The following is a 57,671-nucleotide window of genomic DNA, read 5'->3' as shown; positions in this document are numbered from 1 at the left end:
CGTTGTAGTAACGACGCACGCCATAAATCGTGGTGATTTCACCGGAATTGGGACGTAAAAATGCACCTTTCCAATATTTTTCCGGGGTAACGAGGGCTTTAAACGCATCGACGCGATCAAATTCGTGATCGGTGCCCTGGAGGTCTTCTTTATCGGGAGGGAGCCAAATTGACTGGGTAGGAAAGGAGCGATCGCGCAATTGTACCGTTAAATTCTGTACCTGTGACCCATCATTAACTTGCAGGGACTTTGTTCCCGGCTGATCTAAAGGGGTAGTCGGTAATAAAGCCCGCATTCGGTTAGGGCCAATAGCAAACATCGGGTAGGTTTTACCCTGCCAATTAACGGTGGGTGGGTTCGGTGAACTGGCGGACTCCAACACCACAGAGAGAGTATCCCCCAACTCAGGAGAGGAGGGATTAACTCGTACCTGGGCAGCGAATCCTGGAAGGGCCAGAACGATTGCAACCGTGATCAGGCTTAACATTAACGACTTGAGCCACCTAGGCACTTTCAGTCTCATCTTGCTCTCTCCAAGGTTGATCGGTTTTCCCCCTAAAATTTTAAGGCTAATGCCGAATTCTTCACAATTTTAGTATGCTGAGAATAAGTAACAGAATGTTACATTTAATCATTTCGTTTTAAGATAAACCGTGCCAGAAGACTTTCGCTTAATTGTAGATTTAGTCCTTGTCCTTGTCGCTGCAACCGTCGGAGGACTTTTAGCATCGTTAATCCGACAACCCGCGATTCTGGGTTATTTGATTGGGGGAATGATTGTTGGCCCCAGTGGATTAGGCTTGATCAAAGAATTAGTTCAAGTGGAAACCCTGGCTCAATTTGGAGTAGCCTTTCTTCTATTTGCCTTGGGGGTAGAATTTTCCTTGGCGGAGTTGAAAAAAGTCCAGGCAATTAGTTTAGGAGGAGGAGGGTTACAAATTGTCTTTACGGTATTAATTACCGCCCTCGCAACAGGAATTTTAGGTTGGGATACTTCTCCGATTCAAGGCATCTTTTTAGGGGCAATTTTATCCCTATCTTCAACGGCCGTTGTCCTGAAATGTTTGATGGAACGCAATGAAATGGCGACCCCTCAAGGACAGGTAATGCTAGGGATTTTAGTCGTACAGGATTTAGCATTAGGGTTAATGTTAGCAGTGTTACCTGCTTTAAATCAACCCCAAGGAGGCGTGATTTTTGAAGCGGTGGGGCGATCGCTTTTATTAATTGGATTATTTGCATTAGGGGCAATTATTGCGGGGATTTGGGTGATTCCTCGGTTATTACGATTTTTAGCTAAAACCGAAAGTCGAGAACTATTTTTATTAGGGGTTGTGGCGTTATGTTTAGGAATTGCGCTGTTAACAGAACATTTAGGATTTTCGATTGAAATGGGGGCTTTTGTTGCCGGGTTAATGATTTCTGAGGTAGAATATGCCGATCAAACCTTAACTTATGTTGAACCTATTCGTGATATTTTTGCCGCTTTATTTTTTGTCGCGGTGGGAATGCTAATTGATCCGGTATTTCTTTGGCAACATTTAGAACTGATTATCGGATTAATGTTGCTAATTGTCGCCGGAAAAACCTTAATTATTATTCCGATTGTTAAATTATTTGGCTATTCTTGGAGAACGTCTATTATCACCGGATTAGGATTAGCTCAAATTGGAGAATTTTCGTTTGTTTTAGCCAGTGCTGGACAAAGTTTAGGGTTAGTTTCCCGACGGATTTATTTATTAATTGTGGGAACAACAGCCCTCACCTTAATTATTACCCCGTTTATTTTACAATTTGCTCCTAAATTGTTAGATTGGATGGAGGAAAAATGGGACTTATCTAATCTTTTAGAAAACAGTCGAAAAATTACGGATATTGCTGAAAATTTTCCCCAACAAAATCATATTATTGTTTGTGGGTATGGACGAGTTGGGCGCAATTTAGTTCGACTTTTACAAAGTCATAATTATTCCGTTGTCGTGATTGATCAATCGGAACAAGCTGTACAAGAATTAAGAAATAATAACATTCCTTATTTATATGGAAATGCGGCAAGTTTGCACGTTTTAGAAACCGCAGGGGTGGATCGGGCTATCTCAATGGCGATCGCTATTCCTGACCCAATGAGTACCCGATTATGCTTAAAGCGATCGTTAGAATTTTCGCCTAATTTAGATGTAATTGTGATCGCGGATCGGGATAAGGATATTGAACTTCTGTATCAATTGGGTGCAAAAGAAGTGGTACAACCTGAATTTGAAGCGAGTTTAGAATTATCAACTCATTTATTAACAAGAATGGGTTTAACTGGAGATAAAATTCAACAGGAAATGCAAAAAATTCGTCAAAGTCAGTATTCAGATTTTCGCCCTAAAAAATCCCCTCAAGAAGTGGCGCGAGATTTACAGCAAGCAACTCAAGAAATGAATAGTAAATGGTATGCGTTACCTCCGAGTTCTCCCTTAACGGGAATGACTTTGGAAGAAAGTAATATTCGTCCGATGACGGGAATTAGTGTGATGGCAATTCGACGTTCTACGGGGGAAGAAATTGATTATCCTGATGGTCAAGCGCGTTTAGAAAAAGATGATAAATTATTAGTTGTGGGGGAAACAGCCGCCTTAACAACGTTAGATCAATTGGCGAAAGGAGAGGTTACAATTCCGGCGGAAAGTATTTCTTGTCAGTGGTTAAATATTCCTGAAAATAGCCCGGTGATCGGTAAACCGTTATCGAAATTAGATTTAGCGAGTCGGTTTAGGGTACAAGTTCAAGCCTTACGTCGAGACGATAAATTTCATCGCTGGCCGAGTCGAAATTTGGATTTAGAAGCAGGCGATCGCTTATTACTTTGTGGGAGTTTTCATGATTTAAACCAAGCCAGACGAGAAATGATTCCGATTAATCTTCCTTCCCTCAAAGCTCTAAAAGAAAAAGAAAAAGAGAAAGAAATAGATGAAGATTTAACTCTTAAAAATTAAGGGAATTAACGGTTTAAAGTTGAATTAAAACCATTGTCCTCCTCGAAAACGCCAGTAAGGACATAAAATTCTGATCAGACTTTGAGAGGTAATAAAAATAGCAATCCAAACACAACTATAATGGAAAATAAATAATCCCAGATTAAATTCTGTTGGAGAAATACCGGGTAAACCGATGATTTTGATCAAGGTTAGTAAAAACAAAGCTTCCCAAATTCCTGCTAATAATTGAAAAGCACCAGGCCAATCTCGATCCCAGCGAAATTTTTGAATTTTGATATAGAAAATATCCCAGAAAAAGCCAAAACAGGTAATATATCCTAAAATCCAAAAGTAAATTGATCGGGGTTGATCACCCGTTTGTAACCCAACAAAGGCTAAGGTTACTAAAACACCAACGGTTGCAAAGAGAAAAAGACGAGTTTGCCAGCGTCCGATTAAGGTTGGAGTCATGGGGGTAAAAATTGAAGATTTTAGAAAAGATTATTGTAAATTTTTGTTAAAGGTTATCATTTTATCTGCCTCTGATAGCTGTAGAATATTATAATGTGAATTGATAGCATTGCACCCGGATTGAGCGCCCATCGTGTTAGTTATGGGCGTTTTTTTATCATAATATTTATTATTTTAATTACTAATAATATTAATACTATTGGGTGGGACAACTACTTTAACCTGATCACCAAGGGTAAAACGTTGTAGATCATCTCGATGCCAATTTTGCCAGCGAATCATGATTAAAGTTTGATCAGTTAAACGCACAGCATAACGGGTATCTGTTCCCAGATAAATTGATTCTTCAATGATTCCTTTCCAAGCTTCTACATTTTGATAATCTCCCCTATTTTGATCAGTATTAGCATAGAGAGTGGCTTTTTCTGGACGGATGATTAAATTGATTATTTGTCCTTCTATAACAGGTTGAGAAGTTGTTAGATGAATAGAAAGTTGTTCATCTACTAAAACCGTGATTTGTTGTCCTTGGATTTGGGTAACTCGTCCCGTCAAAAAGTTAGTTTCTCCAATGAAATCTGCAACAAATTTAGTCTGAGGATATTCATAAATTTCTAGGGGGGTTCCTACTTGTAATAATTCTCCATGATTCATGACCCCAATTCGATCAGACATGGTTAACGCTTCTTCTTGATCATGGGTTACATAAATAAAAGTAATGCCTAATTGTTTCTGCATTTTTTTAAGTTCTAACTGCATTTCTTTTCGCAGTTTTAAATCTAAAGCACCCAAGGGTTCATCAAATAATAACACCTTTGGCTGTTTAACTAATGCTCTCGCTAACGCCACCCGTTGTTGCTGTCCACCGGAAAGTTGACGGGGATAACGAGTTTGAAAATCGGTTAATTTAACTAAAGATAATGCGTCTGTAACTCGGCTCTTAATTTGGGGACGAGACACATTTTCCATTTCCAGTCCAAAAGCAACATTTTCCGCAACAGTTAAATGGGGAAATAAGGCATAATTTTGAAAAACGGTATTGACTGGACGATAAAAAGGGGGACGATTTTTCATCGGTTGTTGATGAATTAAAATTTCCCCAGAAGTGGGAAGTTCAAATCCAGCAATCATTCTTAATGTTGTTGTTTTTCCACAACCTGATGGCCCTAATAAGGAGAAAAATTCTCCGGTTTTGATTTCTAAATTCAATTGGTTAACAGCTAGAAATTCTTTACTATTTAATCCTTTAAATAATTTAGAAACATTCAATAATTCAACAGCAGAATTCATAGGAAAAAAGGAGAGAAGGGGAGCAGTTGTAGGGTGCGTAAGAGCTTCTCGCACGCACCAAAAGAGTCAATAATTAACCATTTTTTATTTTCCCACACCGACTTTAACTTCTGTCCAAGCTTCATCATAGAATTTAGTAGCTTCTCCTACATCTTGCAGATATTGGAGTTTATTAAAAATTTCAGCAGGGGGATAAATCCCCGGATTTTTTAAGTTTTCAGCTTCAATTAATTTCTGATCAATGGCTACTTTATTAGGGGAAGCATAATCAATAAAATTGGAAATTTTAGCACTATTTTCGGGTTCTAAAACAAAGTTAATAAAGGTTTCCGCGAGTTTTTTATTGGGTGCGCCTTTGGGGATGACCATATTATCCATCCCAATAATACTTCCCTCTTTGGGGATAACATAACGCAAATCAGGATTTTCTGCCATAACTTGAAAAATATCCCCACTATATTCCATTGTTAAAGTCACTTCTCCTTGATTTAATAATTGTTGACCTGTATCGGGTGCAAATGCAGCAATATTATCTTTATTTTTAATTAGGAAATCTCGTGCTTTTTGGATTTCTTCGGGATTTTTCGTATTAGGACTATAGCCTAAATACATGAGAATAGCCCCCATTGTATGGCGCATATCATCTAATAAACTGACTTTACCTTGATATTTTGGATCTACTAAGGCTGACCAGCTATTAATTTCTTCTCCGGTTTTTTTAATATTATAACCAATTCCTAGGGTAATCCATTGATAGGGAATACTATATTTATTTCCGGGGTCATAGGGGGGATTAAAAAAATTAGGTTCAATATTTTTGATATTAGGAATATTATCACCATTCAATTCTTCTAACATCTGTTCATTGATCATAATTTTAACCATATAATCAGGAGGAAATGCGACATCATAACCAGGGTTTCCGGCTTTTAATTTAGCATAAAGGCTTTCCGCACTATCATAAGTATCATAATTGATTTTAACTTGATATTTTTGCTCAAAGGCTTTTAAGACTTCCGGGTCAATATAGGTTGACCAGTTATATAAATTGAGAACATTAGCGGTAGGGGTAGTTTGGGGTGCGTTAGATTGATTAGCGGTGCAACCAAAGGGTAAAAATACACCTAAACAGAATAGCAGAATTAAGGTTAAAATTCGTTTCATGTTGGAGAAATTAATATTAAAATTTAAGGTAAACAAGGGATATTTTAATTTTAAACTGAATGGGATATAAAAACAAGTCTTTTTAATTTTTGACCGTAGCTTTATCTTGCAATTTCAAAGATGAGATCACGAATAAAAGAGAAGCCAGTAACATTAAAGTTGAAATAGCATTAATGACTGGAGTGATGGACAATTTGATCATTCCATAAACAAATAAAGGCAGAGTTGTTGCGCCGACTCCGGTAGTAAAAAAGGTGACAACAAAATCATCCAACGATAGGGTAAAGGCTAACAAAGCACCGCTTAAAATCGCAGGAAAAATCAAAGGAAAGGTAATTCGCCAAAAGGTTTTCCATTCATTTGCTCCTAAGTCTAAAGCGGCTTCTTCCAAGGCTGGATCTAAGTCAGCTAAACGCGCTCTTACTGTAACCGTAATAAAGGCAATACTAAAGGTTGCATGACTAATAATTACCGAAGGTAAGCCTAAAGTCAAGCGAATTCCAGTCAGATTTTCAAGAATTCTAAAAACTAACGTAAAAAACACTAACAGGGAAACTCCTAATGTGATTTCAGGAATAATAATGGGTAACAATAATAACGCTTCTAAAAATTTAGACCCAGGAAACCGAAAACGTTCTAAAGCTAATGCCATCATTGTTCCTAAAAGGCTGGCAATTAAAGTTGAAGCAATGGCAATAATTAAACTATTTTGTAGCGATCCCCAGAGGTTTTGAGTAGAAATATCTGCGGTACTTTCGGTTAAGCCACTGAATAACTTTTGATACCATTTTAATGTAAATCCTGTCCAATTAGCATTAAACCGAGAGGCATTAAATGAATAAATAATTAAAATTAAAATCGGTAAGTAAAGAAAGGTAAAGCCGAGGGTAGCCTGTATCCCTAATCCTGTTTTTCCCCAGGTATGAATCAATTTATCAAGGGTTTTTGTGTTCATAATTTTAATATAAATTAAATAGAGGTTTCTGTATTAGAACTCCGAAAATAAATGATAACCGGAATTAAGACTAATATCATTAATCCCATTGATAACGCCGATCCAAAGGGCCAATTACGGGCTTGTAAAAATTGATTTTGAATTAAATTTCCGACCATAACTGTTTTTGCCCCTCCGAGAATATCCGGGGTAATAAATGCACCTAAAGCCGGGATAAAAACTAGAATAGACCCGGCAATAATTCCGGGGGTAGTTAAGGGTAAAATAATTCTGAAAAATGTTCTAATATCATTTGCACCCAAATCATGAGCAGCTTCAACTAAAGAAAAGTTTAATCGTTCAATTGTTGCATAGAGAGGAAGAATCATAAAGGGTAAATACCCATAAATTAAACCCACGATAACCGCAAAGGGAGTAAACAGTAAATTAAGGGGCTCTTGAATTAAATTTAAACTTTGGAGCCAGGTATTAATCACGCCTTCAGAACGTAAAATAATCATCCAAGCATAGGTTCTAACCAGAAAGTTTGTCCAGAAGGGAATAATCACTAAAAATAATAACAAATTTCGCCAACGGGGAGAAGAAGTAGCAATAAAAAAGGCTAAGGGATAACCAATTATTAAACAAATTAAGGTGGTTAAAGCAGCAAGTCCCAGCGATCGCCCAAAAATATTTAGGTATAAATCATTCGCTAACCGTTGATAATTTCTGAGAGTAAATTCCCAGGCTACACCTCCATAAGTTCCCCGTTCTAAAAAACTATAAATTAAGACAATAACCAGAGGAATAACAAAGAAAATCAGTAACCAAATTGTAGGAGGAAGTAATAAGATTAATAAGTTTCTGGTTTTTCGGGTTTCAAGGCTGGAATTAGACGATTTTTGCGGGAAGAAAGCCATAAATTAAAATTAAGAATATTAGATTAAAGGGGTTAGGAGTTTAGCAGAGGACAGATCAAGCTTCAAGAGTTGATTTCAGAACCCAGATAAGCTATCATGCAACCGGAAAACATTATCCAGCTAAAATTTGCTGTCAGTTACCGTGCAAACGCTTCACCTACCTGAATCAAGTCATCCACTGGTCAAATCCCTATTTCATCATAAAGACCAGGAATTGTTAACTCTGTTTCAGAATTATCCTGATCAGGGTAAATACTTTGTTGCTATTTTCTGCCGCTATGGTTTAATTGTCTATACTTTAATTCGTCATTCAGTGCGATCGCCTGTACAAGCGGATTATTTATTTTCTCAAACCTGGCGACATATTTTTTATGAAATGCGACCGTTAAATTTAAGGGAACAAGACAATACAGACGGGGGAACCACGCTACAAAATTGGTTAATTAATGTTACCGCAGTCTGTATTAATCAAGCGGATTTACCCCCCGTTGAATCCATTCAATATTCTTTATCCGCCGCACCTCCTCCTCTGTGGTGTTATGTGGGATTAGTATTAGATCGAATGGAACCTTTATTAAGGTTAATTCTGGTCATGGCTCAAACTTTTCATTGGAGTGAAACTCGGATTTCTGCCTATTTACAAGCCGAGGGAGAGTCTGTTTCTCCAATTGAAGTTAAAGAGCTATTAAAAGGAGCTTATCGTACTTTGGAGGAAAATTTACCTGCGGATATCCGGGAAATTTATTGGCATGAAAAGATCCTAGGTTCTCAATTAGAACCGGATCTCGATCAACAAATTTTAAAGCCTTAAATTAGAGGGGCAGATCCTCATCGAAATCAATTCAAAAATACGCTTCCCGATTCCGTAATATTGAGGGATTTGGTATCAATATTAAAATCGTTGGTGACTTCAAATTCTACTTCTAAAACCCCAGGAGAAGCTTGCTTAGGTCTAACCAGTAATAAACCTCCATCTTGTCGCCGATAGGTTAAGGTAATCGGAGGTGAACCTTGCACTTCAATCGTGGAATTTTTGACTAACCATTCTTCACGAGTTCCCCCAATTAGTTGATATTGGATGGGTACGTTAGCATTATTAATTAATTTAATCATCACGACTCCATTCACCGCACCAACTCTTGCACTTGGCAAGGGAAATTGAGGAGGAATATCCTCTTTTTCTGAGTTAGAGGTAGAATTGGGTTGGGTTGTTGCAGGTGCAGCTTGGGGTTGCACGGGCTTACCGGGAGGGGGGCCACCCGCTAATGCAATTGCGGATAAACTGGTGAACACTCCACCAATGGCAAATAATAAGACTATCAAGCGGGATACAGTTCCGTTCATCATCCATCATCCTTTAATCTTTACAAAATTTGGGATCAGTTGATGTGATCTAGTTTAAGCCAAATTCACAATTTGAGGAGGGGATTCGGCTTTTGTTCAAATTCTCCAGAGAAACCGAGTTTGTTCAAGTCGCCAAGTTTCTAATTCATGGGTTTTCACAATGGATTGAGACTTGCTCTATAATGGGCATATTATCCTGATCCGATTCCCCCAAATAGGTAACAGGTTAGAACACTATTTTGTGATCATTTTAGCTATGAAATTTCTCAAAAAGTTCTCGGTTTTTATCTTAGCATTGAGTGTTTTTGTTATCTCTATTTTAACACTCACTCAACCGATGTTTGCCTCTCGCTCTACTCATCGATTAATGGCTCAATTTATGCCCATTATTCCCGCTAAAATCGCCTTTTTAAAACCTCAAATTACCCCAAATTATCGGGTTAAACAACCCGTCAGCCTGAATCAAATTTCTATCACCTTAGCTCCAAATTGGACAACAGATCACAGTAACACCCCGATAGCAGGATGCAATTGTCCTCAATGTCAATTGGTCGTTTAATTTAACTCAGCGATAAAAACCTGGTTTCTCAAAGAAACCGGGTTTTTGGGTATATCTCAGAACTCTTTAGCCGTTTTAACCCAATGTTCAATTCCTTTTTGAGTCGGTTTACCCGTCGGGGTAAATGTCCAAATACTTCGTTTTTGTTGGGGGCCGTAACTAATATGAATCGGGCGATTTTTCCCATAAAAATAGAGAGAATCAAAAGGAAGTTTTTGTTTTAAAATCCAATCCACTAATTGATCACTCTCTAACTCTCGAATTATAAAATCACAAGCCGCCCCTAATCGTTGACAATAATATTTCCCATTTTTTTTAACTTCATGGGCAATATGTTGATCAAGGTTAGGAGCAACTCGACCATTTTTTAATCCGGTAATCGGATCTTTTTTATCTAAATAAACTCTTAATTCATGGGAACAAAAACCATAGGTAAGTTGAAATCTAGCTAGACTAAAATAATCAATAACCGGGTCAATAATATAATAATTTAACGCTTTTAATGCTTGAATTGATTCTTCTGAATTCGGATAGGGATTAATTTTATCTGAATATTTTTGATAAGTATTTGTACAGGTGCAAAAATCATTTAAGTTGAGATATTTTCCTAATTGAAGGTCTTTCATGGGCAATTGACTCGATTTTTGATTATCATATAATTGATAATAGCCGAATGCGAAACGACCGGAGCTAGTTTTGTAGTTAACCGAAACACGTTATCTTCTAAGCCAGAACGATTATGTCTAACCGAACAGAAACCTCACTCACCCAGGAACTTCAAAGCCATATCCTCATTTTAGGCGGAATTGTGGCGTTGCTGTGGATCATTGAAATTATTGATTTTTTTGTATTTAGAGGCGCGTTAAATCGCTTAGGGATTCGTCCCCATCATGTTCAAGGGTTAGAAGGTATTTTCTTTGCCCCCTTTTTACATGGAAATTTCCGTCATTTAGCCGCCAATACTTTACCCTTGATCACACTGGGTTGGTTTGTGATGCTGCGGGATGTTAAAGACTTTTTTGTAGTCACATTCATCACCATGATTGTTAGTGGTTTAGGAGTGTGGTTATTCGGCTCTCCCTATACCATTCATATTGGGGCGAGTGGCGTTATTTTTGGATATTTAGGATTTTTACTATTAAGAGGATTTTTTGAACGCAGTTTCGTTTCTATTGTCTTATCTTTACTGGTAGGTTGGCTGTATGGAGGCTTAATTTGGGGTGTTTTACCCTCACAATATGGGATTTCTTGGCAAGGGCATTTATTTGGATTTATCGGCGGTGTCTTCGCTGCACAAATGCTGGCAAAATCTCATCGAAGTAAAGAATAATTAGATTTACCCAAAATCCCGAAATTTAGGTATAATTAGTATAAATCCCTCTATAACAGAGTTAAAATTCTGCTCGTAGAGGGTATTAATTTTATGTCAAAACAACAATTGTAAAAGATTAAATGGACTGGCTTTTTATTTCAGGAAATTGGGTTTTAATTCCTCCGCGTCCTCAAGCTATAGTGCATTTTTTGGGCGGGGCATTTGTGGCAACAGCACCGCATTTAACCTATCGTTGCTTATTAGAAGAATTAGCACAGCAAGGTTATGCAATTGTTGCGACTCCTTTTGTAAATACCCTCGATCATACAACTATTGCTCAAGAGGTTTTATGGACATTTGAAGATGGTTTAGAAGATTTATATGATCGGCAATTATTAAAACGGCGAGGTTTACCCATTTATGGATTAGGACATAGTATGGGGTGTAAAGTTCATTTATTAATCGGTTCGTTATTTCCCATAGAAAGATCGGGAAATGTTTTAATGTCATTTAATAATTATGCCGCCCGTCAATCGATTCCCTTAGTTGAACAACTTTCTCAAGTGATGGCTGTAGAATTTACTCCCTCTCCTGAAGAAACAAACCGTTTAGTGGGCGATCGCTATCAAATTCGACGAAATCTTTTAATTAAATTCTCTAAAGACACAATTGATCAAACTTCTAACTTACATCAAATTTTAGATCAACGGTTTCCAGGGTTAACAACCTTGCAAAAACTCAACGGAGATCATCAAACTCCCCTCGGTCAAAATGTTAGCTGGTCAGTGGGAGAAACCTTTACCCCCTTCGATGCCATTGGTCAATGGATGAAACAAGCGGTTTATCAAGATTTGAATCAACTTAAAAAACAGATTTTATATTGGTTAAATCCTTTAATGTCTGTTTAAATCGGTATTCAGTAGAGAGGTTCAATTTAACGTCTCTACTATTTGATCATGATTAGGGAACTAATTGGGAATTATTACGTCTAACGGTAGGCGTTGGTGAGATCCCATCTGCCACGATCTCAGAATCAACTCAAAAATTAATTTCAGAAACCATTGCCGGGAATAATAGGGTTAAAGGCAAAAAAAATACCAATTCTGAGTTTCCTTATCCTGATTTTTGTGTCGAGTATTATTCAGGTTAGGGTCAAATCTTTGTGTCAATATTTTTACAGCTAAGTTAAGAAAAAATTAATTTTATTTTCATATTAAATCCGGTTCATGAGTCCTTGATGCTTAACTTCTCCTATCCCCACAGATAGGGAAGATTTTCCAGAAATAGAATACCTTATGCTAACGGATTTCTGATGAATAATTCTTAATTTGTTAAGATTATTCTTCGTTTTGTAACAGATTTTACCAACGATTTCGAGGCATCCCTACGGAGTTATTGCTCCAGAGAATTTATCAGTATTTATTCAGAGAATTTATTTGCGGATCAATCCGGACAATTCTTCGGATACTGGTATGTAGGGATAGTAGTTTTCAGGCAACTTAAACCTGAGATCTCAAACACTTAAGGTGCAAGAGGAATCAAGAGTTGCTTTACAACTGTAACATCCAAAAAAACACCGAATCAATTGTGATATTCATAATTTGCTCTCTCAAGTATTACAAGTTTGTAAGCTTGTCTCTGATTTTTCTCCAGCCCCTACCTAAAAGGCTTGGGGTTGAAACTTTAAGTGGTCGAGATTTCAACTCCAAGAACCTGTGGCTTTATTACCCCATCATCACAAGCTAGGTTGTTACTATGTCTTTACCCTGTCAAAATCCAACGGAGCCCGCTCTTATAAAAACCGATCCTGAGTCGAAAGATGGTGGGTTCATTATAGAAGGCTTTATCGATAAATCTAACAATCTGATTGGTTCTCTGGGCAGTGATCAGATCGTCCTGGGTAATGAGGATGATGGAGCCTGCGCTGGAGATGAAGATGATGTTATTCTAGCCTTCCAAGGTAACGATAAACTATACGGAGAAGATGGGAATGACACCATCTATGCTGGCAAAGGAAACGACACCATTGATGGTGGTGGTGGGGATGATTTCATCTTTGGAGATGAAGGAGATGACCTGATTTTTGGTGGGGATGGCAATGATGTTTTGTTTGGTAATCAAGGCGCTGATTCTATTATTGCAGGCTCTGGTAATGATACCGTCTACGCCGGAAAAGATAATGACACTGTAGATGGGGGAGAAGGCGATGACTTATTATATGGAGATCTGGGTGATGATGTTGTTTCCGGCGGGGTAGGAAATGATTTCATCTATGGTGGTGAAGGCCAGGATAGCCTAATGGGTGGAGAAGGCAATGACACCTTGTATGGGGGTAAGGGCCAAGATACTATCATCGGTGGAGATGGGAATGACTACCTGAGTGGAGATAAAGGAAATGACAGTTTAATTGGCGGTTTAGGTGCAGATACATTCAGTTTTGTCTTTACAGGCGAATCAACACCCAATAGTATTACAAAAGTATTTGGATTAGATACCCTCACTGATTTTAATGTCTCAGAAGACGAGATTTTCCTAGATGCAAATTTATTTAATGCTATTAGTACACAAACAGACGGTTCTCTTCAGTCGGGAGAATTGACTGTCATTGCCAATTTTAATCCCAACAATTCTTTAGTTGCGGGTAATGACAACCTTGTCTATGACAATGTAACCGGAACATTGTATTACCTCGATCAACAAGGACAAGCAACACCTGTGATTCAAATGGGTACTAACTTGAATCTCAGTGATGATAACTTCCGCTTAATTTAAGCAAAAATCGATCCTTTTGTGCTGATTCTATTTCCCATGATTAACAATCGTTCCGTTAACACTACCAGATTATCAGACAAACCCCATCTATTGCTATCTTCTGATGCAAATCTGACTCAGAAAAAGCAAATATCTCCCTCTAATGACAACCCTATTTTACCTCTATCAATAGCCATTTTAGATCCACCGTTAGAGAGAGAAATTGAACGTTATCAACAAGAAATTGTTCAAGATCCTAATTCAGATTTAGGATATTATAATTTAGCCGTTGCTCTACAAAAGCAAGAATTAATCGATGCCGCTTTAGAAAATTATCAAAGGGCGATCGCACTGAATCCTCAAAGAATTAATGCCTATATTAATTTAGGATTAATTTGGGTTCAGAAAGAGAATTTGTCAGAAGCAATTCAAGTCTTTAATCAAGGTTTAGCCCTTTTCCCTGATTCTGCTAAACTACATCATAACCTCGCCCATACTTACTTTAAACAGGGCAATATTGATGCTGCGATCGCAGGTTATCTGCAAGCAATTCAACTGCAACCGGATTTAAAAGAAGCTTACTTAAATGTAGGAAAAGCCTTTCAAAAGCAAGGCTTACACACCGTTGCTATTCAATATTTTAAACAACTGATTCAGCTTGAACCCGAATCAATTACGGCTCATAGTGAATGTGCTGCTTCACTGTTACAGCAGGATCAACTTTCTGAAGCGATGCTTCATTTTAAAACAATTATTGAATTAGAACAACCCTTTATTACTGCCTATTGTCAAAGTGTTGAATATTTAGACGGTGATGACGAACTTGATCAAGCCAGAATCGCCTGTGTAAAATTCATCCAAGCGTTACAACACAATCCCCAATCAAAGGAAGTTAATCAATATTTTGCTAAAATTAACTTTCATCTCGGAAATACTTTAGCCGAGTATCGAAATTATCCTCAAGCCGAATATTATTATCAAAAATCTATTCAAGCTGATCCAGATGGGATTGCTCCTTATTTAAAATTAGCGCAGTGTTTTATTCATAAAAAAGACCTAGTTAGTGCGGCTATTTATTATCATAAAGCTTTGGGGATTAATCCTGATCAACCCGAAATTTATCAACAGTTAACTGAGGTATTAGAACAACAAAAATTAGATCATAAAAAACACAAGTTATCAAATTTGAAGATTAAATTTTCTGCTGATTTTCATCAATCTGAGCCTACCCATCCTAACTGTCAGGGTTTAGACTGTCCGATTTGTTTAAATCGAGTGTTTAAACGTTTAAAGCCTACTCGGTTAGCAGAAGGAATCTATGACTGTTCTCAACCTCAAGATATTCCTTGGGAATCTCCACCTCCATCTATTACAATTATTCCTCATGGAAAAGCTTGGATAGCTCCTCAAAAAAGTTGGTGGAATGTTTGTAATGCGATCGCGATTCTCAACTCCAAAAATGAACTTTTAACGGATTTATCCCGATTTTATCCCACTCCCTTACCCGGATGTGAAACAATTGATTGGAAGCAACATCAAATCTTTTCTTTAGAAGAATTTCCTCCTTTAGAAAAAATTTCCGGTTCCGTCGCTGTATTATCTGGATTATCAGGAAATGTGTATTTTCATTGGATGGTTGATATTTTACCCCGCTTTGCTATTTTACAACAAGAAAAACCGGATTGGCAATCGATTGATTGGTTTTTAGTGAATAGTATTAAAGCTCCCTTTCAGCGAGAAACATTACAAAAGTTAGGAATTTCTGAATCTAAAATTATAGAAAGCGATCGCCATCCTTATATTCAAGCAAAACAATTAATTATTCCTTCCTTTACCGGGTCAGTGGGATGGGTAACACCTGAAATTATCAACTTTCATCGTCAGTTGTTTTCATCGGCTCTTAGTTCCTCTAAAAATAACTATCCAGAGCGAATTTTTATTCGCCGAAATCAAGCCAAATATCGGCAAATTCTTAATGAAAATGATGTGATTGCTTATGTGAGTGAATGGGGGGTTGTTCCCGTTGAATTAGAAACTTTATCGGTTGAAGAACAAGCTTGTTTATTTGCTCATGCTAAAGTCATTATTACTCCTCATGGTGCAGGATTAACAAATTTAATGTTTTGTCGTCCTGAAACCATTGTAATTGAATTAGTATCTCCCCATTATATTCGTCACTATTACTGGGTAATTAGTCAACAATTAGGACTGAAACATTATTACATTACAGGAAAAGAATTTCCCTGTTATCCCTTGCGACAGTTAATGTATCAATCTCCATTAATCGAGGATATTTATGTCAAAATAAACACTTTAGAAAAAATCTTAAAAATTCTAGATCCTAATCTCCAAGATCAAACTCAAATTTACTCTGATTCTAGTCCAGTTAAAGCGAGAGGGAAACCAAAGGAGAGGCATAAACCCTCTTTAATAAAACCCAAAATAGACTTAATAGATACTGCAATAATTTCGTTAGATTTACAACAGATTGAACAGCAAACTTATCAAGGGAGTTCCAGAGCTAACATGGTTACTACTTCTTACAATAAAAACCGCAATAGTTTTTCCGAAGAATCATCAGTACGAGAATCAAAAATAACTAATAATTTAGGAAATCGGTTAACTTCCTTAGATTTATTTCGTCTCTCTAAACAAGAGAATATAATGGTTGAAGAATCTGATTTACTTGAAATAGAAATCACTTTAAAAACGGCTGAAACTTACTTTGAACAAAAAGACTATCCGCAGGTAGTTCAAGAATGTAAACGAGTAATTGAACTCGATCCCAATACCGTTGATGCTTATCACCTTTTAGGAAAAGCTTTACAAGGCTTAGGTCAACCCGAAGAAGCTCTTAAATGGTATCAAAATGTTGTTAATCTGAAACCAAATGAAGCCGTTGCTCATGGTAATTTAGGGAATTTATACGCTCAACTTAAATACTGGAAGTTGGCAATTCGTTCCTATCAAAAAGCGATTAAATTACAACCCAATTTAGCTCTAGCTCACCGAAACTTAGGAAAAGTTTGGAGTAAAATTGGTAAACCCGAAATAGCTGCTTCCTGTTGGTATCAAGCCTTTAGTTTAGAACCAGAAAATATTAAACCAGAAGAACATCTTTCCCTGGGTAATATTCTATTCCGTCAAGGCAAAATTAATCAAGCCGAAACCTGTTATCGTCAAGCTCTTGAGGGAAATTCTAACCCGGTTGAAGTGTATCACAATTTAGGAGAACTATTCGCAGCACAAGGAAAATGGGCAGATGCTGAAAGTTTTTATCAACAAGCTATTAAGCTTAATCCCAAATCCTTTGAATCTTATAATAGTTTAGGAAAGGTATTAGTTGCTCAAGGAAAATGGGAAGATGTTGTTTCTTGCTATCATCAAGCCTTGGAATTAAATCCTCGGTTACTATTAGCATTACAAAATTTAACTCAAGCTCTTTTACATCATCATAAAGGTGTGGCTGGAAATTCTGACTATCGGCAAGTTTTATTATTAATGGCAGGTAATTTACCCCCTCAACCAATTCTCGCCAGCCCAATGCGTTCTGCTAATATTATTTCTGAAGTCTCTACTCCAAAAAATGCCGTTAATGAATCTATTTCAATGCAACAAGCACAAGAATATTATACTCAACAACAATATGAATCTTGTCTGCGTTTATGTCAGCAACTTTTACAAAAAAGTCCCCAAGATATTGCTGTTTATAAACTATTAGCCAAAGTATTTATTAAACAGGAAAAGCTGGAAAAAGCCAAACAGTGTTATCAAAAAGCTATTTCTTTGCAACCCAAGAATGAAGAATTGTATTTAGAATTAGGTGATATTTTTGCCCAAGATCAACAATGGCAACAAGCGATCGCCTGTTATCAAAAAGCAATTATAATTCAACCCCAAGCCCAAGCCTATCATCAATTATCTCATCTTTGGCAAACATTAGGACGTTCAGAAAATGCCGAAGATTGTATGTATGAAGCCCTACAATTAGCCCCAGAAAAAGCCACATTAAAGGATTATCTCAGCTTAGGAAATGCCCTCTGGAAACGGGGGCAAATGACTCAAGCAATGATTTGTTATCGTCAGGTATTAGACCGTGATCCTCAGCAAATTGTTGCTCATCAACGGTTAGCCCAAGGGTTACAACAACAAAATCAATTGGAAGCCGCCATTGCTCATTATAAGCAAGCCTATCAAGCTGCTATTCAACAAAAAACTGAAAAAAACAAGTCCTCACTCAACCCTGATTTTTCACCGCCCAGTGAAACGGCTTGGTTAGCAGAAACTCAAGCCTTATTAGGAGATATTTATGCACAGCAGGAACAATGGCAAGACGCGATCGTCTGCTATCAAGAAGCGGTAAAATTAAATCCCAAATTAGTCTCTGTTCAAGAAACATTAGGGGATATTTGGTTTGAACAGCAAGACTGGGAATCTGCTATTATTTATTATCGTCAAGTTGTTAAATTGGAACCTAATGCTTGGCGAGTTTATCATAAATTAGGGGATACCTTACGAGAACAGGGAAACCTGAAAGAAGCGGTTAAAGCCTATCGTCAAGCAACAGAATTAGCCAAAAAATTAATTGATTGAAAGTTTCCTGATTTCCTCTGCTGTCTTGGAAAGATTAGGAAAGATAGCAACCTCAGAAAAATTTTATAATCCCTCTCAGCCTAACCATTAGTGAGTTAAGTTATGTCTTTAGATTTAGAACAAGAACTGCAATCTGAAATCTCAAAACGCCGTCATCTATTAGCATCTGGTCGCCTGCAAAAACAAGGTGTTAATATTGCTCAATCTCACTATAATTTAGCTAAAACTTTAGTCGAACAAGAGCAATGTGAAGAGGCTCTCGCAGCTTACAAAGAAGCCATTAAATTACAACCTCAATGGATAGAACCTCGGCAAGCATTAGGAGATATTCTATTAAAATTAGAACAATGGCAAGATGCGATTGATTGTTATCATCAAATTATTCAAATAGAACCCAATATTGCTCAAATCCATCATAATTTAGGTGATGTCCTTCTCAAGTTAGAACAATGGGAAGAAGCCGTAAAAGCCTATCATCAAGCTATTCAATTAAATCCTGAATTTTCCTGGTCTTATAATAATTTAGGGGATGTTTTACTTCAGCAAAAGCAATGGGAAGAAGCTGCAACTGCTTATCGTCATGCAATTGCGTTAAATCCTGATTTTTCCTTATCTTATCATAATTTAGCAGAAGCATTAACTGAATTAGAAGATTGGGAAAATGCGATCGCGGCTTATCAAAAAGCTATCGAGTTAGATCCTGATTTTGTTTGGTCATATTATAATTTAGGGGATGTTTTAGTTAAAAAAGAAGATTGGGAAAATGCGATCGCAGCCTATCGTAATGTTATTAAACTCGATCCAAATTTGCCACAGGTTCATGAAAAGTTAGGGGATGCTCTACAACATCAAATTCAGAGTTATTCTGAAGAAATTTCTCAAGTTTATCACCGAGCAGTTGCAGATAATCCGACGGATTTACAGGTTTATTATAAGGCATTGGAAGTAAACCCCAAAGATGCTGAAATGTGTTTAAAATTAGCTGATATCTTAAGTAAAAAAGGTCAATTAGATCAAGCAACTGTATTTTACAAAATGGCTGCAAAAATTGATGCTAGTAATCCTAAAATTCATCTAAGATCAGGAGATGTTTATTTAACACAAGAAAATATAGTACAAGAGAATCAACTATTTATTTCAGCTAGAAAACATCTGCTCAATCAGGAATACCATCAAGCAATAACAGACTGCGCTCAAGTCATGGGTTTACATCCGAGTATAGCCAATATTTTTCCAATTCTAGCTGAAGCCTACACTAACCAAGAAAAGATTAAAGAAGCAGAATTTTGTTTAAAAAATAGTCAATATATTCGTCAGTTAATCGCTACTCAACAAGTTATCAATAATTGGGGTGCGATCATTACGGGCGAGTCAGATAATGCTCAACCTAAATCTGTTGCTATCAATGATAACTGTATCAACAAAATTATAATTTATACTTGTGTATGGGGACGGCCAGAGTTAACCCGAATTGTTTTATCTTATTATGCACACCTGAAAAAAGAGTTATCGGGTAAAATTCATCTGGAACTTTTGGCAGTTGGTTCTGAAGGGGATGCTTCTCGAAAATTATGTGAAGAATGTGGTTTTGATTATCTTGAATACCCAAATCAACCACTCAGTTCTAAGTGGGAGTATGGTCTTAATCAATGTGCTAATTACGATCCTGATGGGGTTATTATCGTGGGTTCCGATGATATAGTATCTCAGAATTTAATAGAATTTTATGATCGTCAACTGAAAGATAATTTAGTATTTTGTGGCTTACAAGATGCTTATTTCTTTGATGTTAATAATCAAAATTTGGTTTGGTGGACAGGATATAGTGGTAAAAAAGATCCAGTGCGAGTTGGAGAAACCATCGGCATGGGAAGATGTTTATCGAGGACACTCTTGGATAAACTAGAATTTAGCATCTGGAAAGGACTCGATATAAATTCTAGTCTTGATGGTGCTATGACTCGAAAATTGGAACAATTAGGTTTACAGTTATTGGAATATGATAATTGTGTAGCAGCTTATGTGGGTGATAAACAACTTAAAATTGGTCATTGTGGATTTAGAATGGCTGACATAGGAGCTTGTGCCATTGATATTAAATTTTCTGATAATATTACACCCGTTGAAAGATATTTTGAACGTGATGCCAGTGTTTTAGTTTCTCAAGAGCAACCCTGGATAATTTTAGAAAAATGCTTTCCTGCTGATCTTGTTAATCAACTACAAGAATTAACTACTGTAGTCAATTCTCAGCCAATAACTCCTGAATTAAAACCAATATCAAGAAAATCTGATGAAAAGAAAAAGTCAGAAATTTCTTTGAGTATAGGTATAGAAGAAGGGGAAAAAGTTTTTAAACAAGCACTGACATCTCTCCGTAAACAAGAATATGATAAGGTGATCGAAAGATGCTCTCATCTACTAAGTTATTATCCGATGTTTAAGGATGTTTTTCCTTTATTAGCAGAAGCTTACCTCAAAAAAGGAAAAGTAGAGGAAGGACAAAATTTTGGGCAAATTGTTCAGGATGTTAGAAAGTTAATTGCCATTCCTGTGATTAAAAATATTTGGGGTAATGTACTGGAAGATATCTCAGATAGCACAGTAATTTCTAATAGTTACATTGATAGGTTTAAGATTAATAAAATAGTTATTTATACTTGTGTTTGGAAACGTCCAGAGTTAACTCAGATAATTCTTTCTTATTACTCAATGTTAAAAAGGGAGTTAGCTGGCAAAATACAATTAGAGCTTTTGGCTGTGGGTTCAGAAGGAGAAGAATCCCGCAAACTTTGTCAATCTTGTGGATTTGATTATGTTGAATATGAGAATCAACCTTTGAGTGATAAGTGGGAATACGGCATCAACAGATGTCGAGATTATAATCCTGATGCTGTTATTATAGTTGGCTCTGATGATTTAATTTCTCGAAGTTTAATAGAATTTTATGATCAGAAGTTAAAAGAAGGTTTAGTTTTCTGTGGAATAACAGATGCTTACTTTTTTGATTTACAAAAGGAAGACATGATACATTGGATTGGTTATAATGTTGAAACAGATCTTATAAGATTGGGAGAAACCACAGGAATGGGAAGGTGTTTATCTGGAATGTTGCTAGATAGATTAAATTTCAGTCTTTGGCAAAACTTAAATAAAAATCGAGGTTTGGATGGGGCAATGACTCAAATACTATATCAGGCAGGTCTGGAACTACTAGATGAACATAACTCAATTATAACTCAAGTTAATGATCGCTATCTTAAAGTAGGACATTGTGGATATAAGTTGACTGATATTAATGCGATGGCATTAGATATTAAGTTTTCTGAAAATTTGACTACTTTTGAGCGTTATGGTCAGCGTAGTTCTGTTACTGATCAATATAATCCTTGGCAAATTATGTCGGAACATTTTCCAAGTTCAATATTAGATGAACTCAAGGAATTACAATTATCTCACAAAGATATGGTAGTTGATACGACAAAAAATATGAGTAACCAAACTTTTTTCAAAGAACTACCACCATATCATAGTAGTCCGGGTAGTGAAGTTACCAGAAATTTTGTATCTAAAACACCTTACCCTATAGAAATACTGAAAAATTGTCAAGAGTCCTTGTTTTTATTTACTGGTGAATTGGGAAAATATGATGTAATCCATGCAGCAAAAGCTGGACTAAAAAATGTTATTTTGAATGAAATCAATGAAGATTTCCTGAAAAATTTGCAAACTAAATATTTTCCTGAATGGACGTATATAGTTGGCGATGCTTTCAATTTGATTAATCTGTATAGTCAAGAAGATAAATCTTTTGATTTAGTTAACTGTGATCCTTCATCGGGCTTAGTACCCAAGTTATTTGATGAGTATTTTCCTAAACTGTATAAAATAACTCGGAGGTATTTGGTTATGCCCATCACTGGAGATTATCTGGAAAGTAATCAAACTATTGCTGAACCGAAGGTTATTGCTAAAATGATAGAGAAAAAGCACAAAGTTGATATTGAGGTAATAAAACTTGTTCAAAGAAGTACAAATTATCAAGGCTATTATTGGCTGATACTCCAAAAGTCTGGTTGTGATGTTTTTAATTCTTAATTTGAAAATGATTGATGTTAATTATTCATTTTATCTACTAGACAAAGGAATAAATTTATGAACTTAAAAAACTTAAAAATAACTTGGACACAAGAAGATAACATAGTATATCTTCATTTAAACAATGATAAATTTTATTTTGAAGCACCTGAAGGTTACCAAATAAACGAAGTAGATCATGAGGTAAAAGAATTAGCAATATTTCATCTTTTGTGGTACATGGGGTATTTTGAAAAAATAGGCGCATACGAATATCCATCCCATATACATAACAAAATAAATAAACCATTACGTGGACAGAACATTGGTTTGGCATTCAGTAACGGTAATGATTCCTGTGCATCACTATTATGTTTACCCGCCGATCAAACAATACCCATATATTGCTGTAGAGATTTTTCAAAAGAGTCTAGTGTTAAAGTGATTCAGCAAATTTTAAATAAATCAAAAGCTCCTTTTAACATATGTATAGAGGATTGTGTTAATTATAATTATAATGCACTTAGATTTATGGAGAAAGCAAAAATCAAAAATCTAAAAATTGTAAAAACTGATTTTGAATTAATTAGGCCGTATATTTTAAACAATGAAAATAAAAACTATTCATATGGTTTTCACTCAGGAATTGGATATAGTGCAATAATAATATTGTTATCTCAATTTTATAATATTGGTCACATTGCTTTAGGTGGAATTATGGAGTCTGTTTTTCTAGGAACAGGTCATAGATTCATTGACGTAATTGATAAAAAGAGAAAAGGCGAATCTCTCTTTATTAGATGGCATAGAATTTATAAAGCCTATGGTTATAATTTCTTTTATCCTTTAGGCGGCTGTTCTGAAGTTATCACAACAAAGATAATTAACCAAAGCCCATTTAAAGGCACAGCTTGTAGTTGTAATCGCAAGATAGAAAATGATAAAAATTATTGTGAAAATTGTTTCAAGTGTTTTAGGAATTTAGGAATGCAAGGTAAACTAATTAACTACAACCTTAGTTGGGGATCTGTACTATATAAATTTCCTTTGAAAATGGCAACGTCTTCTACATATGCAGCACAAAAATGTGGATATACTAATGAATTTTTAGAACAATATAAGGATATTGATTTATCATATCTTGAAAAATATTATACACCATACTTAGAGGAAGAGAATAATATAATTGATATGGTTCCTAATACATTTAGAGAATATGTAAAAAACAAACTACAAGAATATGGAATCAAACCTATGAATGAAAATGATATAAATAAATTAATACATTGTGGAGACTATTTTGACAACGAAAAGTACAATAATTTACATATAAAAACAAAAGATGATCTGGTTAAATATTTAAAAAAATAGCAAGGTAAGAATATGATTATGATATTACAGTTAAGTCAAAACTCTTTTTGTCAAGCTGTTCACTAATCGGAAAAATTTTTATCAGTTTTCTTGTTACTATAGAATGAATTTGATGATGAATTGTATTCCATAGAGTCAACTCTGTATTTTTGATGAAACCTTTACTGCCAAAGAATTTGATTATAATTGGTATGTTTACTTGAAAAACTTACTGTACAATGATTTGAGAATAGATACTCAATAACTTCTATCAACTCATGGGAATAATTTATGTATTTTAACCTTCACCAACTTTCCGGCTAATACATAAGTAGATACTATGTTTCTTGACGTTACAAATGTAAATATTTTCAATGCTCATCAATGGTTCATAGCGATTTTTAACTTCCTGCAAAGAATCAAACCATCTGACGTGACCTTCACTATCATAAGAAGGAACACTAAACACCACCCATGTACCTACTGGAATTTTACTAATTAGTTCTAAATCAAATGAGATATGCTCTAAAAATTCAAACATTGTTATAATTGAATTATCATTTAGGCTTGGGGGAAAATTAAACAATCGTAAATCCTGCTGATAGAAATTAAATCTAATATCTTTACCGATAAGCGATTGAGCCATATTAATTGCGGTCTCTGAAAAATCATACCCATCATATTTTTCTAAAGTATCTAAATTTGAAGCTAATAATGAAGCAAAGTGACCAGGGCCACAACCCAAGTCCATAAAATATTTTGGTTGAGATACATAATTTTTAATTTGATTAATGCCTTCGCACCAAACTTCATAATAATATTCAATTAATTCAGGTTTTTTCTTATACTTTTCTGAACTTTGATAAACGCTGTTATAAAAATCAGCATCTCTTTCTTGTCCCATAATTTAAGCATTATATAGCAAGTCTATTTGAGTTGTACAAATCAAACCCAGGTCAAACTTTTACCCCGTAAGCATAGCCATGATACAAATGATTTAGACTCGCTATATTGGTCTATAGTTTAGTTTTTAGAATGTATAGCTATTAGTCATAAATTTTACAAATAAGCCGTTATTTGTTTAACTTTTTATAGCACAAAGATTAGAGAACAGAGAGTAAGATAATCATATTGAAAAAATTAGTTATCCTCCTCTCTCAAATTCAGATGATTCTCAGTTAACTTTTACTCTTATTTCCTCAAGCACCTTCTGAATCACATCCTCCCTCAACTCCGGCCAAATCGGTAAACTCAAAACCTCCTGCGCCGCTGCATCACTAACTGGACAAGCCTCATATTGACCCTTATAAACAGGTAACTGGTCTTGGGGTATGGGATAATAGATCATCGTGCCAATGCCCTGCTCAGTTAAATATTGTTGCACCATATCCCGCTTTCCGCCAGTAACTCTAATTGTGTACTGATGAAACACATGACCCTCCACCAAACCCGGAGTCACCAAACCCTCCACATCCTTCAATAACCGATTATAAACCTCAGCTACCCGCCTACGTCCCTGATTCCACTGATCAATATATTGCAACTTCACCCGCAGAATCGCCGCCTGAATCGTATCCAAACGAGAGTTATATCCTAACACTTCATTATGATACTTCTTCTTAGCTCCATGCACCCGCAACATCCCAGCAACTTCCGCAATTTGCTCATCATCCGTAACAATCATTCCCCCATCACCATAACCCCCCAAATTCTTAGACGGGAAAAACGAAAAAGCACCCACATCACCCATTGTACCCACCGCCTTACCCTCATACTTAGCGCCAAAAGACTGAGCACAATCTTCTATCACCTTCAAACCGTATTCCTGGGCAATAGACCTAATCTCTCCCATTGCAGCCGGTTGTCCATATAAATGTACTGGCATGATTGCTTTAGTCCGAGAACTAATCTTAGCCCGAATCTGCTGGGGGTCAATATTATAGGTATTCCCATCAATATCCGCAAATACCACCTTTGCTCCCAAATTACTAATCGATTCCGCCGTCGCAAAAAAAGAAAAAGGAGTCGTAATCACTTCATCTCCTTCCCCAATTCCCGCAGCCCGTAAACCAATCACCAAGGCATCCGTACCCGAATTCACCCCAATGGCATACTTCACCCCCAGATAAGCCGCCACCTCTTGCTCAAACGCTTTAACATCAGGCCCCATAATAAATTGACCCGACTCAATCACCCGATTAATAGCAACCTGAACTTCCTCTTTAATACTTTCGTATTGGGGTTTTAAATCCAAAACCGGAATCTTGGTCTGACTCATTTTTTTATTTTCCTTAGTTTAAATTTGTTTAACTTCTACATCAGAAATCTGCTGATACTTCACCCCAATGGAATCAACCGCATACCCCTGAGCATCAAATTCCAACACATCCCCGTAAGCACTCATCCAACCCATGAGTTGAGCAGGTACCCCCGCCACCATTCCATAAGCGGGAACATCTTTCGTAACTACCGCCCCCGCCGCCACAAATGCACATTCATGCAACGTAATTCCACAAACAATCGTGGCATTTGCCCCAATACTCGCCCCCCGTTTGATCAAAGTAGTTAAATAATCATTACTGGTATTGCGAGGAAACTCAGAACGTGGCGTTTTAATATTGGTAAATACCATACTGGGGCCACAAAAAACATAATCTTCCAGAACTACACCCTCATAAAGGGACACATTATTCTGAATTTTGCATCCATCCCCAATAACTACATTATTAGATACCAAAACATTCTGCCCAAAAGAACAGTTTTTACCAATTTTGGCTTTGCCCATAACATGACAAAAATGCCAAATTTTAGTTCCTTCTCCTATTTCTGCTCCATCGTCCACATAAGCAGATTCATGGACAAAATACTCAGCCATTTAATAACTCCGTAGCTTTCTCTAAAATTTCCACTACCGCCACCCCATTCCAACCATCGGACAGGGGACGTTGACGAGTTTTCACACAATCTAAGAAATGCTGACACTCAATCCTCAAAGGCTGAGAGTCCGCCACTTCCACCACCTCACTGCCGCCATCTCGATTATTGAAATCCTCATCAACCCCCCTATCATAAATCGTGATTTTTTGCAATACCTCATCATAAACCAACATTTGCTTATCTCCAATCACCACGGTATTCCTAGCTAACAAAGGCCAATACCAAGAACAGTGGACATGAGCCGTTTGGCCTCCCGCAAAAACTAAATCAACGTGAACATTATCCTCAATTCCAGGTTGCAACATGGCATGACCACTAGCCGTCACCCCTTGTAACTGGGGTTTTCCCAATAACTCCAAGATTACTGAAATGTCATGGGGCGCAAAAGACCACCAGACATTCTCCTCCCGACGCACCTTACCCAACTTGAGCCGCTGAGTCGCCACATGAAACACATTTCCCGCCTTACCTGTTGCTAAATAATCCCGCATCCAACTAATAGCAGGCTGATACAGTAACAAATGACCTACCATCAAAATTCGAGATTCCCTGTTTGCAAACTCAGCCAAACTCCGCGCTTCATCAGTTCGCAAAGTCATCGGCTTTTCTACAAACACATCCTTACCCGCCTCCAAAGCCATCATTGCCAGTTTATAGTGACTCGGAGCCGGAGTAGCAAAAACAAATGCAGATATATCCGTTGCTAAGGCTTGCTGATAATCTTGATAAACCGATACATCGGGATAACTAGCAACCACCTTTTCTCGCAAACTAGCATCCATTTCTACCACTCCAGCCAATGCTCCCAACTCATAAAAATTGCGAACTAAATTTCGTCCCCAATTTCCCGCACCAACAACTATTACTTGAGTCACAGTAAAACCACCTTTGCTTGATTACAGTCTAAATGTCGAGTCACACCCCGAGTATCAAGAATAATTTGGGCTTTATCTATCAAATTAACATAATCAATCTCAGTATGATCTGTACTAATTAACACCAAATCCGCAGACTCAATTGTTCTATCTGTTAATTCAACCGAAGCCAAATCAAAACCCCCAACTGACAAATTTGTTACATAAGGATCATGGTAAATTACCTCAACCCCATCTTTTAACAACAATTCAATCACCTCAACCGATGGGGACTCCCGCCAGTCTCCCAAGTCTTTTTTATACGCGACTCCCATCACCAAAATGTTTGCTCGACTCGGTGCAATACCTTTTTGATTTAGAACCCGCCAGGTTTTCTCCCTGACAAACTGGGGCATTTTCCGATTAACTTCTCCTGCTAAAGCAATGAAGTGAGTATTAAAATTAAACTCCTTGGCTTTCCACTCTAAATAGTGGGGGTCAAGAGGAATACAATGACCTCCTACTCCTGGCCCTGGATAAAATGGCATGATGCCAAAAGGTTTGGTATTAGCGGCGTCTAAGACTTCCCAGACATTCAGGTTCATACAATCGCACAATATAGTCAACTCATTGACTAAGGCAATATTAACTGCCCTAAAAGTATTTTCAAATACCTTAACTAATTCCGCAGCTTTAGCACTACTAACAGGTACAACATGAAGAATAGTTTGTCTGTAAAACAAAGTTGCAACTTCCAAAGAAACTGGATGAGATGCTCCTACGACTTTATTGGTATTGCGAGTTGTATATCGCTTGTTTCCAGGATCTACTCTTTCAGGAGAGTATGCCAGAAAAAAATCCTTGCCTTCTTCAAGTCCACTCACCTGCTCTAAAATTGGCAACATCACCTCATCCGTAGTCCCGGGATAGGTTGTAGACTCTAGTGTGACAAGCTGTCCCGGTCGTAAATGATTAGCAATTTCAGCAGTAACACTTTCGATGTAACTCAAGTTGGGAGTCAAGTTCTTAGTTAAAGGTGTTGGCACACAAATTACGATAACATCAGCCTCTGAAACTCGCTCAAAATTAGTAACCGCTTGGAATTTGCCGTTATTGACAACCTCATTTAAATCCTCATCTTTGACATCACTAATATAGTTCTCACCATTGTTAATTTGTTCGGCTCTGACTGGGTTCTGCTCTATACCCAGCACCCGAAACCCGACTTTTGCTTTTTCGACGGCAAAAGGTAAACCAACGTATCCTAAACCCACCACTGCGACAATAGCAGTATGATTTTTTATCTTCTCTTTAAGCTGAAGTGCTATTGTTGTTTTTTCCATAATTTGTTAGAAACTGATTATATTTTGAGAATTTTGCCTACGAGCTCATACAATTACGGCTCATATATTAATCCCTGCCATTCAGGTAAATCCGTCAAAAAACAAATATCCAAACTCAAGCGATTTTGAACTGAAAACTTTTTGAACTGCTCTACCCAATCTGAAATAGTTTCTACTCTGTAGTAAGGAGTATATTCCAAAGACCCATCCAGAAATCGAGCCATTTCCTCATATAACCCCCTGTCGTAATGATACCAAGCCAACCATATCAAAGTATGATAACGCACTTGAGATTCCATTTTTTGAATGTGTTCGGGTAAATTGCATTGAGCAAAAAACTTGTCCAACACCTTCACCAAACATTCACCTTGAGTTTTAGTGTTTCTAGTCGTGTTCCCCTGATACCTGCGATAACCTACCGCCACCCGCGGCCACCAAGCCGCTTCACACCCCATTAACCCCAAACGCAACACTAAATCAACATCATGGGATTGTCGTAACTCCCCATCAAACCCCCCCACCTGTTGTAACCAGCCTTGACGAATCATGATTCCACTGGTTTTTACAGGTTTATACATTAACCAACTTTCTAAATTCAGATCAGGAACATCATGCCAAGGTTCCACATCAATAATTTTCTCACCTCCTCCATCCACAATTCGCCAGCCTGTATGCACACTTCCCAAACTAGGCTGTTGCTCAAAACAATTCACTTGTTCTGCTAACTTTTCCGGTAAAATCCAAAAATCATCCGCATCCAAAAAAGCAATAAATTCACCCTGAGCTTTTTTAATCCCTAAATTACGAGCGACAGCCGAACCTTGATTCTGTTGATAAAAATATCTAATTTTATTTGAGTAATGTTCTAAAACTTGACAAGTTTCATCCATTGAACCATCATCAATAACAATAATTTCATAATCTTGGTAGGTTTGCATTAAAACACTGTCAATCGCTTCAGGAAGAAAGCGATCGCAATTATAAGTCGGAATAATTACACTGACTCTAGCCATTAAAATTGCTGTTAATTAATCCGGTTTAAATTATTTATGGGATACCAGTTATTCTCTAATAATTGTTCAAAATTTTATTATAAATGCGATCGCTCCAAAAGATAAACCCCCCCTGACCAAAGTATATTTAGGAAGATGTAGCTGACTAAATCAAGCCACTATTAGCTGATCAACAGGCTGTCCAAATTAGCCCTAAGTCACTATTAATTTAGTAAATCCAGCTTGCTCAAAATGTCGATCAGATGTAAACGCATCAGTAATACCTTCTTGCCTCATCACAACAAAACTAATACAATCAGTTAGCCCCCAATCTTTGTCAGAATACTGATGGTAAATCGCCCAACCCTTGTCCAACAAATTTGGATCTAAAGGGATAACTTGAATCACATCGGTCGCCTTTTTAATCCCATTAATATAAGCATAAGTTTTCTGGCGCAAATTCGTACTGCATAAAGCATCAGCCACTTCTAACAAAACAAACTCTGTTGTCACTAAAGTAATCTTCTGTTGCTTAAGTTTCAACAGAATTTGTTCAGATTGAGCCGCGAGATGATCACTCTGATTAATCAAAGCTATCCAAGCCGATGTATCGACAAAAACTTTATGTCCCTTGATCATCGTGCTTAGGTGTACCATACAAATAATGATCGTGTTGATCTGCTAAATCAGGTATTCCCGTTTCCATTTGACAATCTTCTATAACCGATAACAACCTGTCCCACCCAGATTCAGATTCATCCGATGATACACTTACTGTTGTAGCAGTTGTCGGTGTATCCAAGAAAGTTATAATAACTGGGTGAAATTCGCCATAAGAAACTTGTTCACTGGGATGAACTACCCCATCTTTAAAAATACCCCTAATTGACTGCATAAAGCCCCCTCTCCCATGGGAGTTAGACCGAGAAACAATCCCTGCCCAGACTTAGACAGAGAATCCTATCCTTGATGTTAACATACAAACGCTTCACCGAAAAAAGCGATCGCAATTATAAGTCGGAATAATTACACTGACTCTAGGCATCTAATTAGCCTTTAATATTTAATATAATTATACTTCTGTTTAACTAAATCATAAAATATAGTGAAACTCTTTATCTGAAAAAGGGATAAAATCTACTCGAAGCTAGATCTTATCCCTTTTCTGAAACACCGCTTGTTAAGCGACATTTCCTAAACGTTTGCGTTTCAGGAATAATCCCCCTAAAACACCCGAAGTTAATAACCCTAAAATCGTTCCCGGTTCAGGAACAACAGCATTAATTGTTGTCGTTCCACTGACTTCATTGGCGGTGACAACTAGAGGTTTTCCGGTGGGACTATCTTCCGCCGAAATAAACAATAGACCTTCAGTACCGAGATCGCCAACAGCTAATAATTGTTCTGGGGTTGGGATAGGATCTCCATCTTCATTAACATCGAAAGCAACATTAAAGTTGCGATTATTAGAATAGTTAACAAAGAAAGGATTCAAGGGATCAGTAATATCATAAATCATCACCCCACTGATACGTTCTAAACCAATAAACGCATAGGTGCGACCATTAATTTTTCCAATTGTTACCCCTTCTGGTTCCGGCCCTTTGGCATCACTGCGACTATCAAAATTATTTTCTGTGTTATCAGAGTTGAAAAACTTTGGATATAAATCGGCTGTGATTTTTTCAAACTGATCGCCACTATCAAAGACTAAATTGCCTTTCTCATCCAAAATCGAAAAACTACGACCCCCAAAAGTATAAAGTTCATCATAGTCTCCATCCCCATCCGTATCTCCCATTTGATTACTTACAATCAAACGACCTAAATTTTTCTTTTTTTGTAGTTCTGCTGCATTGGGAAATGCGGTTGGATCAAGAACTAAATCTGCAACCCGGACTTCTTCACTAAACCCATCTTCATCAATACTAGAACCTTCATTCGCTGTGACTAAATAGGTTTTGTCACCCACGCTATAGGATTTAATTTCATCAGGTTGATACATCCCATAGAGATTGGAATAGTTGGTGATATTAATGGCATCATCTTTATCACTAACATCTAAATCATTTCCGGGTAGGCTGTGATCTTTAAATCCTAATCCAACAATCTCAGTAAATTCTTCGCTGATTAGATCTAATAAACCTAAAGCATTATTTTCTTGGAAGGTCACCCAAGCTTTAGTTCCATCGTCAGAAACAGTAATATATTCGGGTTCTAGGGACTGAGCAACGGTGATCCCCTCTGGCCCAAAAATCCGCACATTTTCTCCAAGTTTATCGTTTTTTGATCCGCCAATATTAAAATCCGTTAAACCAATCAATTTCTCAGTCGGACTTTCCCCTAAAAATAGTTTTTCTAAGTCGATTAAACTCACAGAACCTTCTGGGTTGACGTTAGTTTCATAGTTAGCCTCTCCTTCATTTGCTACTAATATTTTTTTCCCATCTGGAGTAAAGGTTAAAGTATCGGGTAACGCACCAACCTGTATGGAAGAATTGCTTAAATTTCCGTTAAATAAACTACCATCAGGATTAAAAAACAGTAAGCTTCCAGGGCTTTGAGTATCCACATTTTTAACGGATACCGCAAATAAACTTCTATTATTGTAGCTGGTTTGGTTAACACTCAAAACAGTCCCAAAGGAAGGATCAAACAGGGTGACATCAATACTTTGCTGAAGTAAAGGATTGGTGGGATCTTGGATATTGAGAATGTCAATAGAATCGGTACTCTGATTCATAACAAATAAATTGGCTGATTCGGGATCAAAGGAAGAGATTAATGAAGCTCCATCATCAAAAATTCCGGTTGAGTAGGTTCCCAAGGGTTGTAATTTAATAGCCATTGCAGGCGTAGCCATCAAACTGAAAAAGAAAGTTGAGGGAAGAACTAAATTGATCCAGTGTTGCGTCTTGATAAAACCGATGCTTTGACCCTGATTGTTTAACATAAATCCATTGTCTCCTGATATTAAATTCTGGGAAGAATTAATGTTCAGTATCCTTGCTTATATCGGGTTTAACTCTAAGATTAAACTCATTTATTCCTCGAAAAAGGGCTGATCTAGCAACAGATTAGGGTGCATCTCAAACCCTGAGCGAGGACAATTCACAAGGACTTGCTGATCAATTAATTTTCGGTAAATATTCGGAATTCTTACATGGCTGGGAAAAAAAGACAAGTTTTGATCAGAGAAAATACGGATGTTTTTACGAAATCTTTAAAAAAGATCTTCAAAATTCCGATTATCTCCTGTAAATTTTCGGATTGCATGACTCCGTATTAATACAGACAAGGGGTTCAGAGTTTGTTAAAATCACGGATAAGTTGCAATTTCAGGACAAGCCTCTGTTCGAGAGTTCTGTATCTTGACAAAAATCATCGCTGTATGATTTCAATTCAGGACTAAGCCTCTACTGGTGGCTTTTGGCATCTACCCCAGGGTCAAATTTCGTCTAGTGAACTCAGGTGCAATCGTCAAGAAATCAAGAAATACAGAGAACTTCCCCCTAGTAGATCTCCTTGAGAGAGTCATAGATCATGTTGAATAAAATTTTGGGAAACCTCTTACTTCTGGGTGTTGTAACCCTTACGGTTGCTTGCACTCAGACTTCACCGACCCCCTCGGCGATGACACCAACAGCGACTCCTACAGGTACAAAAACCCTGGTGATTGGGGATGTAACGAACCAACCCGCTAAAAAAATTACCCGCTATCAACCTTTAGCGGACTATTTAGCAGCACACTTATCTCAATTCGGGATTGGTGTGGGGGAAGTTAAAGTCGCACCCGATGTGGGAACAATGGCGGAATTTCTCAAGTCTGGCCAAGTCGATCTCTACTTTGATAGCCCCTATCCGGCGATGATTGCGACCAACAAATCCGGTGCTCAAGCCATTCTGCGACGTTGGAAGGGAGGAGATGCTATCTATCGCACGATTATTTTTTCCCTAAAAGATACAGGGATTGAACGCCCCGAAGACTTAAAGGGAAGAATGATGGCTTTTGATGATGTCACTTCAACCTCTGGATTTGTTTTACCCTTTGTTTACCTCAAGGAAAAGGGTTTGAAACTCAAGGGGAAGGACTCTACCACTGATGAAGTCGCAAGTGATGAAGTGGGGTATGTTTTTAGTCAAGATGATCAAAATAATATTCAATGGGTGATTAGCGGTAAAGTCGATGCGGCGGCGGTTGATCATCGCAGTTATTTAGATATTCCCGAACAAAGTCGCAATGCGATGGTGATTTTAGGGGAAACGGAAGAAGTGGCGAGACACGTTGTTTTAATTCGATCCGGTTTACCTCCTGAACAGGTGGAAGCCATTAAACAGATTATGGTAGCTATGGATCAAACCCCTGAAGGAAAGGCTGTCTTAGAACAGTTTGAGGAAACGGCTAAGTTTGATGCTTTCCCAACCCAAAAAGACATCGCCAGAATGCAAGAATTATATGAACAAGTTCAAAACAGGTGAGTTGGATGCTCCAATTCCGACACAAACGATTATCATTAGCCACAAAACTTTCGGTAGCTATGACCAGTTTGGTAATTGTGGCGGTGGCGGGTGTCACTTGGCTTTCACTGCACCGTCAACAACAAACGTTTCGCCAAGAACTGGAACAACAAGCTGAACTTTTACTTAATACTTTAGCTGTTACGACTTCCGATCCGCTTTACAATTTAGATGCGGATTTTTTAGAAGAAATTATGCAGCAATTGGGACGAAATAATGTCTTAGTTGCGGGTCGAGTTTATGAAAAAGACGGACGGGTTGTAGCAGATGCTTATAGTAATTCAGTTCTGACCTATGGAATTAAACCCGATCCGTTAGGTAAACAATTAATTCAAAGTGATCAGCCGATTTTTCTATGGGAAGCCAATCAATTATTGGCGGGTCGTGCAGTCGTGGTCGGTCGTCAACGTTTGGGAGCCGTAAGTGTCGGGTTGTCAACGGCTCCTTTATACAAAAAAATGGAAGAAGTTCGCACTCAAGGGATTATTGTTGCGTTGATCGCAGCAGGTGCAGGAACGTCTTTGGCGTTGTTTATTAGTCGTTCCATTACTGAACCCTTACAACAGATGACTATAGCAACACAACAATTAGCCGCCGGAGATTTGAGCCGAAAAATTGAGATTAATAGCCAGGATGAATTAAAAGTTTTGGCGGATTCATTTAATAGCATGACGGATCAGTTACGGGATTTAATTCAGAGTAAAGAACAGTTAATTAAAAGCTTAGAATTAAGAGCAGAAGATTTACGTCAAAGTGAAGCTAAAAACCGAGCTTTATTAAATGCTATCCCTGATTTGATGTTTCGATTTAATCGAGAAGGACTGTTTTTAGATTTTAAGGCTCCCAGAGGCGATCATTTCTTGCGATCGCTGGGTAAATTTATGAATCGGACGGTTTATGATTTACTGCCTGATTATATTGCCCAAACTTATATTCACTATGTTACTACAGCTTTAGAAACTCACACGGTACAGATTTTTGAGTATGAATGGTTTGTTCAAGGTAAACGTCGTCATTTTGAAGCCCGAATTGTGGTCAGTGGTCAGGAAGAAGTCTTAGCCATTGTTCGGGATATTACCGAAAGTAAATTAGCCCAAATTGAATTGCAGCAAGCGATGGAAGTGGCTGAAGCAGCGAACCACGCTAAAAGTGAATTTTTAGCGCGAATGAGCCATGAATTACGCACCCCTTTAAATGCAATTATTGGTTATAGTGATTTGCTTCAAGAAGATGCTAAGGATTTAGGATATTTGGATTTAGTTCCTGATTTAGAACAAATTAAAACATCAGGAATGCACTTATTAGCTATTATTCAAGATATTTTAGATATTTCTAAATTAGAATCAGGAGAGATGACCGTTCATTTAGAGAGTTTTGATCTTTCTACTTTGATTAATGAAGTTCAATCTACAATTCAACCCTTAATTCAGCAAAATAATAATACTTTAATTATCAAGGGGTCGAATTATTTAGGAAAAATGATTTCAGATCGCACAAAAGTCAAGCAAATTTTATTAAATTTATTAAGTAATGCGACTAAATTTACAGAAGCAGGAGTTATTACCCTCAGCATCTCTAATTCTTCAAGTCAGCAAGTTTCGAGTCAACATCAACCTAGCTTACTCCCTTCTTCTGTTAATCAGGCTCTCTCTTTCAAAGGGGAAGATTGGATCACATTTAGTGTTTCTGATACCGGAATTGGCATGACACCTGAACAAATTGAAAAAGTGTTTAAACCTTTTATTCAAGCTGATAATTCTACAACTCGTAAGTATGGGGGTACGGGTTTAGGATTGTCCATTACTCAACGATTTTGTGAATTAATGGGAGGAAATATTATCGCTTCCAGTGAAATTAATATGGGTTCAACTTTTACGTTTTACTTACCTAGAGTTCTTGAAGAAATTCCCCCTAAACAGGAGACAGAAGACCCGCTCAAAGAGACAAGAGACAGAAGACACATATAATTATTCATTAGTTTAATATACCAAGTTGAATCAAGAGCTTGGAATAGAGGTGATCAGATGGATATATTCAAAGGATCAATCTGGCTTTAGTATTGAATTTGAGTTATGGGGAACGGAATTGATCCCTGGGACTTCCCCGAAGTTTTCGGCGACTTTTAAATTGATAGCAATCTCTAACTTATTCTAACCTGCTAAAACCAGTCTGTACAGTTAATTTTCAACAATACAGGAATAAATGCCAAAACGGTATTAATCTATTGTTTAGTTCAAAAAGTTATGAGGTGCGTGCGCGGAGCTTACGCACCCTACTGATTACTATTACTTTTTGGTGGCTTGTTATTTCAAAAAAGTTTGGGATTTGAAATTATTATAATAATCCCTATCTATTATCAGTGGGTTGGGGATTTTCCCCAATTGTGCATTTGTTCTAAAATCGGTTTTAATCCTTCCCCTAATTCCGTTAATGAATATTCAACTTTGGGCGGAATTTCAGCATAAATTTGGCGATGAATAATCCCATCTGCTTCTAGTTCTCGCAATTGTTCTGTGAGCATTTTATGGGTAATTCCCTGAATAGAACGTTGGAGTTGATTAAATCGTTTTACCCCTATCCATAACTCTTGAATAATTAAAATTTTCCAGCGTCCACTCATCACTTTTAAAGTGATTTCAGCCGGACAGGTTGATTTGTTTAAAGGCAGTTCAGACCCTTGCATAGTTCCAAGTTCGGACGTTACGAACGAAAAAGTGCGTACTTCCCATTCTACTGTTTTTTCTTTAAATTAAAAGGGTAGGGTTGAATTAAAAGAAATATGATTACAGTTCGCAAGTCTCAAGAACGAGGACATATTAAAATTGATTGGTTAGAAAGTTATCATAGTTTTTCCTTTGGGAATTATTATGATCCTCAATATCAGGGATGGAGATCCCTACGAGTAATTAATGAAGATTGGGTACAACCCGGTAAAGGCTTCCCGACTCATCCCCATCGAGATATGGAAATTATCACCTATATTTTGCAGGGTTCGCTGGAACATAAAGATAGTTTAGGAACAGGATCTATTATTCAACGAGGGGAAGTTCAACGCATGAGTGCGGGGACTGGAATTCGTCATAGTGAATTTAATCCGTCTACAACTGAGGCGGTGCATTTATTACAAATTTGGCTAATTCCTGATACTGAAGGTTTATCACCGAACTATGAACAGCAATCTTTTAATCTATTAGAACATCCCGGTCAATTACAATTAATTGCCTCATCTCATGATGTTGATCAAGCTGTAAAAATCCATCAAGATGTTAATTTATATGCGGCCCTTTTGCAAGCGGGCGATCGCATTTCCTATTCCCTCCCTCCTCAACGTTATGCTTGGGTACAAGTGGCTAAAGGTGAAGTAATTCTCAATGACATCTCTTTAACAGTCGGTGATGGTGTTGCGATCGCTCAAGAACCTGAAATAACTCTCACCGCTTCCAGCGATGCTGAAATCTTGCTGTTTGATTTAGCTTAATTTTTTACCAGAGTAAGGGTGTTGTGAGAACATCTTTACTCTGGTTTGGGACTAAACATAAAACCCTAACAGACGGGTTGCGAAATAACCGTATCTCTAATAACTTTTTATCGCTATATTTACAGTAATATTGAATGTAGTCTAAAGTTAGATTTGTCCCTGGTGCGATCGCACCGTTAGGAAAACAATCGGATGTTATGACAATTGACCAAACCCTTCAATTTAACACCTGCGGATCAACACAGTGACTTTCACTGATCAAATTTAAGTTCCTGGGGTAGCTTAGTTACAAAAATTCCTCTAAAATGGCTAATCAAAATTCTATTGGCTCGGATCTTACCTTTTCGTTTTAAAATCTTAACATATTGTAAATCTATCTAGCTCCGATAACCTAGTATTTCCATTAACTCCCTATGGCTATTGGCTATCTCGCCCTGGTTCTCCATGCCCATCTTCCTTTTGTCCGCCATCCTGAAAGTGACTATGTATTAGAGGAAGAATGGTTATTTGAAGCAATTACCGAAACTTACATCCCCTTAATCCAAATGTTTGAAGGGTTAAAGCGGGACGGAATTGATTTCAAAATGACCATGAGTTTAACTCCTCCTCTGGTGTCCATGTTGCGAGACCCGCTCCTTCAGGAACGCTATGATCAACATCTCACCCTCCTCCAAGACTTAATCGAACAGGAAATCGATCGTCATCAAAAAAATGGGCATCTTCGTTATCTGGCGGAACATTATGCTGAAGAATGGCAGAACGCCCGTAAACTTTGGGATCACTACAACGGTGATTTAGTCACAGCTTTTAAGCAATTTCAAGATAGCAATAATTTAGAAATTATCACCTGCGGTGCGACTCATGGCTATTTACCTCTGATGAATATGTATCCCCAAGCGGTTTGGGGACAAATAGAAGTCGCCTGTCAACATTATGAAGATACCTTTGGCCGTCGTCCCCGTGGAATTTGGTTGCCCGAATGTGCCTACTATAATGGCTTAGAAAGAATGTTAGCCGATGCTGGAATTCGCTATTTTCTCACCGATGGTCATGGAATTCTCTATGCACGTCCCCGTCCCCGTTTTGGCACCTATTCCCCCGTCTATACAGAATCGGGTGTGGCGGTGTTTGCACGGGATAATGAGTCTTCTCAGCAAGTTTGGTCTTCAGAAGTGGGTTATCCAGGGGCGTCGGAATACCGAGAATTTTACAAGGATTTGGGCTGGGAAGCGGAATATGAGTATATTAAGCCCTATATCATGCCCAATGGTCAGCGCAAAAATACTGGGATTAAGTATTACAAAATTACAGGTCGGGGTCTAGGACTCGGAGACAAGGAACTCTATGACCCCTATTGGGCTAGGTTGAAAACGGCTGAACACGCGGCGAATTTTGTATTAAACCGTGAGCGCCAAGTTGAACATCTGCATGGAATTATGCAGCGTCCGCCGATTATTGTTTCTCCCTACGATGCGGAATTATTCGGACATTGGTGGTATGAGGGGCCTTGGTTTTTGGATCAATTATTCCGCAAAACTTGGCAAAATCAAAAGGTTTATGCCATGACCCATTTAGCGGATTATCTTCAAGCCTATCCGACTCAACAAGTCTGTCATCCGGCTCAGTCGAGTTGGGGATATAAAGGATTCCATGAATATTGGCTCAATCATACCAACGCTTGGATTTATCCCCATCTCCACAAAGCCGCCGAACGGATGATTAAAATGGCGGGTCGAGAACCCCGCAGTGACCTAGAATTACGGGCACTCAATCAAGCGGCGCGAGAATTATTGTTAGCACAGTCCTCCGACTGGGCATTTATCATGAGTTCGGGAACTATGACTCCCTACGCCGTGCGTCGTACCCGTTCCCATCTGATGCGATTTAATAAAATCTACGAGGATATCAAAATTGGCAAAGTTGACTCTGGTTGGCTGGAAAAGGTCGAAGCCATTGACAATATCTTCCCCAATATCGATTTTCGCGTCTATCGACCGTTGATGTGAAATTGTTGGCTGTTGACTGTTGACTGTTGACTGTTGACGGTTAACAGGTGTGTGGAACAGGCATCTTGCCTGTTAACTGGGGTGTCGGGTTTCAGGTGTCGGGTTTCAGCGAGCGAGGAGGCTCCCCCTGTTCCCTGTTCCCTGTTCCCTGTTCCCTCCGCTATATTTGTGAATTCTAAGAATAATGTAAATTTTTGTTAAGTTAGGGCATTTTGTAAAATAGAATACAGAATCTTCTGGTATATTAAAAGTTGAAGACCAAAACAGCCTTTTCTTTTTGAGGCTAATCACTTAGGAGGACAAACTCATGGCTACTCAAGATCAAGCTCGCGCCTTAATGATGCGTCATCACCACACAATCAAAAATCGTCAACAGTCCTTGCTGAACCGAGTTGCAGATGAAGTGGGAGTAGAACCCGGTGATGGAAGCACAATTCAAGGTAAACCTAGTGCTCATTCTGCAAGCAACTATGATCGCAGCAACGCCACAATGAGCTAGTTGGGTTAAGAATTTTAATCTTTCTTAATATTTCCCTTTAACTGACTTTAACTTGTAAGACAAACAACAGGAGAAGCAAATTATGGATACTCAAGATCAAGCTCGTGCTTTAATGATGCGTCACCACAAATTGATTAAAAATCGTCAACAATCGATGCTGAATCGGGTTGCGGATGAAGTGGGAGCCGAACCGGGTGATTGCTCAATGATTCAAGGTAAACCTAATTCCAATGCTACAAATAATTATGAACGTAGCAATGCGACGATGAGCTAAGTTGAAACCTGACTGCTTTTCAAATCAATAAAACATTCAATTTTAAACAAAGGAAAATCAAACTATGAATACTCAAGATCAAGCTCGCTCTTTGATGATGCGCCACCATCAATTAATCAAAAATCGTCAACAATCTTTACTCAATCGGGTTGGGGATGAAGTTGGCATTGAACCTGGAGATTATCGGACAACAATTCAAGGTAAACCCACAGCAAGTGTGACCAACTATGATCGCAGTGGATCATCCATGAGTTAATTGAGTTGTTGTTAAATAACCCTGAATTTACCATGAATGTATCAATGCCCCGCTTTGCTTCAGCAAGTGGGGATATTTTTTTAGGGTTGACGGTTAATTGTTGACTGTTGACGGTTGATTCCTAACTTCTTGATATAATCCCCCTTATAAGATTGGAAGTGGAAGGGGAAATCATGTCAGATTGGACAGTTATTGAGGGTGGAATTACTGCACCGAGAGGATATCGAGCATCAGGAATTACCGCCGGATTAAAGCCGTCAGGATTACCCGATTTAGCCTTAATTGTGTCTGATGTGGATGCGATCGCGGCGGGGGTATTTACCACAAGTCAAGTTAGAGCCGCCTGTGTGGACTATTGCCGTCAACAACTGCAAGCCAAACCCAGTGCTAAAGCAATTTTATGTAATTCAGGACAAGCCAATGCCGCCACAGGAGCCGCCGGTTGGACAGATGCGGTAGAATCAGCCCAAGCCTTAGCTAATGTCCTCAATATTGCACCGGAATCAATCTTACTCGCCTCCACCGGAGTGATCGGTCAACGGATCAAAATGGATATACTCAAAGCGGGAATTCCTCAATTAGTGGCAGAATTGTCAGAAAACGGGAACGCAGCCGCATCGAAAGCCATCATGACAACGGACTTAGTACCGAAAACTATTGCTTTAGAAACAATGTTTGGGGATCGTCCCGTGAGAGTGGGGGGAATTTGTAAAGGGTCGGGAATGATTCACCCGAATATGGCCACGATGTTAGCCTTTGTCACCTGCGATGCTGCGGTTTCTCCTCCTTTGTGGCAAGAAATGTTAACTCGTGCTGCTAACCGCAGTTTTAACCAAGTTACCGTTGATGGGGATACGAGTACCAACGATTCTTTAATTGCTTTGGCGAATGGTGCATCTCGGACTCCTGCTATTACCGCAATGGGCCCAGAAGCCGAAAAATTAGAAGCGATGTTAACGGCGGTTTGTGAATATTTGGCAAAAGCGATCGCCCGGGATGGAGAAGGTGCTACCTGTTTAATTGAAGTTCAAGTGAACGGTGCGCCTGATGAAGCTTCGGCGAGTAAAGTTGCTAAAACTATTGTGGGTTCTTCTTTGGTGAAGTCGGCAATTTTTGGTCGTGATCCTAACTGGGGAAGAATTGCCGGGGCTGCTGGACGGGCAGGAGTCCATTTTGATCAGAATAATTTAGAAATTAAATTAGGGGATTTTCTGTTAATGCAGCAGGGTCAACCTTTAGGGTTTGATCGCCATGCAGCTAACGAATATTTAAAGAAAGCACCAACCGGAGAATATCTTAAAGAAGATACTGTTTTAATTTCTGTCAAAATTGGCGATGGCCCTGGTACAGGTAAAGCCTGGGGATGCGATTTAAGTTATGACTATGTAAAAATTAACGCTGAATACACAACTTAAATCGGTTGACTGTTGACTGTTGACTGTTGACTGTTAACGGTTAACAGTCAACAAACAAGAAATTACTGATTACTAATTACTGAATTACTGAATTACTGACAGTCACGGTGTCGGGAAGTTTACGAGATTGTGTTAAGTAAAAGGGATAAGTGATCGAAGAATTCAGTTGCAGATTATTGACAATGACACCAATACAAGGCATCCGATAGGTATTAAGTTGATCCAGGGTTTTTTGGAAAACTGTTTTATGGGTTTTATTAACAGCAGCCACTAAAACCAGACCATCTAAATATTCAGCTAAGAAAATAGCATCGTTATATTGATGCAATTCTGGCGTATCATAAATCACTAAATCATAAGAGGATTGCAGAGACTCAACAATTTGTTGCATTTGTTCCGAAGCCAGTAACTTAAAGGTATTCGCATAGGTCACTCCTGCGGTTAAAATAAATAGATTTTCTGATAGAGGAGTTCTTTGAATAACTGAATTTGGATTGGCTTTTTTCGTTAATAAATCGCTGAGTCCTTTTTGATTAGACACTCCTAAAACTGCATGAAGTTGGGGATAACGTAAATTAGCATCCACTAACAACACACGCTGTCCCATGTTAGCAATTGTCTGCGCTAAGTGTAAGGCAATTGTTGATTTACCATCCTTAGATTCCGCCGAATAAATCCCAATAGAGCGAATTAAAGAATCGGCATATAAAAATCGAATATTTGCGTAAATGGTATCAAAAGCACTCAAGAATTGAGCCATTTTTTCTAACGCACGACGGTGAGATTTTGTTAATTTCGATGTGTCTAAACTCTTGTCTCCTAGAAGATTAGAAGGGGGTAAAAAATTATGATGGCGAGGAATTTCTCCTAACATAGGAACTTGAATCAGATCGGTTATATCAGAGCTAGTAAAAAAGATATTGCGAATTCGTTCCAATAGGATGGATAATAGAGATCCCAATACTATTACTACACCGAATATCATGACTAATTTTTTCTTTGGACTTTCAGAATATGTAGCAATCGGCTCTCCTTGAGGGTTAAAAAGAATATGAGGTTTAGAAATGATTTCCCAGGGAACGTTATTTTGGGCCGCTTCAATTCTTAATTTTTCACGTTCATCTAAAAATAAATTGAGCCGTTTATTGGTTAAGTCAAGCTGTTGTTGAATTTCATTATATTCCCGCGCTACACCCGGAAAAACTTGAGCTTGTTGAGTGAAGGTATTCAGTGCATTATTCAATCCTTGTAACCGAACTTCTAAAGGCTTAATTTGATTATCTGTATCTACAAGTTGTCCAATTAATTTTTGACGAATAGAAGTTTGAAAAGACAGGATGGAAGAATTATTTTGCAATTGTGATACTTTCCCTCCTAAAATCTTTTTATTCTCTTGTTCTAATAAATTCAATAAATTTGCTTGTTGTTCCTTTAATTGTTGAACTTCTGGACTATTAGAACTGAAGGTTGCAGATTGAATGGCAATTTGAGTTTCAACATTCATTAAACCATCCAAAATTTGTCTACGGAAGGGACTTTCACTTAAAGCAGATGCCGCTACAGCTTCATCAGGACTGAATGATAATTGTGTTTGCAGATGTTGATATAACGCTCTCAATTCTTGAAGCTGTCTTTCTGTTTCCTGGCTCTGAGTTTCCAGAGTGCGAATTTGATCATATAATACTTGTCCCCCTGCAATCGGGTCAAGTAACTCATACTGCTGTTGAATCTTCTGAAGTCTTCCTCGATCCTCATCAACTCGTTTTTGTAACAGAGGTATTTGCTCATCAATGAACGTTACCCCCTGACTAATCCGAGTTTTTCGTTCATCCAAACTATACTTTAAATACTTTTCAGCAGTTTTTTGTAACACAAATAAGATTTCATTCTGGTCTGCCCCACTATAAGAAACTTCTATAATTTTGGTTTGATCCGTGCGACCTGAACCTTCAGAAACCCTCCGCAACTTTAACCTATCCGATAAATCAACTACCTTAAACGTAGGATAGCGAGTTTTAATTTGTTCAAAAATGCTATTTAAAATTCCAGGACTGGTTAAAATTCGGATTTGAGTGGGGTAATCTAGGTTGAAGAATTGATCGCTGACTTGTCCATCGGAACGAGTGAACGTTAATGGATCGGCTAATTTCTGTTCACTGGTTACAGGTTCAACTAACAGTTGAAAATTCCCTTTATAAATGGGAGGTTCTGCCTCACCGATAAAGGGTAAAGCCGCTATAGTGGTTATTCCTGCCATCCCAATAATTAGAATCGCCTTGCGTTGTAATGTCCGCAAAATCGGACGGATACCGGGACTGCTCTTTTTCGGCTCCGTTGTCTGTTGTGGGTCTTCAAAAACTTGGATTTCTTGTGACATAGTGATTTAATACCCCTGTTACGATTCTAACCTTAACCCTTCTAAGATGCTACAACAGGTTTCAGGTTTCAGGTTTCGGGTTTCGGGTTTCGGGTTTCGGGTTTCATTTCCCGACACCTGATTCTGACCCATGATTAGAGAAGTTTTAAGAAGCCCTGAAAGACTTATTACAATGCTTTTTAATCAGAGTTTTTCTTGGGAATTAAACTTTCAATTAATCTGTAAAATGTAAAGGCATTATCCACAGGTTGTAACATAGAGGAGGTTGTATCAGCAATTCTACTCACAACAGACCGATTCACAATAATTACATCATTATTATGTAATACCGGGTTATTGGCTTGTGCATTTCCTAATTTAAAATCTACCTGAATTCTTCTGCGAGTCACAGAACCATTGGGGTTTAGACGGATCAGTTCGACTGTACCCCTATTTGATCGAATGCTATCAAACCCTCCAGCAGCTAACAAAGCTTGATTCAGGGGAGTATTCGGACGAACTTGAACCAAACCGGGCTGTTTAATTTCCCCGACCACATTTACATTGATCGTTGCGGGTGAAAAACTAGCAGACGCTAATTCTTCTAACTCGGTGGGATTAATTTCAGTTGCACTGGGGACAATCACCGTATCTCCCTGTTGTAAAAATAGATCTTGATTGATATCTCCCGATTGCAATAGTTCCCAAAGATTAACCTTTGTGGTTTTCACTCCGGTTTGGGTGAGGCGTTGGACTTCAATATTGCGAATATCAGCCATATTCGTAATTCCTCCAGCCGTTTGAAGTGCACGGGTGAGGGTTGGTAAATTGCTTTTGACAATTTTTAGCCCATTTCCTCCATCCCCCCCATCCGTAAGACCTCCATCTTGACTCAGCGAATAAGCCCCAGGACGAAATACTGCTCCCACCACCACCACTTGAATCGATTGGTTTGGGGGTGCGGCTAAACTCGAAGATGCCATCTCACGCACTTGAGATGGCTCAAAGGTGGTGAGAGTGGGAATGAAAATACTATCTCCGTCGCGGAGAATCGGATCTTGGTTTAAATCTCCTGTATCCAATAATTTTTCTAAATTTAAAGTCACAACGGGTTGGCGCGGATCATCGCGTCGCAGTTGGACTAACGCTAAATCTGCCGATTGGGTAATCCCTCCCGCCGTTAAAATCGCTTGGCTGAGTCGAGAAAATTGTTGAGTACCAGATAAATTATAGGAACCAGGACGAACAACTTCCCCAGCAATCGCCACCTGTACCGGACGGGGTGCAATTAAAGTAATCGTGATAATCGGTTGTCGGAGCAAACTAGAATATCGTTGAGCAATCAAGGTTTGGGTTTGTGGAAGGGTTAAACCCGCAACGGATACAGGCCCAATACCCTGCAAATTAATCGTTCCATCCGTAAGCACCAGTTGCTCACCCGTATATTTTTCTACACCGAATACATCCACTCGCAGCCGATCGCCCACTCCTAAAAGATAAGGAAAATCGTGAACCGGATTTTCACTCCGTCCCTGTTGAAAAAGGGGGGGCGCAGAATTCCTAGGAGGAGGGGTTTGAGCCTGAACAGCTAGGGTGGAGATCAAGGGAACTCCTAGGCTTAAAATTAAGTGCGTTAAAGAACAACCAACACATCGAACCAGCATAAAATTACCAGAAGCCAACTAAAACATAAACCGAGCAAACATATCTCTTCTCTATCATGCAGCTTTCCGCAGTTTGGACATTCCCAAGTCCTAATTTGTAAGGGCATAGACTTAAGTTTATGCCCACAACAATTACAAGTTTTAGAACTCGAAAACAAACCATCGGTCTACAAAAACAACAACCTTCCCTTCTTCTTGGGCTTTATACTCTGTTCAATCTCTTTGATTATACATCAAAATCTGTTTTTTACCTGAAGATGTCCAGAAATCAAATAACCCCTGTTAATCGTAAAAATTGTAAAACTTCTGTAAACTTTTTCCCCAGATGATGGATTTATTCTGTTGACTCCCAGCAAGAACAAGATATGATCATGCTTTAAACTCTGTTTATCATCTTGACCCGTCAGCTTTTTATTATGAGCATAACAACCCAACTTATTATTGGATTAACATTGATTGCTGTGGCTTTAGCCATCCCGGTTTCAGTGTTTTTTGTTGAATGTCTGGCTGCGTTGATTCAGAAGGGCTCACCTAATAAACAGTTTCGGGCTGTTGCTCCTAAAGTTTCTATTCTGATTCCCGCACACAATGAAGCATCGGAAATTGAAGCTACGTTAAATACTATTTTACCTCAAGTTGATTCTAAAAAAACAATTGTAGTGATTGCAGATAACTGCACCGACGAAACGGCTGCCATTGCCCGTCAGTTGGGAACAACAGTTTTAGAGCGTCATGATTTAGGACACCGAGGCAAAGGCTATGCCTTAGATTATGGTTTAAACTTTTTAGCCCAAGATCCACCGGATGTGGTGGTAATGATTGATGCCGATTGTCGGGTTGAACCGGGTACGATCACTAAAATTGCTCAACAGGCAATGGTCAAACAGCGACCTGTGCAATCGACCTATTTAATGGAAACTCCTAAAAAACCGACTCCTAAAGATTCCATTTCTGCCTTTGCGTTTTTAGTTAAAAATTCCATTCGTCCCCAAGGATTAGCTCGCTTAGGATGCCCCTGTGTTCTGACGGGAACTGGAATGGCGTTTCCTTGGTCAGTCATTCGCAAAGTCTCCCTAGCCAGTTCTAATTTGGTGGAAGATATGCAGCTTGGTGTTGATTTAGCGTTATCGGGAGCATCCCCGATGTTTTGTGAAGACGCTCAAATCATTGGAGTTTTACCCGCCCAAGAAAAAGCAGCTAAAACCCAAAGAACCCGTTGGGAACATGGACACTTAAAAACCTTATACACCCAGGTTCCTCTCCTGATTTCTGCCTCTATTCGTCAAAAACGCCTCGATTTATTCGCCCTTGCTTTAGACCTCTGTGTTCCTCCCTTAGCATTTTTAGTGATGTTGTGGGTTGCGGCTTTGGTTCCCAGTTTGTTAATGGCTGTCTGCAATCTCTCCGCCTTGCCTTTGCAATGCTTAATATTTGAAGGAACACTGTTATTAACAGCTATCCTAATCACCTGGTCTAACTTTGGCCGTTCTATTTTATCCCGGAAAACCCTGTTGAGTATTCCCTTTTATATTCTGTGGAAATTACCCATGTACTTTAGCTTCTTTAAAAAACCGCAACAGGAATGGGTCAGAACTCAACGGGATACCATGGTATCTTTAGAGCCTTAAGTTCTTTCTATCAAGTTTTGGTTATTGGCAGATGAGTCGGTAGGCTATTAACGGTCAACTAACAACTGCCAACTAAATACCCCGTTGAACGGCATGAAAATCGCTTATTTAATTAATCAATATCCCAAAGTTAGTCACAGTTTTATACGTCGTGAACTCTTAGCTGTGGAAGCTCAGGGAGTTGAGGTTAGTCGTTTCTCAATTCGATCTCTGGAATCAGAATTAGTGGATACGGCTGATCAGCAGGAATATGAAAAAACTCGGTTTATTCTCAGGGTAGGAATTTGGGGTTTACTCTGGAATTTATTCCGGGTAGGATTTACTCATCCCTGGCGTTTAGGGCAGTCGGGATGGTTAGCCTTAAAATTAGGTTGGGGTTCAGAACGGGGTGTTGTCCTGCATGGAATCTATCTGGCTGAAGCTTGTGTTTTATTACATTGGTTATCTCAAGCTAAGATTGAACATCTTCATGTTCATTTTGGAACCAATTCGGCTACCGTTGCCTTATTGTGTCAGGCTTTAGGAGGCCCTCCCTATAGTTTTACGGTACATGGGCCAGAGGAATTTGATAAACCTGGAGCGATCGCCTTACCCGAAAAAATCAAACAAGCTAAATTTGTAGTAGCGATTAGTTCTTTTGGGAAAAGTCAGCTATTTCGCTGGTGTAATTATCAAGATTGGTCAAAAATTCAGATTGTTCATTGTGGTGTTGATCCGATGTTTTTGGATCATCCTTTCGTTCCTCTACCTTCAGAACGTCGCTTCGTTTGTGTCGGTCGTTTGAGTGAACAAAAAGGTCATTTAATCTTAGTTGAAGCCGTTAGTAAACTTGTGGAGGCAGGATTTGAGTTTAAATTAGTTTTTGTGGGAGATGGCCCCCTTCGCAATGAAATTGAACAATTAATTAATCGCTTCGGGTTAGAAAATTATATTGAAATTACAGGTTGGGCTACCAATACCCAAGTCCAACAATACATTTTATCTTCACAAGTCTTTGTATTACCCAGTTTTGCCGAAGGGTTGCCCGTTGTTCTCATGGAAGCCTTAGCCTTATCTCGTCCGGTGATTAGTACCTATATTGCCGGAATTCCTGAATTAGTCGAACCGGGACAAAATGGTTGGCTAGTTCCCGCCGGGTCTTTAGAAGATCTCACCCTAGCCCTAAAAACAGCCTTAACTACTCCCCTCGAAGATTTAGCCACGATGGGAAAACTCGGTGCTGCTAAAGTTGCTAAAGATCACAATATCAATATTGAAGCCCAAAAACTGACCCAATTATTTAAAGAGAGTTGTCAAGCGGGAAAAGATGTGTTATATTAATAAATTGTGCGGGCGATTAGCACAGTGGTAGCGCACTTCCTTCACACGGAAGGGGTCACAGGTTCAAATCCTGTATCGCCCATTCTCTACGAGTAGAGACGTTGCATGCAACGTCTCTACGCATGGCACGTCTGTACGGGCTTCCAGTTTCAACAGGGATAGCATCAGAAGAAACAGAAGCTTGTAATGATTTAATTAATAAAATAGATGTTGAATCAAACTAAGACTGAGTTAAGAAGTTTACTGATTAAACAACGTCGTTCTTTATCTGAAAAAGACTGGAAAGAAAAAAGCGATCGCATTTGTCAAAACTTAAAAAATAATCCGCTTTTTCAACAAGCAACAACAATTTTATCCTATTTCAGTTTTCGCCAAGAACCCGATTTAACTTTATTATTGAGTAACACCCCTAAAACATGGGGATTTCCCCGTTGTGTTGAACAATCTTTAACGTGGCATTGTTGGCAACCTGGAGATGCTAATCATACAAATCATTATGGTATTATTGAACCAGATGCTAATTTACCGATGTTAAAGAGTTCAGAAATTGATTTAATTTTAGTTCCATCCGTTGCTTGTGATCATCAAGGATATCGGTTAGGATACGGAGGTGGATTTTATGATCGAATGTTGAGTTTACCCGAATGGAATTTAATTCCGACGGTGGGGATTATTTTTGATTTTGCTTATTTGAACTCGTTACCCATTGATTCTTGGGATAAACCGTTAAATGCAGTTTGTACAGAATCTAAATTTATAGTAAGCAATAGGTAATAGGATTAAAAATGATTGATCAATTTCCTAAAATTAACTTAAATAATAAAACCCTAAAAACAGTCATTATTTATATAATTCTCGGAATAATTGCTGTTTTAATGCTGTTTCCTCTGGTTTGGTTGGTGAGTACGGCGTTTAAATCTCCCAGTGAAAATATCTTTCAATTTCCTCCTCAATTAATCCCTAGTCAACCCACCTTTCAGAATTTTATTACCGTCTGGAAAACCAATCCTTTTGGACGTTATTTATTTAATAGTCTGGTTGTGGCTACCTTAACCGTTAGTTTGAATTTATTATTTTGTTCTTTAGCCGCTTATCCCTTAGCGAGATTAAACTTTAAAGGCAAAGATTGGATTTTTACGGCTATTATTGCCACAATTATGATTCCGTTTCAAATTGTAATGATTCCGTTATATGTATTAATAGTACAATTAGAATTAAGAAATAGTTATTTAGGAATTATTTTTCCTAGTATTGCTTCTGCTTTTGGAATATTTCTCTTAAGACAAGCGTTTCAAAGTGTCCCCAAAGAATTAGAAGAAGCCGCTAGAATTGATGGCTGTTCAGAATTAGGAATTTGGTGGAATGTGATGATTCCCGCCGTAAAACCCGCTTTAATTACCTTAGCAATCTTTGTATTTATTGGGTCTTGGAGTGACTTTCTTTGGCCGTTATTAATCTTAGATCAACCCGACTATTATACCATGCCTTTAGGAGTAGCAACCCTAGCCGGAACATTCTCCTTAGACTGGCGATTAATTGCGGCGGGCTCGGTGATTTCCATTGCACCCGTTTTGCTATTCTTTTTAATCTTACAACGCTATATTGTACCCACAGATGCCGGGTCAGGCGTGAAAGGATAATTCAACTTATCGACTGGTTAATACAGCTTTAGGATAAGCAATCCGTTTGTGATTCACTTGTTCCCAAACCCGCACAAATACCTCTGCTATTTTACTCATTTCCTCCCGTGTTAAACCTGAATCTGTTAATTGATGATCTTGCCATCTGGCTTTTAAAATTTTATTCACCATATTTAAAGCTTCTTCGTGGGTGGCATCTTTGAGCGATCGCAATGCCGCCTCACAGGAATCTGCTAACATAACAATACCCGTTTCTCTCGATTGCGGAATCGGCCCATCATAACGGAAATCTTCTTCCTTAACTTGCAATTGGGGATTATCTTTTGCACATTGTTGGGCTTGATAATAAAAATAAGCAATCTGCATATTCCCTTGATGTTCAGGAATAAAAGCTTTAATCGCTTTTGGTAAACGATATTTTCTCGCCATTACTAACCCCTCATCAACGTGCTTTTTAATAATTCGCGCACTTTCCCAAGGATCATTAATCGTATCATGTTTATTCGGCCCCCCCATTTGATTTTCAATAAATCCTAACGGGTCGTGCATTTTTCCAATATCATGATAAAGGGTTCCCGTTCTGACTAATTCCACATTACAGCCTAACTCTTGAGCCGCTGCTTCTGCTAAATTAGCGACAAACATAGTATGTTGAAAAGTTCCCGGTGCTTCAGTAGCTAGTCGTTTTAATAACGGTCGATTTGGGTTCGCTAATTCAGCTAATCGAATCGGTGTAATTAAATCAAATAAATGTTCTAAATAGGGGCTCAACCCCAAGGCGACAATACTCCAAGCCACTCCTTCTAACATTTGTAATCCTACAACTTTCAGTAAAATATACCAAATTGATCCCGCCGTTGCACTGGCCATTAAATTCAGAATTAAGTAAACAGCACCTTGAGTTACTCCCACCCCTAACCCCAGTAATGCTAATTCTTCCCGACACCGAGATTGTCCTGCTAATAAACTTCCGACCAGTCCTCCCGCCGCACTAGCCACTAAATGTACATTATCAATTTCCATCCCAATCGGTAACAAAATTGAGAGCAAACCCACAACGGTTACACCCACAGCCGAACCATAAAAAGTTCCCACTAATAACCCCACGGCGGGTAAATTAATTAGGGGTAATTTCAATAGGATAATAATCGGGGTACTTAAAGTTAGGAGTAATAATAATAACCGATCTCGACGACGTAAACCCCGATGAAATTTTAATTCCACTAATAAAACAATTCCGATTCCTATACTAACTAATCCGACAAGACTGATTAATCCTTTCGTGTTAATTCCCCGTTCACTTAAACCAAAATAATCCAGTAATACAAAATCCCGTTGAGTAATTTTTTGTCCCCTAGCAACAATCATTTCCCCTTGACTAATATTCACCATTACAGGTTCAATTTTTTGAGCAACTAACTCCGCACGATGACGGGTTGCTTGAGAATCTTTGACCAAATTAACTTTTAAAACTTCAGCAAATAAATGAGTAGCAAATAATTGACTTTCTAAAGGAATTGTATTTTGTACCTGAATCTCAATCGCTTTCCTGAGAATTTCATCGGGTAAGCCGGGAGCAATACCTTGAGCCAGCATTTCCTGAGTAATTTGATTCACTCCCTTTTGTGTTTGCAACCAAGTCTGATCAGACCATTCAAATACAGACTCAGTATAAAAGATTTCTTGATCAACAGACCATTCCTGAGAAAAGGCATTTAAGGCTTTAGCATATCGCCAACGGGCTTGAGTGACATCAGATACCAATTGCGAAAATTCCACCGGAGTTGTTCGCCGACGATAGGCTTTCAATTGCATTAAAGTCTGTCGCCGAATTTGTTCTAAGGTGGCTTGTTGCCAATCTGCAAATTTTGTCGGGGTTTTTTTATTTGGGGTTTTAGGTTTAGGATTTGAGGGAATTTGTACCGTCAACTGTTCCACTTGAGCCAGTAAATCTTGCCATTCTCGTTCTGGACATTGACGCAAATAACGCTGAACTTCCGTAGATAAAATTCCTCTGTCTATAAAGGGGAAGGGTTGGGCAATGTTTCGGATAGAGGTGCCCTGTTCTAATACCCTTTGAATCTTTTGATTAATCTCTTGATTAATTGAAATGTCAATCACTAAAACAGGAATAGCGCCAATTTCAGCCGATTTCCGCTTTTCATCCGTTGTTTTGACATCGGGAACACTAGCATCCGAAGGGGAGTAAATAGTTTCTGAGGCGACTCGACCCACATCCAGTTTGGGCTGGTTATAAAATCGCACACCCATGACACTGGTTAAGGAAACAACGGCGACTAAAAAAAAGGTCGGACTACTGAAGGAGCCTTGATTTTTGTTGACTTTTCGACCTGGACGAGGGGGCCAAGCAGGAGCCGTATAACCAGGGAGGGAACTGGATATTTCCGTGGGAGAAGGCTTTGGACAAGACGAGGGGGGATGAGTGCGGCGATAAAGCCGTTCAATCTGTTGCGTCAGAGCATGGAGCGTATTCATCAGCATTGAAGCTAGATCAAGGGTTTTAGCAGCCGTTTCATCTTCATCTTTCTTCCTCCTTGGAGACTCCCGCCATAGCTGTACTCAGCTTGGTCCTGAGCTTGCGAAGGATCAGAGGAAAGAGAGGGCGGGGTCTATGCAACATCGTGAATTCTTGGGGTTTGGAGGAAACCGTTGTGCCTGGTGAAGTGGCGAAACTCCCCGGCATACCTGCTGGCATTACAGGATTGAGGCTACCGATATTGTTCTGCTTAGACCCGCCTCGGTAGGGCGTTTAATTGGGTTTGGGGATTTCTCCCCCTCCTATTTCTAGGGTAAAGTTAGCTTTGCCAATGTTATCAAGGCTTGTTAGGCTGAGTACACTGCCTCCCAAATGACTGTTTAATACTCAGCGACAGAGCAGGGGACTAGCTACGCATCCGCCCGGTGTCTTGACCTAAATAACGGAGTCAGTTAAGACTTAGGCGGGTCAACTAGGGCTGTATTTCAAGCCCCCACTGTACTTGTACTCAAGTCAGTGGTGGGTTGTTGACTTTATAGTATTGCTTGGAATTTTTAAGGGAGCCTCATGATTGCGGGTTTTAACAAATAATATCTAAGTTAACCTGTGCAGCCTTTTGGGTCAAAAGGGGTAAGTTTAATTGGGATTAACGATACACCCCTAACCACACCGCAAACAAGTTATTAGCTAACTGTAGCAGTTCCCTCTCGTAATTCTTTGATTCTACACAATCATTTTCAATCTCCGCATCAGCTTGAGGATATAAAGATTTTATCTGAAGGGTTAAACGCCATTGAACTGAAATTCCCATTAACCCTTGATAAGCACCGGATAAGGCTCCACTAATAGCGGCGGTGATCTCTGGGTGATATCCTGTTTGCAGCGATCGCAAAACCGTTAAGGAATAGTCATCAGGGGTGGAGAGAAAACAATACAAGCCTAGGGCGAATGCTGTCCAATTTTCAGGATCGAAGTTAGAATCAAATCTCTTGAAGGAACTCGCTTTTGAGGTCTGAGTCAGTTGACGAACGGCCGTTTCTAAACTAGCCCTTTGCTGCAATAGGGTTTGAACCTGTTCTAATTTAGCGGTTAAGGCGGTTTCTGGACGTAATTTCGGTAACAGGTTGGGAATTAGCTGCTGGGGTTTGGGGTTTTGTGTTAGGATCTCCGCGATCGCTCCGGCCATGACTAATACCCCATCCTGAATATAAGCTTCCTCTTCTGACTGATTCCATCCCAACTGTTGTAACGATCTCAAATTGTCATGAAAGAATAAAGCCAGGGGTAAGCCCACCAGAGCCACTTCACTCCCCGAATTTAACCCCTGGGTTAATAGCAGCGATTGTTTTAGAGCGGTTTCCCGGTGTCGGGGTTTTTCCGTCTCGATTTTCCCGACTTTCCAGTAGTCAACCGGATCAAATCCCTGACATTGGATTAAGCTTTGAGTCAGTTGGGAAATCCGTTGGCCCCAATTCACGGACAAACCTGAAGACTTACCATGAGAAACCGAGGCGGTTTTTAACCAACGCTGACCCAACTCATAACCGATGGCTACTCCGAGAACAGCCCCCTGAAACTGGCTATATAGTGAATCTTGCTTCATGGAACAATAAGCTCAGGGGTCTTGCCCATTCAAGGAATGAACTAAAGCCTGTAGCCCTAGACGGTAACTTTCTGCACCAAATCCACTAATTTGCCCAATCGCCACAGATGCGATCAAAGAATGATGCCGGAACGCTTCTCGACGATAAATATTGCTCAGATGTACCTCAACGGTGGGAATACCCACTCCAGCGATGGCATCTCGAAGGGCAATACTGGTGTGAGTATACGCTCCAGCATTAATCAATAAGCCTTGGTGTTGCCCGAATGCGGAGTGTATTGCATCCACCAAAGCCCCTTCATGGTTAGACTGAATAATCGAGACTTTGACCTGAAGCAACTGAGCTTCTTGCTCCAGCATTCGATTAATTCCGTCTAACGTTGTTTTCCCGTAAATTTCGGGTTCACGCTGGCCCAACAAATTCAAATTTGGGCCATGCAATATCAAAAGACTTAGCAACAGAGTAACCTTATAGAACGTTAAATCAACTACCTCCGACGACGGGGTTCATCTACTGGTACAGGAATTGGCTCTGCTTCGGGTTGAGCCGCAGGGCCTAATAAGGCATCAATTAGCTCACGCGCCCATTCTTTTAATTTTTCCAGTATTCTATCAATATATTCCATTTAACAAAGGGCTCCTCGTTGTAAACTGGCTACGCAACTTGACCGCAGGTTAACAGCAACCGAACTCTTAGCCAAGCTAGGCATATAGCTCAAAACTCAGCGTTGCTAGGGATTAGCAAGTTTTATACTGAACAGATATCTCCGAGATATTTTTTATTTTATTATGTTACCGCACGCTTAAAACCTAACAAAAATTTTGGAAATTTTAAGCATTTGCTAACACGACACCCTCAGACCCATCTCAGGAATTTAGAGAATTTAACGGCTTAACTCATCTCCTAGAGCAATTGCATTTAGGATGAATTAAAACGGGTTTGATGATGATAACCGATGTTATACAGGCTGTCTCAACTAAGACTTGAGAGAGACTGCACTAATTACATCTTACCAATTTTTACAGGTTGTGCTTAGGTTTTAAATTAAACTTTAGCACTTTCATCATAACAAATCTTTACAAATTTACGCAAGGGGTATTAATTGTTGGCTGTTGGCTGTTGACTGTTGACGGTTGACTGTTGGCTGTTGGCTGTTGGCTGTGTAGAGACGTTGCATGCAACGTCTCTACTGGTTTCCCCGGCTCACGAACTTAGACGACGGCGCAGAAGGTCAAGGGCACTACTGGCACTCCCCCGGCGTATCCAGTCCCGACTCCGGGTTTGGCCAAAACGACATTCCAGACTTTCAACCTGACCGTTGGCTGTCGCTAAACCGATATAAACCAGTCCGACGGGTTTTGTGGCTGTCCCTCCTCCTGGCCCCGCAATCCCTGTAATACTTAAACCCCAAGTCGTCTTTAATAAAGTTTTTACCCCCAGGGCCATTTGTTGGGCGACAATTGCACTAACAGCCCCAAATTCTGCTAAATCATCAAGGTTGACCCCTAGCACAGAGGCTTTCACGGTATTATCATAAGCAATCACACCACCGAGGAAATATTCAGAACTCCCAGGAATGTCGGTCAGCAGTTGTCCTAATCCTCCCCCTGTACAGGATTCTGCCACACTCAATGTAGAATTATTTTTGAGTAATAAATATCCTAATACTGAGGCTAAGGTTTCATCATCCGCCCCATAACAATCGAGTCCCGCAATTTCTCGCAGTTGGGTTTCCACGGGAATAATTAATTTTTGAGCGAGTTCTTGAGAATCTGCTCGGGCAGAAATTCTTAATTTCACCTCTCCATGATTAGCATAGGGAGCAACAGTGGGATTTTTCATCTCTAAAAAAGGGGCAACTTTTTCTGCTAAAGTTGATTCTGCTATCCCCCAAAACTTTAAGGTTCGACTTTGAATAATTCCTTGACACCAACCGTTATTTTTAAGATAGGGAATTGCCACATCTGACCACATTTGATACAATTCCGCCGGAACACCGGGAAAGGTTAAAATAGTCAGTTGATCTCCCCTGGGTTTCCAAATAATTCCCGGTGCAGTTCCCGTTAAATTAGTCAGAATTTCTGCCCCTTCAGGAATTAATGCTTGTTTGCGATTACTCGCAGACATCACCCGTCCCCGTTGACTAAATTTTTGATTAATATCTTCAATAATTTCTGGTTTTTCGATTAGGGAAACTCCAAAAAAATCTGCGATTGTTTCCACGGTTAAATCATCAGGAGTTGGCCCCAAACCTCCCGTAAAAATCAATAATTGAGAGCGTTCAGATGCGATCGCAATCACTTTTTTAAGACGTTCGGGGTTATCTCCGACAACACTTTGATAATAATGAGGAATTCCCAATTGAGCCAATTGTTGCCCCAAAAACTGAGCATTACTATTGAGAATATCCCCTAAAAGCAGTTCTGTACCGACACAAATAATTTCAGCAACCATGAGATCAACAGAAAATAGATAATCAATTAATTGTTTGATTCTAACAGCTTTATCAAATTAAAGCAAAATAAACTGAAAGGATTATAATTCTACAGGAGCCATAATTCCCAATTTTTCTTCTAATAAAATTTGGAGAAGTATTTGTGTAATTAAAACTAAACCCAGTCTAGCTTGAGCTAATTCTGGGGTATTTTGTTTCACCTCTCCC

Annotated in this window: 48 protein-coding genes and 1 tRNA gene (2 of these 49 running past the window's edge); 22 read left to right on the top strand and 27 right to left on the bottom strand. The window is 38.7% G+C overall.

All coding sequences use genetic code 11. The annotated features are described in order from the left end of the window. On the bottom strand, window positions 1–523 hold the 5' portion of the coding sequence (locus PL8927_RS06330) for a M23 family metallopeptidase (protein ID WP_083618716.1). 347 nt of this gene lie to the left of the window's left edge; only the first 523 of its 870 coding nucleotides appear in the window; it begins with the start codon at window positions 521–523; its stop codon lies beyond the left edge, outside the window. Window positions 524–653: 130 nt separating this feature from the next. Between PL8927_RS06330 and PL8927_RS06325 the strand changes: the two genes are divergently transcribed. After that, the gene (locus PL8927_RS06325) at window positions 654–2,981 is read left to right on the top strand and encodes a cation:proton antiporter domain-containing protein (protein WP_083618714.1); all 2,328 of its coding nucleotides are present in this window, start codon (window positions 654–656) and stop codon (window positions 2,979–2,981) included. A gap of 24 nt (window positions 2,982–3,005) precedes the next feature. Here PL8927_RS06325 and PL8927_RS06320 read toward each other — a convergent pair whose 3' ends face one another. From PL8927_RS06320 to PL8927_RS06300, 5 genes are all read right to left on the bottom strand, one after another. Beyond that, window positions 3,006–3,434 (bottom strand): hypothetical protein, encoded by a 429-nt coding sequence (locus PL8927_RS06320; RefSeq protein WP_083618712.1) that lies wholly within the window; start codon window positions 3,432–3,434, stop codon window positions 3,006–3,008. 174 nt (window positions 3,435–3,608) lie between these two features. Beyond that, window positions 3,609–4,724: an ABC transporter ATP-binding protein gene (locus PL8927_RS06315; protein ID WP_083618837.1), complete on the bottom strand. Its 1,116-nt coding sequence runs from the start codon at window positions 4,722–4,724 to the stop codon at window positions 3,609–3,611. Window positions 4,725–4,808: 84 nt separating this feature from the next. Continuing rightward, entirely contained in the window at window positions 4,809–5,888 is a 1,080-nt protein-coding gene (locus PL8927_RS06310) for a polyamine ABC transporter substrate-binding protein (protein ID WP_083618710.1), read from the bottom strand. Window positions 5,889–5,970: 82 nt separating this feature from the next. Continuing rightward, complete coding sequence (locus tag PL8927_RS06305; protein WP_083618708.1) at window positions 5,971–6,843, bottom strand: ABC transporter permease; 873 nt, start codon at window positions 6,841–6,843, stop codon at window positions 5,971–5,973. A 14-nt stretch (window positions 6,844–6,857) separates the two neighbouring features. Beyond that, window positions 6,858–7,742 (bottom strand): ABC transporter permease, encoded by an 885-nt coding sequence (locus PL8927_RS06300; RefSeq protein WP_083618706.1) that lies wholly within the window; start codon window positions 7,740–7,742, stop codon window positions 6,858–6,860. A 142-nt stretch (window positions 7,743–7,884) separates the two neighbouring features. Between PL8927_RS06300 and PL8927_RS06295 the strand changes: the two genes are divergently transcribed. Continuing rightward, window positions 7,885–8,553, top strand: coding sequence for an RNA polymerase subunit sigma-70 (locus tag PL8927_RS06295; RefSeq protein ID WP_083618704.1), 669 nt, complete (start codon window positions 7,885–7,887; stop codon window positions 8,551–8,553). 26 nt (window positions 8,554–8,579) lie between these two features. Here the strand turns inward: PL8927_RS06295 and PL8927_RS06290 are convergent, their stop codons facing one another. Continuing rightward, the gene (locus PL8927_RS06290; RefSeq protein ID WP_231505931.1) at window positions 8,580–9,086 is read right to left on the bottom strand and encodes a hypothetical protein; all 507 of its coding nucleotides are present in this window, start codon (window positions 9,084–9,086) and stop codon (window positions 8,580–8,582) included. Window positions 9,087–9,342: 256 nt separating this feature from the next. Here PL8927_RS06290 and PL8927_RS06285 point away from each other — a divergent pair, with 256 nt between their 5' ends. Continuing rightward, entirely contained in the window at window positions 9,343–9,645 is a 303-nt protein-coding gene (locus PL8927_RS06285; protein WP_083618700.1) for a hypothetical protein, read from the top strand. Window positions 9,646–9,701: 56 nt separating this feature from the next. On the opposite strand, the gene PL8927_RS06280 is transcribed toward PL8927_RS06285, so the two are convergent. Beyond that, the gene (locus PL8927_RS06280; protein WP_083618698.1) at window positions 9,702–10,271 is read right to left on the bottom strand and encodes a hypothetical protein; all 570 of its coding nucleotides are present in this window, start codon (window positions 10,269–10,271) and stop codon (window positions 9,702–9,704) included. A 113-nt stretch (window positions 10,272–10,384) separates the two neighbouring features. On the opposite strand from PL8927_RS06280, the gene PL8927_RS06275 reads away from it, so the two are divergent. The 6 genes from PL8927_RS06275 to PL8927_RS06250 all read left to right on the top strand — a co-directional run bounded on the left by PL8927_RS06275 (window position 10,385) and on the right by PL8927_RS06250 (window position 23,749). Further along, window positions 10,385–10,975, top strand: a complete 591-nt coding sequence (locus PL8927_RS06275) for a rhomboid family intramembrane serine protease (RefSeq protein WP_083618696.1) — start codon at window positions 10,385–10,387, stop codon at window positions 10,973–10,975. Window positions 10,976–11,097: 122 nt separating this feature from the next. Next, window positions 11,098–11,865, top strand: coding sequence for a DUF1350 family protein (locus PL8927_RS06270; RefSeq protein ID WP_083618694.1), 768 nt, complete (start codon window positions 11,098–11,100; stop codon window positions 11,863–11,865). Window positions 11,866–12,712: 847 nt separating this feature from the next. Continuing rightward, window positions 12,713–13,729 (top strand): calcium-binding protein, encoded by a 1,017-nt coding sequence (locus PL8927_RS06265; RefSeq protein WP_083618693.1) that lies wholly within the window; start codon window positions 12,713–12,715, stop codon window positions 13,727–13,729. 36 nt (window positions 13,730–13,765) lie between these two features. Further along, the gene (locus PL8927_RS06260) at window positions 13,766–18,301 is read left to right on the top strand and encodes a tetratricopeptide repeat protein (protein WP_083618691.1); all 4,536 of its coding nucleotides are present in this window, start codon (window positions 13,766–13,768) and stop codon (window positions 18,299–18,301) included. Between the two features lie 102 nt (window positions 18,302–18,403). Further along, on the top strand, window positions 18,404–22,399 hold the full coding sequence (locus PL8927_RS06255) for a tetratricopeptide repeat protein (RefSeq protein WP_083618689.1): 3,996 nt from the start codon (window positions 18,404–18,406) through the stop codon (window positions 22,397–22,399). A 57-nt stretch (window positions 22,400–22,456) separates the two neighbouring features. Further along, on the top strand, window positions 22,457–23,749 hold the full coding sequence (locus tag PL8927_RS06250; protein WP_083618687.1) for a DUF6395 domain-containing protein: 1,293 nt from the start codon (window positions 22,457–22,459) through the stop codon (window positions 23,747–23,749). 277 nt (window positions 23,750–24,026) lie between these two features. Here PL8927_RS06250 and PL8927_RS06245 read toward each other — a convergent pair whose 3' ends face one another. The 9 genes from PL8927_RS06245 to PL8927_RS06205 form a co-directional block, all read right to left on the bottom strand. After that, the gene (locus tag PL8927_RS06245) at window positions 24,027–24,632 is read right to left on the bottom strand and encodes a class I SAM-dependent methyltransferase (protein WP_083618685.1); all 606 of its coding nucleotides are present in this window, start codon (window positions 24,630–24,632) and stop codon (window positions 24,027–24,029) included. A 270-nt stretch (window positions 24,633–24,902) separates the two neighbouring features. After that, on the bottom strand, window positions 24,903–26,006 hold the full coding sequence (locus PL8927_RS06240; protein ID WP_083618683.1) for a DegT/DnrJ/EryC1/StrS family aminotransferase: 1,104 nt from the start codon (window positions 26,004–26,006) through the stop codon (window positions 24,903–24,905). Window positions 26,007–26,024: 18 nt separating this feature from the next. After that, the gene (locus PL8927_RS06235) at window positions 26,025–26,603 is read right to left on the bottom strand and encodes an acyltransferase (RefSeq protein ID WP_083618681.1); all 579 of its coding nucleotides are present in this window, start codon (window positions 26,601–26,603) and stop codon (window positions 26,025–26,027) included. Continuing rightward, complete coding sequence (locus PL8927_RS06230) at window positions 26,596–27,540, bottom strand: Gfo/Idh/MocA family protein (RefSeq protein ID WP_083618679.1); 945 nt, start codon at window positions 27,538–27,540, stop codon at window positions 26,596–26,598. The genes PL8927_RS06235 and PL8927_RS06230 overlap by 8 nt, the downstream gene beginning before the upstream one ends. Continuing rightward, entirely contained in the window at window positions 27,537–28,862 is a 1,326-nt protein-coding gene (locus tag PL8927_RS06225; RefSeq protein WP_083618677.1) for a nucleotide sugar dehydrogenase, read from the bottom strand. Before PL8927_RS06225 ends, PL8927_RS06230 begins: the two co-directional genes overlap by 4 nt. A 53-nt stretch (window positions 28,863–28,915) precedes the next feature. Continuing rightward, window positions 28,916–29,875 carry a glycosyltransferase family 2 protein gene (locus PL8927_RS06220; RefSeq protein WP_083618675.1) on the bottom strand — a complete coding sequence of 320 codons (960 nt, stop codon included), beginning with the start codon at window positions 29,873–29,875 and terminating at the stop codon, window positions 28,916–28,918. Between the two features lie 192 nt (window positions 29,876–30,067). Next, complete coding sequence (locus PL8927_RS06215; RefSeq protein ID WP_083618673.1) at window positions 30,068–30,493, bottom strand: type II toxin-antitoxin system VapC family toxin; 426 nt, start codon at window positions 30,491–30,493, stop codon at window positions 30,068–30,070. Next, window positions 30,477–30,749, bottom strand: a complete 273-nt coding sequence (locus PL8927_RS06210; RefSeq protein WP_083618672.1) for a hypothetical protein — start codon at window positions 30,747–30,749, stop codon at window positions 30,477–30,479. The genes PL8927_RS06215 and PL8927_RS06210 overlap by 17 nt, the downstream gene beginning before the upstream one ends. Window positions 30,750–31,034: 285 nt before the next feature. Continuing rightward, on the bottom strand, window positions 31,035–32,807 hold the full coding sequence (locus tag PL8927_RS06205; protein ID WP_083618670.1) for a choice-of-anchor I family protein: 1,773 nt from the start codon (window positions 32,805–32,807) through the stop codon (window positions 31,035–31,037). 590 nt (window positions 32,808–33,397) lie between these two features. On the opposite strand from PL8927_RS06205, the gene PL8927_RS06200 reads away from it, so the two are divergent. Further along, complete coding sequence (locus PL8927_RS06200; RefSeq protein WP_083618668.1) at window positions 33,398–34,333, top strand: phosphate/phosphite/phosphonate ABC transporter substrate-binding protein; 936 nt, start codon at window positions 33,398–33,400, stop codon at window positions 34,331–34,333. Between the two features lie 5 nt (window positions 34,334–34,338). Next, window positions 34,339–36,339 (top strand): ATP-binding protein, encoded by a 2,001-nt coding sequence (locus PL8927_RS06195; protein ID WP_083618667.1) that lies wholly within the window; start codon window positions 34,339–34,341, stop codon window positions 36,337–36,339. A 389-nt stretch (window positions 36,340–36,728) separates the two neighbouring features. Here the strand turns inward: PL8927_RS06195 and PL8927_RS06190 are convergent, their stop codons facing one another. Then, window positions 36,729–37,055, bottom strand: a complete 327-nt coding sequence (locus PL8927_RS06190) for a winged helix-turn-helix transcriptional regulator (RefSeq protein ID WP_083618665.1) — start codon at window positions 37,053–37,055, stop codon at window positions 36,729–36,731. A gap of 96 nt (window positions 37,056–37,151) precedes the next feature. Between PL8927_RS06190 and PL8927_RS06185 the strand changes: the two genes are divergently transcribed. The 6 genes from PL8927_RS06185 to argJ all read left to right on the top strand — a co-directional run bounded on the left by PL8927_RS06185 (window position 37,152) and on the right by argJ (window position 42,300). Then, window positions 37,152–37,850 (top strand): pirin family protein, encoded by a 699-nt coding sequence (locus PL8927_RS06185; RefSeq protein ID WP_083618663.1) that lies wholly within the window; start codon window positions 37,152–37,154, stop codon window positions 37,848–37,850. 413 nt (window positions 37,851–38,263) lie between these two features. Then, complete coding sequence (locus tag PL8927_RS06180; RefSeq protein WP_083618661.1) at window positions 38,264–39,856, top strand: glycoside hydrolase family 57 protein; 1,593 nt, start codon at window positions 38,264–38,266, stop codon at window positions 39,854–39,856. Between the two features lie 307 nt (window positions 39,857–40,163). Continuing rightward, a complete protein-coding gene (locus PL8927_RS06175) occupies window positions 40,164–40,355 on the top strand; it encodes a hypothetical protein (RefSeq protein ID WP_083618657.1) in 192 nt (63 codons plus the stop codon). Between the two features lie 82 nt (window positions 40,356–40,437). Then, window positions 40,438–40,629, top strand: a complete 192-nt coding sequence (locus tag PL8927_RS06170; RefSeq protein WP_083618655.1) for a hypothetical protein — start codon at window positions 40,438–40,440, stop codon at window positions 40,627–40,629. Window positions 40,630–40,693: 64 nt separating this feature from the next. After that, window positions 40,694–40,885 (top strand): hypothetical protein, encoded by a 192-nt coding sequence (locus tag PL8927_RS06165; protein WP_083618653.1) that lies wholly within the window; start codon window positions 40,694–40,696, stop codon window positions 40,883–40,885. A gap of 173 nt (window positions 40,886–41,058) precedes the next feature. Beyond that, window positions 41,059–42,300 carry a bifunctional ornithine acetyltransferase/N-acetylglutamate synthase gene (argJ, locus tag PL8927_RS06160; protein WP_083618651.1) on the top strand — a complete coding sequence of 414 codons (1,242 nt, stop codon included), beginning with the start codon at window positions 41,059–41,061 and terminating at the stop codon, window positions 42,298–42,300. 76 nt (window positions 42,301–42,376) lie between these two features. Here the strand turns inward: argJ and PL8927_RS06155 are convergent, their stop codons facing one another. The 3 genes from PL8927_RS06155 to PL8927_RS28400 all read right to left on the bottom strand — a co-directional run bounded on the left by PL8927_RS06155 (window position 42,377) and on the right by PL8927_RS28400 (window position 46,478). Continuing rightward, window positions 42,377–44,677, bottom strand: a complete 2,301-nt coding sequence (locus PL8927_RS06155; RefSeq protein WP_083618649.1) for a GumC family protein — start codon at window positions 44,675–44,677, stop codon at window positions 42,377–42,379. Window positions 44,678–44,856: 179 nt separating this feature from the next. Continuing rightward, window positions 44,857–46,320, bottom strand: coding sequence for an SLBB domain-containing protein (locus PL8927_RS06150; RefSeq protein ID WP_083618645.1), 1,464 nt, complete (start codon window positions 46,318–46,320; stop codon window positions 44,857–44,859). Further along, window positions 46,290–46,478, bottom strand: a complete 189-nt coding sequence (locus PL8927_RS28400) for a zinc ribbon domain-containing protein (RefSeq protein ID WP_456319736.1) — start codon at window positions 46,476–46,478, stop codon at window positions 46,290–46,292. The genes PL8927_RS06150 and PL8927_RS28400 overlap by 31 nt, the downstream gene beginning before the upstream one ends. A 258-nt stretch (window positions 46,479–46,736) precedes the next feature. Here PL8927_RS28400 and PL8927_RS06140 point away from each other — a divergent pair, with 258 nt between their 5' ends. From PL8927_RS06140 to PL8927_RS06120, 5 genes are all read left to right on the top strand, one after another. After that, complete coding sequence (locus PL8927_RS06140) at window positions 46,737–47,948, top strand: glycosyltransferase family 2 protein (RefSeq protein ID WP_083618643.1); 1,212 nt, start codon at window positions 46,737–46,739, stop codon at window positions 47,946–47,948. Between the two features lie 93 nt (window positions 47,949–48,041). Then, window positions 48,042–49,268 (top strand): glycosyltransferase, encoded by a 1,227-nt coding sequence (locus PL8927_RS06135; protein ID WP_083618641.1) that lies wholly within the window; start codon window positions 48,042–48,044, stop codon window positions 49,266–49,268. 10 nt (window positions 49,269–49,278) lie between these two features. After that, window positions 49,279–49,350: transfer RNA gene (locus PL8927_RS06130), tRNA-Val, on the top strand. Window positions 49,351–49,475: 125 nt separating this feature from the next. Further along, entirely contained in the window at window positions 49,476–50,042 is a 567-nt protein-coding gene (locus PL8927_RS06125; RefSeq protein WP_083618637.1) for a 5-formyltetrahydrofolate cyclo-ligase, read from the top strand. Window positions 50,043–50,053: 11 nt separating this feature from the next. Beyond that, window positions 50,054–50,908 (top strand): carbohydrate ABC transporter permease, encoded by an 855-nt coding sequence (locus PL8927_RS06120; protein ID WP_083618634.1) that lies wholly within the window; start codon window positions 50,054–50,056, stop codon window positions 50,906–50,908. 6 nt (window positions 50,909–50,914) lie between these two features. Here the strand turns inward: PL8927_RS06120 and PL8927_RS06115 are convergent, their stop codons facing one another. The 6 genes from PL8927_RS06115 to PL8927_RS06095 all read right to left on the bottom strand — a co-directional run. Then, window positions 50,915–53,404, bottom strand: a complete 2,490-nt coding sequence (locus tag PL8927_RS06115) for an HD family phosphohydrolase (protein ID WP_083618836.1) — start codon at window positions 53,402–53,404, stop codon at window positions 50,915–50,917. A gap of 647 nt (window positions 53,405–54,051) precedes the next feature. Continuing rightward, window positions 54,052–55,008 (bottom strand): ADP-ribosylglycohydrolase family protein, encoded by a 957-nt coding sequence (locus PL8927_RS06110; RefSeq protein WP_083618633.1) that lies wholly within the window; start codon window positions 55,006–55,008, stop codon window positions 54,052–54,054. Window positions 55,009–55,020: 12 nt separating this feature from the next. After that, on the bottom strand, window positions 55,021–55,467 hold the full coding sequence (gene aroQ / locus PL8927_RS06105; RefSeq protein WP_083618631.1) for a type II 3-dehydroquinate dehydratase: 447 nt from the start codon (window positions 55,465–55,467) through the stop codon (window positions 55,021–55,023). Between the two features lie 29 nt (window positions 55,468–55,496). Next, window positions 55,497–55,634, bottom strand: coding sequence for a hypothetical protein (locus tag PL8927_RS27950; RefSeq protein WP_162832325.1), 138 nt, complete (start codon window positions 55,632–55,634; stop codon window positions 55,497–55,499). A 578-nt stretch (window positions 55,635–56,212) separates the two neighbouring features. Then, complete coding sequence (locus PL8927_RS06100) at window positions 56,213–57,463, bottom strand: competence/damage-inducible protein A (RefSeq protein ID WP_083618629.1); 1,251 nt, start codon at window positions 57,461–57,463, stop codon at window positions 56,213–56,215. A gap of 81 nt (window positions 57,464–57,544) precedes the next feature. Continuing rightward, window positions 57,545–57,671 carry the 3' portion of a DALR anticodon-binding domain-containing protein gene (locus PL8927_RS06095; RefSeq protein ID WP_156093107.1) on the bottom strand. The gene runs 671 nt beyond the window's last position, so only the last 127 of its 798 coding nucleotides appear in the window; the start codon falls outside the window, past its right edge — the gene reads right to left on this strand; its stop codon occupies window positions 57,545–57,547.

The organism is Planktothrix serta PCC 8927 (genome assembly GCF_900010725.2).
In the GTDB taxonomy this organism is placed as follows: domain Bacteria; phylum Cyanobacteriota; class Cyanobacteriia; order Cyanobacteriales; family Microcoleaceae; genus Planktothrix; species Planktothrix serta.
This window is presented reverse-complemented; position numbering and strand designations above follow the sequence as displayed.

Bases quoted from the DNA above. Each gene is read 5' to 3' on its own strand.
- PL8927_RS06320 (WP_083618712.1), bottom strand. From the start codon at position 3,434: ATGACTCCAACCTTAATCGGACGCTGGCAAACTCGTCTTTTTCTCTTT.
- PL8927_RS06315 (WP_083618837.1), bottom strand. From the start codon at position 4,724: ATGAATTCTGCTGTTGAATTATTGAATGTTTCTAAATTATTTAAAGGA.
- PL8927_RS06310 (WP_083618710.1), bottom strand. From the start codon at position 5,888: ATGAAACGAATTTTAACCTTAATTCTGCTATTCTGTTTAGGTGTATTT.
- PL8927_RS06305 (WP_083618708.1), bottom strand. From the start codon at position 6,843: ATGAACACAAAAACCCTTGATAAATTGATTCATACCTGGGGAAAAACA.
- PL8927_RS06300 (WP_083618706.1), bottom strand. From the start codon at position 7,742: ATGGCTTTCTTCCCGCAAAAATCGTCTAATTCCAGCCTTGAAACCCGA.
- PL8927_RS06290 (WP_231505931.1), bottom strand. From the start codon at position 9,086: ATGAACGGAACTGTATCCCGCTTGATAGTCTTATTATTTGCCATTGGT.
- PL8927_RS06285 (WP_083618700.1), top strand. From the start codon at position 9,343: ATGAAATTTCTCAAAAAGTTCTCGGTTTTTATCTTAGCATTGAGTGTT.
- PL8927_RS06280 (WP_083618698.1), bottom strand. From the start codon at position 10,271: ATGAAAGACCTTCAATTAGGAAAATATCTCAACTTAAATGATTTTTGC.
- PL8927_RS06275 (WP_083618696.1), top strand. From the start codon at position 10,385: ATGTCTAACCGAACAGAAACCTCACTCACCCAGGAACTTCAAAGCCAT.
- PL8927_RS06270 (WP_083618694.1), top strand. From the start codon at position 11,098: ATGGACTGGCTTTTTATTTCAGGAAATTGGGTTTTAATTCCTCCGCGT.
- PL8927_RS06265 (WP_083618693.1), top strand. From the start codon at position 12,713: ATGTCTTTACCCTGTCAAAATCCAACGGAGCCCGCTCTTATAAAAACC.
- PL8927_RS06260 (WP_083618691.1), top strand. From the start codon at position 13,766: ATGATTAACAATCGTTCCGTTAACACTACCAGATTATCAGACAAACCC.
- PL8927_RS06255 (WP_083618689.1), top strand. From the start codon at position 18,404: ATGTCTTTAGATTTAGAACAAGAACTGCAATCTGAAATCTCAAAACGC.
- PL8927_RS06250 (WP_083618687.1), top strand. From the start codon at position 22,457: ATGAACTTAAAAAACTTAAAAATAACTTGGACACAAGAAGATAACATA.
- PL8927_RS06245 (WP_083618685.1), bottom strand. From the start codon at position 24,632: ATGGGACAAGAAAGAGATGCTGATTTTTATAACAGCGTTTATCAAAGT.
- PL8927_RS06240 (WP_083618683.1), bottom strand. From the start codon at position 26,006: ATGAGTCAGACCAAGATTCCGGTTTTGGATTTAAAACCCCAATACGAA.
- PL8927_RS06235 (WP_083618681.1), bottom strand. From the start codon at position 26,603: ATGGCTGAGTATTTTGTCCATGAATCTGCTTATGTGGACGATGGAGCA.
- PL8927_RS06225 (WP_083618677.1), bottom strand. From the start codon at position 28,862: ATGGAAAAAACAACAATAGCACTTCAGCTTAAAGAGAAGATAAAAAAT.
- PL8927_RS06220 (WP_083618675.1), bottom strand. From the start codon at position 29,875: ATGGCTAGAGTCAGTGTAATTATTCCGACTTATAATTGCGATCGCTTT.
- PL8927_RS06215 (WP_083618673.1), bottom strand. From the start codon at position 30,493: ATGATCAAGGGACATAAAGTTTTTGTCGATACATCGGCTTGGATAGCT.
- PL8927_RS06210 (WP_083618672.1), bottom strand. From the start codon at position 30,749: ATGCAGTCAATTAGGGGTATTTTTAAAGATGGGGTAGTTCATCCCAGT.
- PL8927_RS06205 (WP_083618670.1), bottom strand. From the start codon at position 32,807: ATGTTAAACAATCAGGGTCAAAGCATCGGTTTTATCAAGACGCAACAC.
- PL8927_RS06200 (WP_083618668.1), top strand. From the start codon at position 33,398: ATGTTGAATAAAATTTTGGGAAACCTCTTACTTCTGGGTGTTGTAACC.
- PL8927_RS06195 (WP_083618667.1), top strand. From the start codon at position 34,339: ATGCTCCAATTCCGACACAAACGATTATCATTAGCCACAAAACTTTCG.
- PL8927_RS06190 (WP_083618665.1), bottom strand. From the start codon at position 37,055: ATGCAAGGGTCTGAACTGCCTTTAAACAAATCAACCTGTCCGGCTGAA.
- PL8927_RS06185 (WP_083618663.1), top strand. From the start codon at position 37,152: ATGATTACAGTTCGCAAGTCTCAAGAACGAGGACATATTAAAATTGAT.
- PL8927_RS06180 (WP_083618661.1), top strand. From the start codon at position 38,264: ATGGCTATTGGCTATCTCGCCCTGGTTCTCCATGCCCATCTTCCTTTT.
- PL8927_RS06175 (WP_083618657.1), top strand. From the start codon at position 40,164: ATGGCTACTCAAGATCAAGCTCGCGCCTTAATGATGCGTCATCACCAC.
- PL8927_RS06170 (WP_083618655.1), top strand. From the start codon at position 40,438: ATGGATACTCAAGATCAAGCTCGTGCTTTAATGATGCGTCACCACAAA.
- PL8927_RS06165 (WP_083618653.1), top strand. From the start codon at position 40,694: ATGAATACTCAAGATCAAGCTCGCTCTTTGATGATGCGCCACCATCAA.
- argJ (WP_083618651.1), top strand. From the start codon at position 41,059: ATGTCAGATTGGACAGTTATTGAGGGTGGAATTACTGCACCGAGAGGA.
- PL8927_RS06155 (WP_083618649.1), bottom strand. From the start codon at position 44,677: ATGTCACAAGAAATCCAAGTTTTTGAAGACCCACAACAGACAACGGAG.
- PL8927_RS06150 (WP_083618645.1), bottom strand. From the start codon at position 46,320: ATGCTGGTTCGATGTGTTGGTTGTTCTTTAACGCACTTAATTTTAAGC.
- PL8927_RS06140 (WP_083618643.1), top strand. From the start codon at position 46,737: ATGAGCATAACAACCCAACTTATTATTGGATTAACATTGATTGCTGTG.
- PL8927_RS06135 (WP_083618641.1), top strand. From the start codon at position 48,042: ATGAAAATCGCTTATTTAATTAATCAATATCCCAAAGTTAGTCACAGT.
- PL8927_RS06125 (WP_083618637.1), top strand. From the start codon at position 49,476: ATGTTGAATCAAACTAAGACTGAGTTAAGAAGTTTACTGATTAAACAA.
- PL8927_RS06120 (WP_083618634.1), top strand. From the start codon at position 50,054: ATGATTGATCAATTTCCTAAAATTAACTTAAATAATAAAACCCTAAAA.
- PL8927_RS06115 (WP_083618836.1), bottom strand. From the start codon at position 53,404: ATGAATACGCTCCATGCTCTGACGCAACAGATTGAACGGCTTTATCGC.
- PL8927_RS06110 (WP_083618633.1), bottom strand. From the start codon at position 55,008: ATGAAGCAAGATTCACTATATAGCCAGTTTCAGGGGGCTGTTCTCGGA.
- PL8927_RS27950 (WP_162832325.1), bottom strand. From the start codon at position 55,634: ATGGAATATATTGATAGAATACTGGAAAAATTAAAAGAATGGGCGCGT.
- PL8927_RS06100 (WP_083618629.1), bottom strand. From the start codon at position 57,463: ATGGTTGCTGAAATTATTTGTGTCGGTACAGAACTGCTTTTAGGGGAT.